The sequence below is a fragment of the Pseudomonas sp. FG86 genome, assembly GCF_057808775.1.
In genome coordinates this window covers 1-53609 of sequence record NZ_JBMDIS010000044.1, presented here as the reverse complement: position 1 = coordinate 53609, position 53609 = coordinate 1, and the positions used below count along the sequence as shown (strand labels likewise).

The 53609-nt window shown below is 61.1% G+C and carries 47 protein-coding genes and 2 pseudogenes; 18 read left to right on the top strand and 31 right to left on the bottom strand.

Annotation, left to right across the window (positions count from 1 at the left end; all coding sequences use genetic code 11):
- Nucleotides 1–105 precede the first annotated feature (105 nt).
- The 4 genes from pgm to ACODSV_RS23720 all read right to left on the bottom strand — a co-directional run bounded on the left by pgm (nt 106) and on the right by ACODSV_RS23720 (nt 6441).
- A complete protein-coding gene (pgm, locus tag ACODSV_RS23735) occupies nt 106–1749 on the bottom strand; it encodes a phosphoglucomutase (alpha-D-glucose-1,6-bisphosphate-dependent) (RefSeq protein WP_024075596.1) in 1644 nt (547 codons plus the stop codon).
- Between the two features lie 106 nt (nt 1750–1855).
- On the bottom strand, nt 1856–3262 hold the full coding sequence (locus tag ACODSV_RS23730; protein WP_150054655.1) for an aminotransferase-like domain-containing protein: 1407 nt from the start codon (nt 3260–3262) through the stop codon (nt 1856–1858).
- A gap of 36 nt (nt 3263–3298) precedes the next feature.
- The gene (locus tag ACODSV_RS23725) at nt 3299–4714 is read right to left on the bottom strand and encodes a hypothetical protein (protein WP_150054656.1); all 1416 of its coding nucleotides are present in this window, start codon (nt 4712–4714) and stop codon (nt 3299–3301) included.
- A 713-nt stretch (nt 4715–5427) separates the two neighbouring features.
- Nucleotides 5428–6441 carry a zinc-dependent alcohol dehydrogenase family protein gene (locus tag ACODSV_RS23720; protein ID WP_150054657.1) on the bottom strand — a complete coding sequence of 338 codons (1014 nt, stop codon included), beginning with the start codon at nt 6439–6441 and terminating at the stop codon, nt 5428–5430.
- A 266-nt stretch (nt 6442–6707) separates the two neighbouring features.
- Here ACODSV_RS23720 and ACODSV_RS23715 point away from each other — a divergent pair, with 266 nt between their 5' ends.
- Nucleotides 6708–7622, top strand: a complete 915-nt coding sequence (locus ACODSV_RS23715; protein WP_024075600.1) for a LysR family transcriptional regulator — start codon at nt 6708–6710, stop codon at nt 7620–7622.
- Between the two features lie 40 nt (nt 7623–7662).
- Here ACODSV_RS23715 and ACODSV_RS23710 read toward each other — a convergent pair whose 3' ends face one another.
- The 11 genes from ACODSV_RS23710 to ACODSV_RS23660 form a co-directional block, all read right to left on the bottom strand.
- The gene (locus ACODSV_RS23710; RefSeq protein ID WP_190300942.1) at nt 7663–7800 is read right to left on the bottom strand and encodes a hypothetical protein; all 138 of its coding nucleotides are present in this window, start codon (nt 7798–7800) and stop codon (nt 7663–7665) included.
- Between the two features lie 31 nt (nt 7801–7831).
- Nucleotides 7832–10510, bottom strand: a complete 2679-nt coding sequence (aceE, locus tag ACODSV_RS23705; RefSeq protein ID WP_190300943.1) for a pyruvate dehydrogenase (acetyl-transferring), homodimeric type — start codon at nt 10508–10510, stop codon at nt 7832–7834.
- 75 nt (nt 10511–10585) lie between these two features.
- Nucleotides 10586–11344, bottom strand: coding sequence for a 3-oxoacyl-ACP reductase FabG (fabG, locus tag ACODSV_RS23700; RefSeq protein ID WP_150054660.1), 759 nt, complete (start codon nt 11342–11344; stop codon nt 10586–10588).
- Entirely contained in the window at nt 11341–12786 is a 1446-nt protein-coding gene (locus ACODSV_RS23695; protein ID WP_150054661.1) for an FAD-binding oxidoreductase, read from the bottom strand. Before ACODSV_RS23695 ends, fabG begins: the two co-directional genes overlap by 4 nt.
- Entirely contained in the window at nt 12783–13652 is an 870-nt protein-coding gene (locus ACODSV_RS23690; protein ID WP_150054662.1) for a fumarylacetoacetate hydrolase family protein, read from the bottom strand. The genes ACODSV_RS23695 and ACODSV_RS23690 overlap by 4 nt, the downstream gene beginning before the upstream one ends.
- Nucleotides 13640–14071: an acyl-CoA thioesterase gene (locus tag ACODSV_RS23685; RefSeq protein ID WP_095054053.1), complete on the bottom strand. Its 432-nt coding sequence runs from the start codon at nt 14069–14071 to the stop codon at nt 13640–13642. Before ACODSV_RS23685 ends, ACODSV_RS23690 begins: the two co-directional genes overlap by 13 nt.
- Before the next feature lie 46 nt (nt 14072–14117).
- A complete protein-coding gene (locus ACODSV_RS23680) occupies nt 14118–15947 on the bottom strand; it encodes an acyl-CoA dehydrogenase family protein (protein WP_150054663.1) in 1830 nt (609 codons plus the stop codon).
- 30 nt (nt 15948–15977) lie between these two features.
- A complete protein-coding gene (locus ACODSV_RS23675) occupies nt 15978–17195 on the bottom strand; it encodes a beta-ketoacyl-[acyl-carrier-protein] synthase family protein (protein WP_150054664.1) in 1218 nt (405 codons plus the stop codon).
- Nucleotides 17195–17425 carry an acyl carrier protein gene (locus tag ACODSV_RS23670; protein WP_150054665.1) on the bottom strand — a complete coding sequence of 77 codons (231 nt, stop codon included), beginning with the start codon at nt 17423–17425 and terminating at the stop codon, nt 17195–17197. Before ACODSV_RS23670 ends, ACODSV_RS23675 begins: the two co-directional genes overlap by 1 nt.
- Before the next feature lie 46 nt (nt 17426–17471).
- On the bottom strand, nt 17472–18494 hold the full coding sequence (locus ACODSV_RS23665) for a beta-ketoacyl-ACP synthase III (RefSeq protein WP_454844024.1): 1023 nt from the start codon (nt 18492–18494) through the stop codon (nt 17472–17474).
- A gap of 62 nt (nt 18495–18556) precedes the next feature.
- A complete protein-coding gene (locus ACODSV_RS23660; protein WP_150054667.1) occupies nt 18557–19450 on the bottom strand; it encodes a DMT family transporter in 894 nt (297 codons plus the stop codon).
- A 155-nt stretch (nt 19451–19605) separates the two neighbouring features.
- On the opposite strand from ACODSV_RS23660, the gene ACODSV_RS23655 reads away from it, so the two are divergent.
- Nucleotides 19606–20187 carry a helix-turn-helix domain-containing protein gene (locus ACODSV_RS23655; RefSeq protein WP_150054668.1) on the top strand — a complete coding sequence of 194 codons (582 nt, stop codon included), beginning with the start codon at nt 19606–19608 and terminating at the stop codon, nt 20185–20187.
- 473 nt (nt 20188–20660) lie between these two features.
- Here ACODSV_RS23655 and ACODSV_RS23650 read toward each other — a convergent pair whose 3' ends face one another.
- Nucleotides 20661–21101, bottom strand: coding sequence for a hotdog fold domain-containing protein (locus ACODSV_RS23650; protein WP_024075610.1), 441 nt, complete (start codon nt 21099–21101; stop codon nt 20661–20663).
- Nucleotides 21102–21263: 162 nt separating this feature from the next.
- Here ACODSV_RS23650 and ACODSV_RS23645 point away from each other — a divergent pair, with 162 nt between their 5' ends.
- Nucleotides 21264–21884, top strand: coding sequence for a TetR/AcrR family transcriptional regulator (locus ACODSV_RS23645; protein WP_069075952.1), 621 nt, complete (start codon nt 21264–21266; stop codon nt 21882–21884).
- 6 nt (nt 21885–21890) lie between these two features.
- Here ACODSV_RS23645 and ACODSV_RS23640 read toward each other — a convergent pair whose 3' ends face one another.
- Nucleotides 21891–22685 (bottom strand): SDR family NAD(P)-dependent oxidoreductase, encoded by a 795-nt coding sequence (locus ACODSV_RS23640; RefSeq protein ID WP_150054669.1) that lies wholly within the window; start codon nt 22683–22685, stop codon nt 21891–21893.
- 395 nt (nt 22686–23080) lie between these two features.
- Here ACODSV_RS23640 and ACODSV_RS23635 point away from each other — a divergent pair, with 395 nt between their 5' ends.
- The 4 genes from ACODSV_RS23635 (at nt 23081) to ACODSV_RS23620 (ending at nt 28129) form a co-directional block, all read left to right on the top strand.
- Nucleotides 23081–24016: a LysR family transcriptional regulator gene (locus tag ACODSV_RS23635; protein WP_024075613.1), complete on the top strand. Its 936-nt coding sequence runs from the start codon at nt 23081–23083 to the stop codon at nt 24014–24016.
- A gap of 171 nt (nt 24017–24187) precedes the next feature.
- On the top strand, nt 24188–25639 hold the full coding sequence (tcuA, locus tag ACODSV_RS23630; RefSeq protein ID WP_150054670.1) for an FAD-dependent tricarballylate dehydrogenase TcuA: 1452 nt from the start codon (nt 24188–24190) through the stop codon (nt 25637–25639).
- Nucleotides 25626–26783 (top strand): tricarballylate utilization 4Fe-4S protein TcuB, encoded by a 1158-nt coding sequence (gene tcuB, locus ACODSV_RS23625; RefSeq protein WP_150054671.1) that lies wholly within the window; start codon nt 25626–25628, stop codon nt 26781–26783. The genes tcuA and tcuB overlap by 14 nt, the downstream gene beginning before the upstream one ends.
- A 47-nt stretch (nt 26784–26830) precedes the next feature.
- Nucleotides 26831–28129, top strand: a complete 1299-nt coding sequence (locus ACODSV_RS23620; RefSeq protein ID WP_069075948.1) for an MFS transporter — start codon at nt 26831–26833, stop codon at nt 28127–28129.
- Between the two features lie 96 nt (nt 28130–28225).
- Here the strand turns inward: ACODSV_RS23620 and ACODSV_RS23615 are convergent.
- From ACODSV_RS23615 to ACODSV_RS23590, 6 genes and pseudogenes are all read right to left on the bottom strand, one after another.
- Nucleotides 28226–28822, bottom strand: a pseudogene (locus tag ACODSV_RS23615) (methyl-accepting chemotaxis protein); the annotation flags it as partial.
- 261 nt (nt 28823–29083) lie between these two features.
- Nucleotides 29084–29854 (bottom strand): annotated as a pseudogene (locus tag ACODSV_RS23610) (cache domain-containing protein); the annotation flags it as partial.
- Nucleotides 29855–29980: 126 nt separating this feature from the next.
- Complete coding sequence (locus ACODSV_RS23605) at nt 29981–31234, bottom strand: OprD family porin (RefSeq protein WP_150054805.1); 1254 nt, start codon at nt 31232–31234, stop codon at nt 29981–29983.
- Between the two features lie 93 nt (nt 31235–31327).
- Complete coding sequence (locus ACODSV_RS23600) at nt 31328–32632, bottom strand: CitMHS family transporter (RefSeq protein ID WP_024075619.1); 1305 nt, start codon at nt 32630–32632, stop codon at nt 31328–31330.
- 141 nt (nt 32633–32773) lie between these two features.
- Nucleotides 32774–34099, bottom strand: a complete 1326-nt coding sequence (locus ACODSV_RS23595) for a dicarboxylate/amino acid:cation symporter (RefSeq protein WP_069075946.1) — start codon at nt 34097–34099, stop codon at nt 32774–32776.
- Between the two features lie 43 nt (nt 34100–34142).
- Complete coding sequence (locus ACODSV_RS23590; protein WP_024075621.1) at nt 34143–35225, bottom strand: 4-oxalomesaconate tautomerase; 1083 nt, start codon at nt 35223–35225, stop codon at nt 34143–34145.
- Between the two features lie 167 nt (nt 35226–35392).
- Here ACODSV_RS23590 and ACODSV_RS23585 point away from each other — a divergent pair, with 167 nt between their 5' ends.
- Nucleotides 35393–36283: a LysR family transcriptional regulator gene (locus ACODSV_RS23585; protein ID WP_024075622.1), complete on the top strand. Its 891-nt coding sequence runs from the start codon at nt 35393–35395 to the stop codon at nt 36281–36283.
- Nucleotides 36284–36418: 135 nt separating this feature from the next.
- Here ACODSV_RS23585 and ACODSV_RS23580 read toward each other — a convergent pair whose 3' ends face one another.
- Genes ACODSV_RS23580 through ACODSV_RS23565 form a run of 4 tightly spaced genes read right to left on the bottom strand, consistent with a single transcriptional unit; the run spans nt 36419 to nt 41446 of the window.
- On the bottom strand, nt 36419–38791 hold the full coding sequence (locus tag ACODSV_RS23580) for a CehA/McbA family metallohydrolase domain-containing protein (RefSeq protein WP_150095597.1): 2373 nt from the start codon (nt 38789–38791) through the stop codon (nt 36419–36421).
- A 51-nt stretch (nt 38792–38842) separates the two neighbouring features.
- On the bottom strand, nt 38843–39592 hold the full coding sequence (locus ACODSV_RS23575; RefSeq protein ID WP_024075624.1) for an ABC transporter permease: 750 nt from the start codon (nt 39590–39592) through the stop codon (nt 38843–38845).
- A gap of 13 nt (nt 39593–39605) precedes the next feature.
- Entirely contained in the window at nt 39606–40607 is a 1002-nt protein-coding gene (locus ACODSV_RS23570; RefSeq protein ID WP_069075943.1) for an ABC transporter substrate-binding protein, read from the bottom strand.
- Nucleotides 40604–41446, bottom strand: a complete 843-nt coding sequence (locus ACODSV_RS23565; protein WP_150054803.1) for an ABC transporter ATP-binding protein — start codon at nt 41444–41446, stop codon at nt 40604–40606. Before ACODSV_RS23565 ends, ACODSV_RS23570 begins: the two co-directional genes overlap by 4 nt.
- A gap of 136 nt (nt 41447–41582) precedes the next feature.
- On the opposite strand from ACODSV_RS23565, the gene ACODSV_RS23560 reads away from it, so the two are divergent.
- Complete coding sequence (locus ACODSV_RS23560) at nt 41583–42326, top strand: GntR family transcriptional regulator (RefSeq protein ID WP_150054802.1); 744 nt, start codon at nt 41583–41585, stop codon at nt 42324–42326.
- Nucleotides 42327–42382: 56 nt separating this feature from the next.
- Here ACODSV_RS23560 and pqqA read toward each other — a convergent pair whose 3' ends face one another.
- Together pqqA and hpaR (ACODSV_RS23550) are read right to left on the bottom strand one after the other, a co-directional pair.
- Nucleotides 42383–42454, bottom strand: coding sequence for a pyrroloquinoline quinone precursor peptide PqqA (gene pqqA, locus ACODSV_RS23555; protein ID WP_081329280.1), 72 nt, complete (start codon nt 42452–42454; stop codon nt 42383–42385).
- A 114-nt stretch (nt 42455–42568) separates the two neighbouring features.
- Nucleotides 42569–42991, bottom strand: a complete 423-nt coding sequence (hpaR, locus tag ACODSV_RS23550) for a homoprotocatechuate degradation operon regulator HpaR (protein WP_024075628.1) — start codon at nt 42989–42991, stop codon at nt 42569–42571.
- A 211-nt stretch (nt 42992–43202) separates the two neighbouring features.
- Here hpaR (ACODSV_RS23550) and ACODSV_RS23545 point away from each other — a divergent pair, with 211 nt between their 5' ends.
- A complete protein-coding gene (locus ACODSV_RS23545) occupies nt 43203–44459 on the top strand; it encodes an OprD family porin (protein WP_024075629.1) in 1257 nt (418 codons plus the stop codon).
- Between the two features lie 111 nt (nt 44460–44570).
- On the opposite strand, the gene hpaA is transcribed toward ACODSV_RS23545, so the two are convergent.
- Entirely contained in the window at nt 44571–45461 is an 891-nt protein-coding gene (gene hpaA, locus ACODSV_RS23540; protein ID WP_024075630.1) for a 4-hydroxyphenylacetate catabolism regulatory protein HpaA, read from the bottom strand.
- Nucleotides 45462–45654: 193 nt separating this feature from the next.
- On the opposite strand from hpaA, the gene ACODSV_RS23535 reads away from it, so the two are divergent.
- From ACODSV_RS23535 to hpaI, 8 genes are all read left to right on the top strand, one after another.
- Complete coding sequence (locus tag ACODSV_RS23535) at nt 45655–46320, top strand: fumarylacetoacetate hydrolase family protein (protein ID WP_069075941.1); 666 nt, start codon at nt 45655–45657, stop codon at nt 46318–46320.
- A complete protein-coding gene (locus ACODSV_RS23530; RefSeq protein ID WP_150056290.1) occupies nt 46317–47087 on the top strand; it encodes a fumarylacetoacetate hydrolase family protein in 771 nt (256 codons plus the stop codon). The genes ACODSV_RS23535 and ACODSV_RS23530 overlap by 4 nt, the downstream gene beginning before the upstream one ends.
- Nucleotides 47088–47092: 5 nt before the next feature.
- Nucleotides 47093–48553, top strand: coding sequence for a 5-carboxymethyl-2-hydroxymuconate semialdehyde dehydrogenase (hpaE, locus tag ACODSV_RS23525; RefSeq protein ID WP_150056289.1), 1461 nt, complete (start codon nt 47093–47095; stop codon nt 48551–48553).
- Nucleotides 48554–48701: 148 nt separating this feature from the next.
- A complete protein-coding gene (hpaD, locus tag ACODSV_RS23520) occupies nt 48702–49559 on the top strand; it encodes a 3,4-dihydroxyphenylacetate 2,3-dioxygenase (RefSeq protein ID WP_150056405.1) in 858 nt (285 codons plus the stop codon).
- Nucleotides 49560–49573: 14 nt separating this feature from the next.
- A complete protein-coding gene (locus ACODSV_RS23515; protein WP_024075635.1) occupies nt 49574–49966 on the top strand; it encodes a 5-carboxymethyl-2-hydroxymuconate Delta-isomerase in 393 nt (130 codons plus the stop codon).
- Nucleotides 49967–50014: 48 nt separating this feature from the next.
- Entirely contained in the window at nt 50015–51319 is a 1305-nt protein-coding gene (locus tag ACODSV_RS23510; RefSeq protein WP_024075636.1) for an MFS transporter, read from the top strand.
- Between the two features lie 12 nt (nt 51320–51331).
- Nucleotides 51332–52135: a 2-oxo-hept-4-ene-1,7-dioate hydratase gene (gene hpaH / locus ACODSV_RS23505; RefSeq protein WP_102624520.1), complete on the top strand. Its 804-nt coding sequence runs from the start codon at nt 51332–51334 to the stop codon at nt 52133–52135.
- Nucleotides 52136–52151: 16 nt separating this feature from the next.
- The gene (hpaI, locus tag ACODSV_RS23500; protein ID WP_102624519.1) at nt 52152–52952 is read left to right on the top strand and encodes a 4-hydroxy-2-oxoheptanedioate aldolase; all 801 of its coding nucleotides are present in this window, start codon (nt 52152–52154) and stop codon (nt 52950–52952) included.
- A 53-nt stretch (nt 52953–53005) separates the two neighbouring features.
- Here hpaI and hpaR (ACODSV_RS23495) read toward each other — a convergent pair whose 3' ends face one another.
- Entirely contained in the window at nt 53006–53428 is a 423-nt protein-coding gene (gene hpaR, locus ACODSV_RS23495) for a homoprotocatechuate degradation operon regulator HpaR (RefSeq protein ID WP_150056404.1), read from the bottom strand.
- Between the last annotated feature and the right edge of the window lie 181 nt (nt 53429–53609).

Here is a 53609-nt window from a genome sequence, read left to right as displayed (position 1 = left end):
ACAAAAAAGCCTTAACTGAACGGCATTAGGGCAAGCCCGCTCGCCACAGTTACAGCGTGCCGCCTTGACTGGCTGGCATTGGGGCTTGCCCCCTCCCACCTGGCGTTATTGAGTAATGGCGCCGTCGACCAGCACCTGCGCCTCTTCCACCAACTGTTTGAGGTGATCTTCGCCAATGAAACTCTCGGCGTAGATCTTGTAGATGTCCTCGGTGCCCGATGGGCGCGCGGCGAACCAGCCGTTTTCGGTCATGACCTTCAAGCCGCCAATCGCCTGGTTGTTGCCGGGTGCATGGCTGAGGATCTGCTGGATGCTTTCCCCCGCCAATTGGGTAGAGGTCACTTGCTGCGGCGACAGTTTGCCCAGCAGGGCTTTCTGCGCCGGCGTGGCCTTGGCGTCGACGCGGATGGCGAAGGGTTCGCCCAGGGCGTCCGTCAGGCCACGGTAGATCTGGCTTGGGTCCTGGCCTTTGCGCGAGGTCATTTCTGCCGCGAGCAACGCTGGGATCAGGCCGTCCTTGTCGGTGCTCCACACCGTGCCGTCCTTGCGCAGGAACGACGCGCCGGCGCTTTCTTCGCCGCCAAAGCCCAGCGAGCCGTCGAACAGGCCGTCGGCAAACCACTTGAAGCCCACCGGCACTTCGTACAGGCGACGGCCGATGCGTGCGGCCACGCGATCAATCAAGCCGCTGCTGACCACGGTCTTACCCACGGCGGCGTCGGCGCGCCAGTCAGGCCGATTCTGGAACAGGTAGTCGATGGACACTGCCAGGTAATTGTTCGGCGCCAACAGCCCACCGGATGGGGTGACGATGCCATGGCGATCGTGGTCCGGGTCACACGCGAAGGCCACGTCGAAACGCTCCTTCAGGCCGATCAGGCCCTGCATGGCGTAGCTGGAGGACGGGTCCATGCGAATCTGGCCGTCCCAGTCGACGCTCATGAAGCGGAACGTGGCATCGACCTCGGTGTTCACCACGTCCAGGTTCAGGCGGTAATGCTCGGCGATGGCCGACCAGTAGCGCACCCCTGCTCCGCCCAACGGATCGACACCCAGACGCAGATCGGCACTGCGAATCGCGTCCATGTCGATCACGTTGATCAGGTCGGCCACATAGCTGTTGAGGTAGTCATGGCGATGGGTGGTGTCGGCCTTGAGCGCCTGGGCGTGGGTGATGCGCTTGACCCCGGCCAGTTTGGCGGCCAGCAGTTCGTTGGCCTTGGCTTCGATCCACTTGGTGACGTGGGTATCGGCCGGGCCGCCGTTGGGCGGGTTGTACTTGTAGCCACCACTTTGCGGCGGGTTGTGGGACGGGGTAATGACAATCCCGTCGGCCAGGCCATGGGTGCGGCCCCGGTTGTAGCAGATGATCGCGTGGGAAATCGCCGGGGTTGGCGTGTATTCATCGCCTTCGGCCAGCATCACATGGACGCCATTGGCAGCCAGCACTTCCAGGGCGCTGGCACCCGCGGGCGTCGACAGCGCATGGGTGTCCAGGCCGACAAACAGCGGGCCGTCGATGCCTTGGGCTTCGCGGTACAGGCAAATGGCCTGGCTGATGGCGAGTACATGCCATTCGTTGAAGCTCAGGTCGAACGAGCTGCCACGGTGACCGGAAGTGCCAAAGGCCACGCGCTGGGTGGAGATCGCTGCATCAGGCTGGCCGGTGTAATAGGCCGTGACCAGTCGCGGGATATCCACCAGCAACTGGGCTGGCGCCGGCTTGCCCGCAAAAGGACTGATTGTCATGCATAAACCTCAGAGAGATGGATTCGGAAAAAATGACAGTTTACTGAGAGTTGGACTACTGCGCGACGGTATCGATCCTACAAGCCTAAGAGAATTTTTTAACATCCTAGCCGGTCTGTGCCTGCAACAGCGCCTGCGCCAGGGTATCCAGGGCAATGTCCAGGTTGGGCTGCCCATTGAACGTGTGGCTCAGTCGCAGATGCTGGTGATGCAGGCCACTGAGGCTGAACAATTCACCAGGGGCAATCACGACCTGCTGGGCCACTGCACGTTGGAATACCTGGCGCATGTCCACCGCCGCCACCGACTGCAACCAGAAGCTGGCCCCGGCGACGGGCATTCGATAGGTCACGCGCCCTTCCAGGCGCATATCCAGGCGTTCACTCATGGCCGCGGCCTGTTCCCGCAAGCGTTGGCGCAATGCCTCCAAGTGCTGGTCCAGCCGCCCGCTTTGGTATAGGCGCGCAATCGCATGCTGGCGCATCGACGACAGGCGAAACGCGCGCAACAGGAACTGGCGCTGCAACTCGCTGGCCAGATGACGAGACAGCACATACCCGAAGGGCGCCTCCGGGCCGAGCATTTTCTCGAACGACGAGAACACGATCAGCCGCTCAGGGTTGATCAGGTCACGCATTGCTCTCTGGCGTGGCGCGAAGCACAGCTCACCAAAACAATCATTCTCCAGCAACCAACAGCCAGATTGGTCCAACAGGCTCGCCAGTCGTAGCTGATCGTAGGCAGGCAAGGCGTGGCCTGAAGGCATACTGACCACCGACGACAGCAGCACCAGGTGCACCGATTCGTGGCGCAGCCAGTGCTCGAACAACGCCAGGTCCGGACTGCCATCGGCCTGCCAGGGCCATTCGACGACCCGTACGCCAGCAGCCTGCAACAAGCGCAGGATCAAGTAATCGCAGGGGGATTCGACCACGACCGTCTTACCCTTCAGGCCCAGCACCTCGATCAGGATCTCCAGTACCCCGCGCAGGTCCGCACCGATATAGACGTCATCCGCCTGCCAGCAGCGCGTCGGCGACGAGGTATAACGGGCCGCCAGCGCCGCGCGCAGCTCCCACACCCCGCACGGTTGCGACCAGGGTTGCAGGTGGCGCGGATGCAGGCGCACCAGTTGGCGCTCGAGCGTCAGCAAGGCGCTATCCAGCGAGCCCAGCAGCGTCGGCTCATCGCCGCTGAGCACGCTCATCCCCGGTCGCCGCGCGGCGGCATATAAGCGCTCGAGCAGGTCGCCTCCCACCGCCATCAGTGGGTTAGCCGTTACGGGCCAGGCGAAATAGCCCGATTTGGCCACCGAGTAGACCCGGCCCTCCTTTTCCAGCAGCGAGTAGGCGTACTGGATCGTCGAGATCGACACATTCAGGCGCGTCGACAATTGCCGCAGGGACGGCAGTTTGGCCGGGGTATCCAGGCTGACTTCGTTGATAAGGTTGATCATGTAGCGGTACACCGCCTGGTAGGCAAAGTCCGCCTGCCGCTCACCACGCAGGGTCATTGCCACGCACCCGGACCAATACGCCAGCGCACGGACTCAACGCCCGGACAACTGAAAGGCTTGCGCCTCGGCATGCGTACCGCGCCGCCCCCGCGCATGCCCGGCCTCCAGGGGCCGCTTGCGGTACAGATGCTGCAACAAGGACAACGGCAAGCCACTGGCGTCAATGACCCACTGCAACAGCATATCGGCGACGGGTTTGCCTTGAAGCGCCTTGTGCAATTCGGGGAGCGCCACCAGCATGCCCGGATGGCATTGGCGCAGGTAACCTTCCAATCGCTCGCCGTGGTGAATGAAGGGTGAAAACAGCAGGCAGGTCAATTGGCTCTCATCCAGGCCAAAGAACGCCTGGGCATAGGCCGTTGACAGGGCACGACCGTCCCCCGTCGGCGCTTGCGCGATCAAGTGTTCGGGAATCTGCCGGCTACACATGTAATCCTGCGCCTGCCGGAGAAACGCCTCCACCCCATCCTCATAGGCAAGATCGCGCAGACACTCGGCCTGCAAGCCTCGCAGATGGGCCATCAGCAAAGGGTTCGGGTAAGTGGGATGGCTGAAGTGGACACCAAATGGATCAGGCCTATAGCTCAAAAACTCGGTAAGCAACGGCGCTGTGGCCGGGTTCATGCCATTGAGCAAGTCGGCAATCCCGATATACGCCAGATGGCGGTGCCCGCCCCGACCTGGACTTTCCGGGGGCGTGTATTGGTCGCCGTAGAGATCCTGGTAACAGCCGTTGCTCCACTCTTCCATGCAGGCAAACAGACGGTTGAGCGACGAGGGGCTGCCGGGGGGAATGACGACACCCGCCGCCAGCGCATTCTTTTTCAGCCAGGCCAGGTACTGGCCCTGCTTGCGCGGGGAGTCGCCGCTGACCAAGGCATGCACGCCTGCGTTCCAACTGGTGACGCGCGGGTAGAAATCCGCCAGGGCCAGGTAAGTGTCATTGCACAGCGTGGCGCGAACATCCCCGGAGGTCATGTGCCCCACCATCACCCTATTGCGCTGACTTACGGCGGTGCCAGCACTGGAGGGCGGGCGTTGGTGGTTGAAAGGCAGCACTTCCTGATTTTCCACCATCAACAACTCCACCCGGGGGTCGTCATGGAAAAACAACATGCCGTAGCCATGATGCAAGGTATCGAGCGTGGCCTGGGTCATGCCCGTATGCCGCAAGGTGGCAACCCGTAGCTGGAACGTCCCGGGCGCGCGAACGGCGATACTCAGTTGCGCCGCGCGCAACAGCGCCAGGGTGTAGCTGCTGACCTCGCCACCCCCATGGGCCACCATGATCTTGTATTGCCCCACTTGCTCCATGCCGCCGGCCGCCACGACGATTCGCTGAATAAGCAATTGAAGTGCTGTACGTTCGGCACGCGTAAAGTGCCCGATTAAACGTTGCAGAACTTGATGATAAACATAGTTCATGGCTTGTTCGTGAATAGAGCTCATCGTTCTACTACCTGAGTTGAAGTATCAGTTTCAAGCAACTATTGAGCATATTTGCTCGACTTATTACATATGTAGACGCGTGGTCCATCGCGCGGTATGACGTTGGATAAACTTTAGCACGCTGCAACAAAGTCCCAGGGCTTGCCAATTACGCACCCGTCGCGCCCTTCTTCCCTGAAACCCTTATACCAAGGCCCTGATTAGGCCCTAGGAACGCTCTGACAGCGTCCTACACTGGCTTATCCGGAAAACTAAAGAAGTTTCCGACAACTATAATTTATCCGACTAAATGAATTGTTCTTGAAAGAGCGGGCATCGCCTGCCGGGACACCCACGATCTTCCTCATCGGCAAACATCGAGAAGTTCCAGTTTCATACATTTGAAGCGCAAATGTCAGATATTCAATCATTGCTCAATCCTTGAGATGACAGTGAAGACACAATTATCAGTGCTGGAATAATGATTAACAGATACAGAACAGGACGAGAAATCCGTTCAGATGGTAAATGGGTGCGGCGAAGCTGACGCAAACGTAAAGATGCCGCACTGGGATTCAGGGCGGCATTCAGGAGAAAGGTCGGGTTTTGCGGGACGATGTGCCTGAACGATGGCTCAACCCTCGCGCGGGTTAAGCCCTGACAAATGGCACATTTGCCTCATTCATCCAGACGACCGAGCATTCATTTGCGAATACTCCTACAGCTCAAACAGCTTAAACCTGCAATGCAACACGCTCTCGGCACGGGCATTCGTCCATATAGCGGTGCGCTTCGACGAACTGGTTGAACGGAAACACCGTGGTTTTGAGGGGCACCAGCACACGGTCGGCGGTCAACTGGTTGATATCACGCAACGCTCGTTGCAGCGCAACCTGATCCTGGATGATGCCCAGCTCCGGTTTACCCGTGAAGTTGCCGATGCAATGTACAAAGAACTGAATGTTCTTCTGGAACGCAGCACACGCTGGGAAGGGTGTCTGGTTGCCACCTTGCAAGCCGTACAGCACCAGGCTGCCACGCGGAGCCAGTACATCGCCGAGCAGCGACATTTGTGGGCCACCCAAGCCATCGAACACAACGTCGACACCGCGGTTGTCGGTGATCTTGTTGACCTGCATGAGCAGGTCCTGTTCTTCGGTGACGATGACCTTTTCGGCGCCGAGGGACAGCAGGTACTCGCGCTCAGCGCTGTCCTTGGTCGCGGCAATCACCCGAACACCCAAGGCTTTGCCCAGTTGCACGAAGGACGGACCGGCACAGTGGCTGGCGTCAGTCACCAGTGCAAACTGGCCGGGTTTGACCCGCGCCAGGTCGACATAGGCAAAGTAGGCAATCAACAGCGGCGTGTAGTGCACGCTGGCTTCGATCGGGCTCAAGACATCCGGATAACCGGTCAGGGCGGTGCGTGGCAAGACGATCTGTTCGCCATACACCGGATAATCATTGGGGCTCTCGGCCGGAAAACTGGCCACCTTATCGCCCACGGCCAAATCATCCACGCCGTCACCGAGCGCCACCACAACACCCGCCATTTCATGGCCAAGGCCAGACGGCAGGCGTGCATGGGAGGATGCCAGGTTCTGGCGCCACAAAATGTCATACCAACTGATGCCAATCGCCTCGACACGCACCTGCACTTCGCCCGGTGCAGGCTGCGCGGCTGCATGCTCTTCGCATTTGAGCACCTCGGCCGGACCAAACTTGTGAAAACGGATCGTGCGGGACATCGCAAACCTCGTCAAAGTAACCTCTATTGCCACGAACTCTATCTGGGCTTTCCGGGTAAGACCACCGGTCGCCGTTAATAGTCGACATGTCTGTCATTGATTCCGCATCTGAGGAATAACCCTCAAGTATCGTAGGAAAACTCAATTAGCCGGTGCAGAGTACCAGCCTTTCCCCGTAAGATTCATGCCGGTCATGCTTCCAAGTAGAACCCAAGGGCTCTATATGGCCGCTCTCGTCAAGTTTGCTGACTCTTCCAGGACACAAGATGAACCGTAACGACCTGCGTCGTGTCGACCTGAACCTCTTGATCGTATTCGAAACCTTGATGCACGAGCGCAGTGTGACCCGCGCGGCCGAGAAATTGTTCCTGGGCCAACCGGCCATCAGCGCAGCATTATCGCGCCTGCGCGGCCTGTTCGACGACCCGCTGTTCGTGCGTACCGGGCGCAGCATGGAGCCATCGGCCCGCGCCGTGGAAATCTTCGCCCTGCTCTCCCCGGCCCTGGACTCTATTTCCACCGCCGTCAGCCGCGCCGCCGAGTTCGACCCGGCCACCAGCACCGCCGTGTTCCGCATCGGCCTGTCCGACGACGTCGAGTTCGCCCTGCTTCCGCAATTGCTCAAGCGCCTGCGTGCCGAAGCCCCTGGCATCGTGCTGGTGGTACGCCGCGTCAACTACATCCTGATGCCAGGCCTGCTGGCTTCCGGAGAAATCTCCATCGGCGTCAGCTACACCGCCGACTTGCCGGCCAACGCCAAGCGCAAGGTGCTGCGCCGCAGCCTGCCCAAACTACTGCGCGCTGACAGCGTACCCGGCGCCCTCAGCCTGGACGACTTCTGCGCCCGCCCCCATGCGCTGGTGTCGTTTGCCGGCGACTTGAGCGGGTTTATCGATGAAGAGCTGGAGAAGCTCGATCGCAAACGCCATGTGGTGCTGGCCGTACCGCAGTTCAATGGCTTGGGTACGTTGCTGGCGGGGACCGATATTGTCGCCATCGTGCCGGACTACGCCGCCGAAGCACTGACCGCCGCGGGCGGCTTGCGGGCTGAGGAACCGCCGTTGCCGGTGCGCTCGTTTGAGTTGCATATGGCCTGGCGGGGATCGCAGGACAATGATCCGGGGGAGCGGTGGTTGCGGTCGAGGATTCAGATGTTTTTTGGGGACCCTGAGAGTCTTTGATTCAAGCCGTCGCACACTTAAACGCTGGATGACCGGGCACTCACAACGGCCCGCAAAAGAGCTGCTGGCACTGCTGCTGAGCCAGATGGGTGGCGACCAGCAAGGTACGCCAACCCTCAAGGTCATATGACAGCACCTGCCACACCAGCCACAGCCACAGGTAGCTGAGTTGGAACACCGCCCAGGTCAATCCTGGCTATCCACGGCGGTCAAGCATGGCGATTATCCGTATCGTCCATGACACGACGGGCTTTGGCGACCGTGTCTGCGGCCAGGCGTCCTTGCTCCACCAATGCCTGCAGAGCCGTCAGGCAGATCGCCTGGCTGTCCACCTCGAAGTAACGCCGCAGGGCGCGCCGGGTGTCTGAACAGCCGAAGCCATCCGTGCCCAGCACCTTGAAGGGCGCACTGACATAGGGAGCGATGAGTTGCGCATAGGCCCTGACATAGTCCGTCGCCGCCACGACCGGCGCGGACCCGCCCAGGCATTGCTCGACATGTCCCAGTGTCGTCTGCGCACCCGCCAGACGCGCGTGTTGGGCAGACCTGGCATCGCGTTCAAGCTCGCTGAAACTGGTGACACTCCAGACCTGCACCGTCACGCCCCATTGCTCGCGCAGCCGGTTCGCCGCCGCCAGCACTTCATTGAGGATCGCGCCGCTTCCAAGCAGGCGCACCAACGGCGCGTCCGACCCGGCGTCCAGTGTGTCGAGCAGGTACATGCCCTTGATCACATCCGCCTCGGCACCGTCCGGCAGCGACCGTTGCAGGTAATTTTCATTGGTCACGGTGAGGTAGTAAAAGACGTCCTCCTGGGCGGTCAGCATGCACTTGAGCCCATGGTCCACAATCACTGCCAATTCACCGGCAAACGCCGGGTCGTAGGCTCGGCAGTTGGGCACGGTCGCCGCGACAACATGGCTTGAACCGTCTTGATGCTGCAGCCCCTCCCCGGCCAGGGTCGTGCGCCCTGACGTCGCCCCGATCAGAAAGCCGCGGGTGCGCTGGTCAGCCGCGGCCCAGATCAAATCGGCAACACGCTGGAAGCCGAACATGGAATAGAAAATGTACACCGGCAGCATCGCCATGCCGTGGGTGCTGTAGGCGGTACCTGCGGCGATCCATGAAGACATCGCCCCAGCCTCGGTGATGCCTTCCTCAAGGATCTGACCATCGCGAGCCTCGCGATACGACACGATAGAATCCTTGTCTTCGGGTGTATAAAGTTGGCCCTGGGGCGAATAGATACCGTACTTGTGGAAGAGATTGGCCATGCCGAACGTGCGCGCCTCGTCGGCCACAATCGGCACGATGCGCTCGCCTAACACCGGGGCCTTGAGCAATGTGCCCAACATGCGCACGAATGCCAGGGTGGTGGACATCGGCTTGCTTTCCCCCACTGATGCAAAGCCTGCGAACTCACTGGCCGCCGGCGTTTCCAAAGGCACTGCAACGCTGCTGCGGCTCGGTAGGTAACCGTGGAGGGCCTGGCGGCGGCTGTGCAGGTAGCGCATCACAGGGCTGTCGGCTTCAGGCTTGAACAACCGAGCAGCATGAACATCCTCGTCGCTCAGGGGCAGCGCGAAGCGGTCGCGGAACGCCAACAGCGCCTCAGCGTCGAGCTGTTTCTGCTGGTGCGCGATCATCTTGCCTTGCCCCCAGCGCCCCATGCCATGGCCCTTCTCGGTCTTGGCCAGGATCACCGTCGGGCGGCCCTTGCAGGCCAGCGCGGCGGTGTAGGCGGCGTGAATCTTCAAGGGGTCGTGGCCGCCGCGGCGCATTTGCTCCAGCTGGTGGTCATCCAGGTGCGCGACCTTCTCCAGCAACCGTGGGTGTCGAGCGAAAAAGCGTTGACGCCTGGCCGCGCCGTCCAGTGTGGAGAGCGACTGGTATTCACCATCGACGGTGATGTCCAGGTAATGCTGGAGCACGCCATCATGGTCCTGGTCGAGCAGTGCATCCCACTCACTGCCCCACAGCACTTTGACCACGTTCCAGCCGGCCCCTAGAAACTGCGCCTCAAGCTCTTCAATCACTTTGCCGTTGCCACGCACCGGGCCGTCGAGGCGCTGCAGATTGCAGTTGATCACGAAGGTCAGATTGTCGAGCCCTTCACGTGCCGCCAGGCCCAGCGCCGCGAGCGATTCAGGCTCGTCCATCTCGCCGTCGCCGAAAAAGCCCCAGACGTGGCGTGTCGACGATGGGCTCAGGTGACGATGCTGCAGGTAGCGCATAAAGCGGGCCTGGTAGATGGCGCTGATCGGCCCCAACCCCATGGAACCGGTTGGGAATTGCCAGAAATCAGGCATTGACCACGGGTGGGGGTAGGAACACAGGCCCTCACCGCCGGCTTCGCGCCGGTAGTTGGCCAGTTGGCGCTCGCTCAAGCGGCCTTCGAGGAAAGCGCGCGCATAAATGCCCGGCGCCGAATGCGCCTGGAAGAACACCAGGTCATTGGTTTCACCGCTGGGCCCGGCGCGGAAGAAGTGATTGAAGCCCACCTCGAACAGGTCGGCCGCCGACGCGTAGCTGGCAATGTGACCACCCAACTCGCCATGACGGCGGTTGGCCTGGACCACCATAGCCATGGCGTTCCAGCGGACCCATCCCGCCAACTGGCGCTCCAGTTCCAGGTCACCGCTAAAGTGTCCCTGCTCACTGTGATGAAGCGTATTGCAGTAAGCGGTGCGCAATGTGGTCGACGCTGCTATGCCGCAACGCCCGGCCTGCCTGATCAGGCGCTGTAACAAGTAGCGTCCGCGTTCCACTCCCACGTGGTGCACGACGCCATCAAAGGCGTCCAGCCATTCCTTGGTTTCCTCGGGGTCGACGTCAACGGGAAGCTGCAGCGCAACACCCAGCTGCACGCCCCCAAGTCTGGCATCCATTGTCATGTTGATAGGCTCCGAAAAATTCAAAGTAGCGCGTCGGCACCCGGTTCCGGCGAGTGCTCAGCCGACCGCTCAGGTCACCAGGCCACCGTCCACCACCATGACCTGGCCGGTCATGTAGGCCGCATCCTGCGACAACAGGAAGGCCACCACCTTGGCCACCTCTTGCGCGGTGCCGAAGCGACGCATGGGGATGCGGTTTTCCATTTCTGCCACCCGTCGCTCGTTGAGCTTGCGGGTCATATCGGTGTCGATGAACCCAGGTGCGACGACATTGAGACGCACGCCACGGGCGGCAAATTCGACTGCCATCGAGCGCGTCATACCGATCAAACCCGCCTTGCTCGCGCAATAGTTGGCCTGCCCAGGGACGCCGATCAGCCCGGAAATCGAGGCCATGTTCACCACCGCACCAAAGCCCTGCTCGACGAACAGCGGCAACACCGCCCTGCAGGCATGAAATGCGCTGTCGAGGTTGCTGCCAATCACGCTGTGCCACTGTTCGGCGCTCATGGCCAACGCACTGCGGTCCTGGGTGATACCGGCGTTATTGACCAAACCCTCCAGGGCGCCAAAGTGCGCCACGCAACGCTTGACCGCCTGCTCGATGGCATTGGCATCACGCCCGTCGGCGCGCACCGGCAGCACCCGGTCGGTACCGAGGGAGGCCGCCAATTGTTCGGCCTGATCCGCATTATTGAGGTAGGTGAAACACACGTTCAGGCCCCGTGCCACGAGGTCTTCGACTACCGCGGCGCCCAGCCCGCGTGAACCGCCGGTTACCAGAACCGTACGCATTGGGCTACCGGCCCCGTTGGATTTATCGGTCATGGACGCGCCTCCCTGACAGGTGTTTCGAAGGAAAAAATCTTTCCGGGGTTGAGAATATTGTGCGGGTCCAGCGTGCGCTTGATCGCGCGCATCATCTCGACGGCGCCTGCACCTGCCTGGTCGACCAGGTAGCCTTGCTTGTGCAGCCCGATACCATGTTCGCCGGTGCAGGTGCCCGAGAGCCGAATGGCCCGTGCCACCAGCCGATCGTTCAGTGACTCGGCCAATGCCCTTTGCTGAGGGTCGTTAGGATCAATCAAGTAGCCGAAGTGGAAATTCCCGTCCCCCACATGCCCCACCAGGAAATACGGCAGGCCCGTCGCGTCGACTTCAGCGATGGACTCAAGCAGGCATTCGGCGAGGCGGCTGATTGGCACGCAAGTGTCGGTGCTGATTGCGCGACAGCCGGGCTGCGATTGAATCGCGGCAAAATAGGCATGGTGCCGGGCCGTCCATAGCCGCCGACGCGCCTCGACGCTGGTCGCCCACTCAAACGACTGGCCGCCCCACTCGCCAGCAATCGCTTCCACGGCCTGCGCTTGCTCACGCACACCCAGTTCGCTGCCATGGAACTCCATCAACAGCATCGGCGTCTGCGGCAGTTCCAGTTTGCTGTGCACATTGACCATGCGCACGGTGTTGGCGTCGATCAGCTCGATTCGCGCCACGGCGATACCGGATTGGATGACCTGGATCGCCACGTTCACCGCCTGGTCGATGCTGTCGAACGAACACACCGCAGCGCAGATCGACTCCGGCACCGGGTGCAGGCGCAACGTGATCTCACTGATGATGCCCAGGGTACCTTCGCTGCCAACCATCAAATGGGTAAGGTCATACCCGGCACTGCTTTTTTTCGCGCGGGTACCGGTACGGATAACATCGCCGCCAGCGGTGACCACTTGCAGGGCCAGCACATTCTCTTTCATCGTGCCGTAGCGCACAGCATTGGTCCCGCTGGCACTCGTGGCGCACATGCCACCGATGGACGCATCGGCACCCGGGTCGATGGGAAAGAACAGACCGGTATTTTTCAAGGCTTCTTCAAGCTGGCGGCGGGTCACGCCCGGCTGCACGGTGACGCTCATGTCTTCGGCATGGATCGCCAGGATCTGGTTCATCTGGCTCAGGTCAAGGCTGATGCCGCCCTGCACCGCCAGCAGATGGCCTTCGACCGACGATCCGGCACCGTAAGCGATCAGCGGCACGCGGTGAGCGGCCACCAGGCGCACGGTGTCAACGATGTCCTCGGTGCTGCGGGCAAACACCACGGCCTGGGGCAACGGCGCATCGACATACGCCGATTCGTCGCGGCCATGCTGCTCACGTATGGCCGTAACGGTCGAACAGCGCTCATCGAAACGTGCCGCGAGTGCCTCGATCAGCTCGGCCGGCGCTTCACGCAGTACCGTGCGGGTAAAGGTCTGGGCGAGTTGGGTCATGTCACTTCCTTATAGAATGCGCGGCATACTTGACGCTGCGCGCCCAGGCCGACTACCTCGGCCTCGACCACATCGCCGTCGCGCAGAAACGGCTGGTCTGGTCGCCCCAATGCCATGCCGCCCGGGCTTCCGGTGAGGATCACGTCGCCAGGGTGCAGGGTCATGAAGCGGCTGAGGTAATGAATCAGGTGATGCACGTCGAAGATCATGTCCTCGCTGTTGTCACGCTGCATGACCTCGCCATTGACCCGGCAGATCAATTCCAGCGCCTGGGGCGACGGCACCTCATCGGCCGTCACCAGGTACGGTCCCAGCGGGGCAAACCCATCGAATGACTTGCCCTTGATCCATTGCCCGCCCCGTTCCAATAACCAACTGCGTTCGGACAGGTCATTGGCGGTGCAGTAACCCAGGATGCAGGCGGTCGCGTCAGCGGGCGTAGCCAAGTACTGGACCCGACGCCCGATGACCACACCCAACTCCACCTCCCAGTCGGTCTTGTCGCCGTCGAGCGGCAGCACCAGGTCATCGAACGGGCCTCCCAACGCATGCACCGATTTGCTCGACACAATCGGCTCTTCGGGCACCGCCATCCCGGCCTCCCGGGCATGCCGGTGGTAGTTCAGGCCGATCGACAGGATCTGCCCGGGCCGCAATGCCGGGCCGATGCGTTCGTGCTCGATATGAACCTGCGGCAGTTGCGCCCATTCCAGCGTGAAGCGTCGTGACAGCGCCTGCATTGCCACCACGGCCAGCGCTGCCCCGGTCCAGTCATCGACCCACGTACTGAGGTCCCGAACCGAGCCATCGACGCCGACTGCGCAGGGGCGCTCGCGCCCCGGTGCACCGACCCTCAGCAGGCGCATGACAGCGCCTTGCGTGGGTTGAGGAAGCGTTCGAAAAACGCCGTTTCCTCATCGCTCATGGTGCGCGGGTAGCGCCCCTCGTAGTTGAATGGCGCCATGGTGGTCGATGCCAGGGCGCACAACGTGTCGCCGTCGCGCACTTCATACTCGATCGTTACGGCGGCGGCACGAACTTCTGAGACCCACATATGGATGGCCACGGGTTCGTGGCGGTGGACCAGCGGGCGCTTGTACTCGATCGCATGCCTGACCACCACGGAGCCGCCGCTGAAGAAGGCATCGCCCTGCTCCGCGCCCAGGCGCCAGATGAAGTCCACCCGCGCTTCCTCCAGCAAGCGCAGGAACGAAACATTGTTGACCACCCCATACACGTCCATGTCGGACCAACGGACGGGGCATTGATAAATGTGTACGGACATGGAGGTCTCCGCAGTGGCCGAAGGGGCAACGCGTGCGCTGGCGGTATCAGTCGACATTGGCGCGCACCTGTTTGCAGAACGCCTGGATGTAGTCGTCCTGGGCGATGGGCGCGCGCAGCAACTCAGGGGACAGGGCAAAACCGTCGATCAGGGTCGTCACGTGTGGGCGCAGCGCTGCGCACTGTTGGTCGATCCGACCTGGCAGCGACAGGGCCTGGCCGGCGTCGATAAGCTCATGTGCCAGGAACCAAGCGGCGTCACGCTGCAGAAGATTAAGGCCATAAAGTGATGCCAGGCCATTGAGCGCCGCTTTGGCCTCGTCATGCTGCGCATGCAGCGAGGCACTCCAGAGTTGCTCCAGGGCCACACGTTCACCGCGCAGACGCGCAAGCTCCAGACCGGGATTCATGGCGTCGTTCCACACCTCGAAATAGCCGCGCTCGTCAGCGTTCATCTCCTCGCGAACGGTCAGCCACAGCTGGTATTCGCGAAAGGCGATAGCCGCGATCAACCACTCTGGCTCGGCCAGACGCCGCGCTGGGGCCGGACGCAGCGGCAACGGACCTTGCCAGGCCTGGGCGAGCAGTTGGCCGGCGACGGTGGCGAGCAGCACCAGGTTGTCACCTTCGGCCGTCACCAAACCTTGCAGCAGGGAACCGTAATCGGCGATGCGGTTAACGCTGAAAATACCTTGTGCACCACAGCGCTCGCGGCACTCGGCGATAACGGCGGTGGCATCCCAGGTGGTCAGTGCCTTGGTGATGTTGATCAGGCTGACGACATCGGCAGCCGGCTCAGCTGTATTGGCCAGGAAACGTGCCTTGGCTTCATTGAGCAGCAGCGTCATCGCATAGGTGCTGGCCAGTGCCGAGAACATAGCACGCTGGTAGCTGCGGTATTCGATGACCGGCATGTCGTTGGTCCCGGGGGCGTTGGTCAGCCGCTGCTGGCCATAGCGCAACGCGATGTACAAGCTCGCGCGACTTGCGCCCTGGGCGGCACTGGCGACGCACAAACGGCCTGGCACGATCCGCGACATGGCGCGCAGGAAGCGTGACCGGGCGTTGCCCGCGCCGAGGACAAAGCTGCCGTCTTCCGCGAAGTAGCCCATGTCGCCGTGCAGCAGACTGCTACGCGGTACACGCACGTTGTCGAACCAGGTCAGGCCGTTGTCCAGCCCTTGCACCGGCTTCTCGGGGCACAAGGCCGCGAGGATACCAGGGCATAAGCCCTCTTCAGTGGACAGCCTGATCAGGAACGGAAATACGCCGTGATCCTTGCCTTCGATTTTCAAGCGCGCCATCACGGTCGCGACTTTGGGGATATCGCCGAACCCGCTATAGGACATGTACTTTTGCGCGCTGGCACTGGGCGTATTGAGCGTAAACGTCTGGCTATGGCGGTCATACACGGCCTCGGTCTGCAACGCCGCGACGTTATTCCCAAAACCCAGTTCGGTCGCCATGTAGGGGCCGAATGAGGTCAGTTCGTCCAGCGCCTCGGTGAACCCCGCGATGTCGGGACGGCCCTGGGCATGATCGAATAACGTGCCCAGGCACAGGTTGTAGTGGACCATCAGCAGCGAGAAGCTGGCAACGTCCAGCAGGCTTGGCCATTCCGCCAGGGCAAACAGCCGACGCGGGTTGGCCAGAATCTGCAGCGGGCGTTCGAGCGCCGCGTGTACATGACGGCTGCGGGCATAGGCCAACCGTCCGGCCTGCTCCATGTTCAGGTCCGGCTGCGGGTCGAAGATCGGGTCGAACAGCACGTCGCGAATGCTCTGGTGATGGCTCTCGAACGTGCCGGCGAATAGCAGGTCGCGCAGTTCGTCGCGCGCCGAGGGGGCGACAGTTCCCGGGATGCTTGGATGAGTCATGACATGTCCTGTGCAATGAGCGGAGAGGTCTCAGGCGGCGAACACCAGTGAGACATTCTGACCGCCAAATCCGAACGAATTGGAAAGCGCCACCTTGATTGGCTGCGCACGCGCCTGGCCCTGGACCAGGTCAACGGCTATCTGCGGGTCGGGATTGCGCAAGTTGGCCGTCGGCGGCACAAGGCCGTGCTCGAGCGCGAGCAAGGTGTAGGCCGCCTCGATAGCACCGGCGGCACCCAGCAGATGCCCGGTGACACCTTTGGTCGAACTGACCAGCATGCGAGCACCGAACACCTCGGCGATGGCGTGCGACTCGATCACGTCGTTGCCCGGCGTCGACGTGCCATGGGCGTTGACGTAATCCACGGCGCTGGCTTCGATACCGGCGTCGCGCAGCGCTGCCTGCATGGCTAAACGGGCACCGAGTCCCTGGGGATGGGGCGTGGTGACGTGATGCGCATCTGCCGACGCGCCATAACCGAGCAGACGCCCGCGGGCGCGCGCACCTCGGGCCCGGGCATGCGCTTCGGACTCAAGTACGAACATCCCGGCGCCTTCACCGATGACGAAGCCGTCGCGCGCGGCATCGAACGGGCGCGATGCACCGACGGCATCGGTGTTGCGCGACAACGCGCGCATCTTGGCAAACGCGGAAACATACAGCGGTGTAATCGGGGCTTCCGCACCGCCGGCCACCACGATGTCGCATATCCCACGGTTGATCAGGTCCTTGGCCATGCCCAGCGCCGAAGCCCCCGACGCACACGCCGAACACGGAGCCAGACACGGACCACGCGCGCCCAGCTCAATGGCAACCTGTCCGGCGGCCATGTTCAGCAGGCCCATGGGCAGGGTCAGCGAGGATACATCGTCAGGCCCTTCGGCGAGCAACACGGCGTGCTGCTGCTCCAGGGTGGCGGTGCCCCCTGCGCCAGAACCGATGATCACCGCCACACGGCTCTCATCTTTCCAACTGCAGGCCTCGAGACCGGCGTCCGCCAGGGCCTGGCGCGCCGCCAGCAAGGCGAACTGCGCATAACGGTCCCACTGCCAGGGGTTCTTGACGCCCAGCAAGGCGCTGTCAAAACTCGGCACGCGGCACGAGATCTCCACCGGCATCGCTTCGAGGGTCTTGTCCGGCGCGGCCGTGGCTTCACCTGCCACCACCCGCTGCCAGTTCGCCTCAAGGCCGATGCCGGCGGGTGTGACCAGGCCGATACCGGTCACAACCACCGCTTCGGCGGCCATTACGCCTTACCGTTGGCCAGCGCCAGAACGTCACCGACAGTGGCGACCTCCGACAGCTGTGCATCGCTGATCTGTACACCGAGTTTTTTTCTCAGCAACTGGGCCAGGTCGACCTGCGACAGTGAGTCGAAACCCAGGTCTTCAAGGGAGGCTTCAGGGACGATACGGCTTTCTTCGATGTTGAAACGCGCGGCAATGGCTTGGGCGATCGCTTCGTTACTTACGGTCATCACATGACTCCTGTTGTGTGGAACTGTAGGTTGGGAAAAGTCTGAATCAGTCCTGCCACTCGCTGTTGCGGGTAGTCAGTTGCGGCCAGCGCAGTACGGTCGAGCCCCACGAGAGGCCCGCGCCGAATGCACTCAGCAACACACGTTGACCGGCCTTGAGGTCGCCGCGCAGGGCCAGGTCGTTGAGCAGCAGCGGGATAGAGGCCGTCAGGGTGTTGCCCAGGCGCTGGATATTCACCGCCACCTTCTCTGTGGGTAGGCCCAGCTCGAAAGCCACGGACTGCAGGATGCGCACATTGGCCTGATGACCGACGAACCAATCGATCTGGTCCATCGACCAGTGCGAGCGGTCCAGCACGCTCTGGGCCGATGTGGACATGCGTGCAACGGCCTGCTCATAGACCGCGCGACCGTCCATGTGCAGATAGAAATCACCCGGCGCTACCCCCTCTTGGCCCAGCCCGGCGCTGGCCGAACGTTGTCGCGAGCCGCCGGCGGGAATGGCCAGCAGGTCCGAACGGGCACCGTCGCTGCCGAGGTCGAAGCAACCGAGGGCACCGGCTTCATGCGCCTCGCCACGGCGCAGGACCACCGCACCGGCACCGTCACCAAAGATCGGCCGGGTGGCGCGGTCTTGCGGATTGACGAAGGTGGTAAAAGCTTCCGCACCGATCAGCAGCACACTGTCGACGATACCTGCGGCAATCAGCCCGGAAGCAGTGGCCAGCCCATACACAAAGCCACTGCAGGCAGAGGTAATGTCATAGGCGGCGATGTCACCCAGGCCCAGCACCGACGCCACTTCCGGTGCCGCCGCCGGGCAGATGCGCTCCGGCGAGGTGGTCGCGACCACCACCGCCTGCACCGCCCGCCCCTCCGCCGAGGCGAGTGCACGGGCGCCGGCCTTGATTGCCAGGTCGAGCATGCTCAGTCCGTCACTGACCATTCGACGCTCACGAATGCCCGTACGCGACTCTATCCATTCGGGCGTGGTATCCAGGCCGCTGGAAATTTGCTGATTGTCAATTATCTGAGGCGGAAGGCAGCCTCCCAGGCCACACAAGATCACAGTCACGATCAACTCCCTTGATTTAACGATGGTTCAGATGGCGGGCGGTGTCGCGCCAGGCCCTACGTCACTTCCTGACGCGGGGCACGGCCCAGCGACCAACCAAAATTCATGCCCGCCGCCGCCAGCAGGATCGCGCTCGCGCCAAGCACTTGCAGGGCGCTGAGCGGATGGGCGAAGGCAACCCAGTCGACCAGGATGGCGACGATCGGATAGATGAACGACAGTGCGCCGACCAGCGCCGTGGGGATTTTCTGGATGGCGCTGTATAGCAGGGTCGACATGAGCCCGGTATGGACCACGCCGATAATGATCAAGTATGTCCAGGCGCCCTCGACCGTATCGACCCTGCTGAAATCCACGAACGGGGCAAGGACCAGCACACCTACCACCATCTGGATCAGCACGATCAGGTGCGCGGGCAAGTCCTTGAGGCGCTTGGTGATCGCCGCCGCCACGGCATAGAAGAAGGCCGAAGCCAGGGCGAGGCAGACGCCGAGCAAGTAGTCGGTGGCAGTGGACTGTCCACTGCCCTTGGCGGACACGATCAACATGAGCCCGGCGAAGGCCAACAGCAGCCAGCCAACCTTTACGGCGCTGAGGCGTTCAGCGAAAAACAGCACACCCAGACCGACCAGCATGAACGGTTGAACGTGGTAGACCACCGTGGCAATGGCGATAGAGGAATGTTTGTAAGCACTGAACAGCAGCACCCAGTTGAGGATCAGCGCCACCCCGCCCAGGCACACCAGAATGAACTGCCGGGCGGTGATCAGGGACCGGCGCAGCACCCCAAGCACCAGGCACGTGACCAGCATCGCCAGGGCCCCGAACAAACAACGCCAGAACACCACAGCCTCCGGGGCCTGCCCCGACATAATGACGAACCAGCCTACCGTGCCGGAGATGACCATGGCCGAGATCATTTCGAGTGTCCCACGGGTTTGCGACTTCATCACTCACTGCTTCCTTGCCGCCGACATTGCCGTAACCTAAGCCGCTATTCGCGGACGCTGTCTCGGCAAAACGAACTTTATAATGAATTAATGACCACTATAATGAACACTGCGCCAAAGAGCGTCAACCCAGTTAAGGATGATTTATAAAACAAATGACCGACATAACGAACATTCCGCCGAAAAATAACCCGAGCCGAATCGATCTGCTGGCGCTTTCAATCAAACGCGAACGCTTGGCCGCAGGACTTTCCTTGACCGAGCTGGCGAAGCGCGCCGGGGTGGCTAAGTCGACCTTGTCTCAATTGGAGTCAGGAATCGGTAACCCCAGCATTGAAACCTTATGGTCGCTGGCGATGGCAATGGGTTTGCAAGTCACCCGGTTCTTCGAGCAACCCCAACAGCCGTTGCGGGTGATTCGCGCCAACGAGGGCATGACCGCCTATGCCGAGACTGCCAATTACGCAGCCACACTGCTTGCCGATTGCCAGGCGGGAGTACAGCGCGACATCTACCGGCTCAAGGTGCAGCCCGGCGAAGTTCGGCTGTCTCAGCCTCACCCAACGGGAACCGTAGAGCACGTAGTACTGTGCAGCGGCAGCGCCCATATTGGCCCGGCGACTGGGCCTGTATTGCTGAATGCCGGCGACTACATCAGCTACCTGGCGAATGTGCCTCACGTGTTCGAAGCACTTGAGGCGGACACCACAGCGGTGATGGTGATAGAGCATTCCTGAGGTAGGCGCCATTTTTCGTTCGCTCGTGTATCACGAGCGACCTGGGGGCAACATTGGGGGCATATTTGAAATTTTTCTGCCTGAAAATGTTGTCCTAGAGCCCAGTCAAAATGTTTTTCGGCGACCCCGATAGCCTGTAATGGCACCCCATAAAATTCAATAAACTGTTTTATAACAATTACTTAGCGGCAATTAAGGTCTACTGCCTTCTGTCTGAATCCAATGAATTCCAAGACTTACGAGGGCATAGCCAGGGACAAATTTCGACTTTAAAAAAACGCCGCCCCGCTAATTTGAGGTCCCCATCCCGGAACGGCCCGTCAGGACGCTCCAAACGAAAAGCCGCAATTGCCTGCACATTCGATCACACCGCAAGTTCCCCCTTACTGGTACGACCGCCCGATGTCGTTCACATCGCGTTGCCTAATCCCGACCCGCCGCACCTGCCTGGAACGGCGGGTAACCCAGGCGATCTAGCCGACTTTCACATTCATGGTGATGCGTGCCGTAAAGACCTTCACCCCGGCCTCGTCGAAGATATCGACCGGAACAATCTTGTCGCCCGAGGTCTGCCAGTCGATTTCGCTACCGTCGGCAATCGCGTGGATGGACGTTTTGGCCTTGGCCAAATATTCGACGCTCATGCCTTTAGGAATCCAGCGAGCGCCGCTGGGGATGGACACTTCGGTCATCATGCCGCCCGCCAGTTCTGCCGCGTTGCACAGCGCGATAGCGTGAACGGACGCCAGGTGATTGGTGATTTCCTTGCGAAACGGCACCTTCACTTCACCGCGGCCGGGGGCCAATACAGAAATTTCCGGGTTGATGGTGCCGAAGTACGGTGCCATCTGGCAGGCCATATTGCTGAAAGCGGACGGACCAACGCTTTGGTACATGCTGAGAGTCTGGCTCATGGGATATCTCGGGTCAGGTGGCTGGAGTCGTGGACAAAACATTACTCAATTACAGAATATTGCTCTGTTACAGAACAATATTCTGTAAACGCTCAGCCTGTCAATCTCTCGTGCCAAGCCTCGGTTTCAATTACCATGGCCCCTTTTTGCCTGGGCCGAAAAATGGAACCTGTCGATCTCCTCGAACGCTGCTACCCAGGCCGTCGTGCCGAGTCCAAGCGGCACATCCTTCGATGTGCCCTGGCGCTGTTCAACCAGCAGGGCATTGAAGCGACCACCATCGACATCATCCGTGCCGAAAGCCAGATGAGCGTGGGGGCCATTTATCATCATTTCGAGAACAAGGAAGGCTTGGTCGCGGCGTTGTACATGACCGCCCTGGACGATCAGGCGCGCCTCAGGGACAGCTACCTTGCCGCTGTGACGTCGACCAAGGAATGGGTGCATGCCCTGGTGTTCAGCTACGTGGATTGGGTGGTCAGCCAACCCGATTGGGCGCGCTTCCAGTACCAGGCGCGCTTTGCGGTTGCCCGCAGCAGCTTCAATGAGCGGCTCGCCGAGGCGAATCTCGCCAGGAACGCCGCACTCAAGAAGTGGTTCAGCGACCCGGCCCACCGGCAGAATTTGCAGGCCCTGCCCTCCGAGCTGATACCGTCACTGATCATCGGTTCGGCGGAGAGCTACTGCCGCGCCTGGCTCTCTGGCCGCGTCCAGCGCAACCCAGGGCTCTTGCGGCAGCAGCTTGCAGATGCGGCCTGGCGCGCAGTAGGACGTGAGGACTAAAGGCCGTCAGACAATATCGTCTACCACACCACCGTCGACTCTGAGCGAAGCGCCGGTGGTGGCTGATGCTTGCGTCGAGCAGACATAAACGATCATGTTGGCCACTTCTTCCACGCTGGATGCGCGCTGGATGATCGAGCTTGGGCGATGTTGCATGACGAACTCGGTGACCACCGACTCAAGGGATTTCCCGCTGCGCTCGACCTCGCCCTTCATCATTTCAGCGACGCCGTCGGACAGCGTTGGCCCAGGCAGCACGCTATTGACGGTCACGCCACTGCCCGCGACGCGCTTGGCCAAGCCACGCGCCAATGCCAATTGGGCGGTCTTGGAGACGCCGTAGTGGATCATGTCTGCGGGAATATTGCGGGCGGACTCGGAAGCAACGAACACCACCCGCCCCCACCCGCGCGCAACCATGGCCGGCAGCAGCGCACGGCTCAAGCGCACGCCCGACATCACGTTGGTGTGCCAATAGTGGTCCCAAACGTCATCGCCGGTCTCAAAGAAGTCCTGAGGCCCATAGATGCCTGCATTGTTCACCAGGATGTCGATATCACTGACACCGGCCAGCAAGGTGGCGACACCTTCGGCGGTGCTCAGGTCTGCGGCCACACCGCTGACACTCGCATCGGGCACTGCCAACAGCAGACGCACTACCGCCTCGTTCACCGAACGCTCACTGCGGCCGTTGATAACAACGGCAGCGCCCGCTTCGGCAAGCCCTTTGACCACTGCAAAACCAATGCCGCCCGTCGAGGCGGTAACCAGTGCGCGTTTAGTCTTCAACTGAATATTCATGATTTCTCCGTCAGGCATGGGCGGGCTTTTATGCCCGCCATCAGTTCCAACCGTTATGTGAAACAAAGCGACCCCTGTATGGCTTAGCCGCTCCTGGATAAATGTCAATTCAGGTGGGTGAGCCACGAAACTCGGGGGTGAGGGGCTGCGAGGGAAACTATTACTTTGCCATCAGTGGCCGCGAGCATAGTCTGAACGTGCCCGCTTCGCGCTCGGTCGTGGAGGATGTCAGCCAACTGAGCGACCGGCAGGCTCACGCCGCGAGCCGCGCCCACTCCATACCGCCAATTCCAGAAACGCCCCGTCACCTTTATCATCGCGCGGCGCGGAGTGGTTGGATGTCTCTTCCCCACCGTCACCTGGACCGGTATCAATTTGAAATGGAGCCGTAACGCTTGGAACTAAGACAACTGCGCTATTTCGTAAAAATTGTCGAGCACGGCAGCCTGGGGCGTGCAGCCCTTGAATTGGACGTGGGGGTATCGGCGCTGAGCCAGCAAATCGCCAAACTTGAAAGCGAACTCTCGACTCGCCTGCTGAACCGCTCGACCACCGGTGTCACACCGACCCCTGCCGGAATGGCGTTCCTGCACCCTGCCCAGCTGTGCCTGCGGCAAGCAGACAATGCGATCCTGGCCGCGCACCGTGGGCGGATGAGTGGCTACGTGACCGTTGGATTACCGCCCACGACGGCCACGGTACTTGCCCTGCCATTGATCAGTGCGATGCGGGCGCGATATCCAGATATTCAATTGCACCTGATTGAGATGCTCTCCGGGCACCTGGCCACACAGCTGAATGCCCGCCAAATCGATCTGGCCGTTCTGTTTCAACTCGAAGGCGGCAAGCGCTGGAGCGTGACGCCTTTGCTTGACGAGAAACTATTTGTCATCTGCTCGCCACACCTGCCTGATGCGCCGCAAGGCCCCCGTGTGCAAATGGCCGACCTGGGGCAACTTCCCCTGGTGATGCCCAGCGCGCAACACGGTTTGCGCTCAACGCTGATGGCGGCCTTTGAACGGTCGGGGTTGACGCCCAACATCATCATGGAAGTGGATGGCCTGGCCGTGTTGATGAACGCTGTACGCGCAGGTCACGCCGCGACCATCCAGCCCGGCGCCGCGGTGGCGCTCAAAGGTGAATCGGGGCTTTCGGTGGTGGAAATCGCCGATGCTCACGTGGGTCGACGAAACCTGTTGGCGACACTGCCGGATGATGAGCTGGCGCCCGCCGCACTGGCCGCGCGACGGGTCATCACCGACGTGGCGCGACAGCTGGTCATGGATCGGCAATGGCCCGGCGCCTCGTGGATCGAAGACATCACACCCTGATCTCAAGCGTCCCCCTCTTATCTTTCACGGCATGCGCTAACCCGCAAAGCCTTTACGAAAACTAAACACCCCAACCGATAACGCGCCTTTCGACCCCACGCTCGCTGCCCTAAGGTCTCGCCACTCGCGAGGAGCCCTTCGTTCATGCCTCCTCGCGATCGAGGAGTGATGATGATCGACGTATTAGTCATTGGCGGCGGCAATGCCGCCTTGTGCGCGGCGTTAATGGCCCGAGAGGCCGGCGCCAGCGTTATGTTGCTTGAAGGTGCGCCCAAGGCCTGGCGCGGCGGCAATTCGCAACACACCCGCAACCTGCGCTGCATGCACGATGTACCGCAGGATGTATTGGTCGACGCCTACCCCGAAGAGGAGTATTGGCAGGACCTGTTGAAGGTCACCGGCGGGATGACCGACGAAAAGCTCGCGCGCCTGGTCATCCGCGCCTCATCGAACTGCCGTGACTGGATGCGCGCCCATGGTGTGCATTTTCAGCCGTCGCTGTCCGGTGCGCTGCACGTCGCGCGCACCAATGCGTTTTTCATGGGTGGCGGCAAGGCCTTGGTCAATGCGTATTACCGCAGCGCCGAGCGGTTGGGCGTGACCATCCGCTACAACGCTCAAGTGACCGACATTGAATTGAAGGATGGAACCTTCGTCGCGGCCCACTTGGGTGAACGTGAAGTGGATGGGCAACGCGTGCCCGCCGAACGTATCCAGGCCAGGACCTGCGTGCTGGCGGCGGGAGGGTTCGAATCCAACCGCGAATGGCTGCGTGAAGCGTGGGGGCAAAACGCGCGCGGCGAGTGGCCTTCGGACAATTTCTTGATTCGCGGCACGCGCTTCAACACCGGCGTACTGCTTCGGCGCATGCAGCAACTGGGCGCCGACTTTATCGGTGACCCCACCCAAGCGCACATGGTGGCCATCGACGCCCGCGCGCCCTTGTATGACGGTGGCATCTGCACCCGCATCGACTGCGTGTCGCTGGGCGTAGTGGTCAATCGCGACGGCGAACGTTTCTATGATGAAGGCGAGGATTTCTGGCCCAAGCGCTATGCGATCTGGGGTCGCCTGGTAGCGGGTCAACCCGGCCAACAAGCCTATTCGATCATCGACCAGCAGGCCGTCGGCCGTTTTATGCCGCCGGTATTTTCAGGGACCACCGCCAACTCTCTGGAAGCGTTGGCCCGCCAATTAAACCTGCCCGTCGGGCCGTTCGTTAAAACCATCGAGGCCTACAACGCGGCCTGCCGCGTCGGCACGTTCGACCACACCGCCCTGGACGATTGCCACACCGAAGGGTTGACGCCCGCCAAAACCCATTGGGCTCGCCCCTTGGTGAAACCGCCTTTCTGCGCCTACCCGCTCAAGCCAGGCGTGACGTTCACCTATTTAGGCCTCGCGACCGACGAAACGGCCGCCGTTCACTTCAACGGCAAGGCCAGCCCGAACCTGTTTGTCGCCGGAGAAATGATGGCAGGCAACGTATTGGGCAAGGGCTATACCGCCGGTATCGGCATGGCTATTGGTACCGCATTCGGTCGCATCGCCGGTGCGCAAGCCGCCGCCGCGGCCGGCTTCATGTCCCCTTCATTCCAGGAGCCGCACCATGCAGCTGTTTGATCCCCAGGCGCCGGGCACGCTGATTCCCGTCCTCAACCTTGATGAAAGCGAAGTCCAGCGACAAATGACCGTGTGCAATGCCTGCCGCTATTGCGAGGGCTTCTGCGCGGTCTTCCCGGCCATGACCCGACGCCTGGCCTTTTCGGCGGCAGACATCCACTACCTGGCGAACCTCTGCCACAACTGCGGCGCCTGCCTGCATGCCTGCCAGTACGCCGCCCCTCATGAATTTGCTATCAACGTGCCCAAAGCCATGGCCAAAGTCCGCCTCGACACGTACGCCGAGTACGCCTGGCCGCAGGTGATGGGCACCTTATACCGGCGCAACGGGCTGACCCTGGCGCTGTCATCCGGCGCGGGGCTAGCCCTGTTTCTCTGCCTGACGCTGATGGTGATGGGCAATCTGTTCACGCCAATGCCCGGGGGAAATTTCTACGGGATCTTCCCGCATAACACCCTGGCCCTGATGTTCGGCGCAGTGTTTGGTTTCGCGGTCCTCGCGTTGACGATCGGCGTGCGGCGCTTCTGGCGCAATGTCTCGCCGGTCGACGCCTCACCCCGGCAAACAACGTCGGCGGCGCTGGAAGCGACCGCCAATGTTGCCACGCTCAAGTACCTGGATGGCGGCCATGGCGAGGGCTGCAATAACGCCGACGATCAATTCACCTTGTGGCGGCGGCGCATGCACCACTTCACCTTCTACGGCTTCATGCTGTGCTTCGCCGCTACCGGTGTGGCCACGCTCTACCATTTCCTGCTGGGCTGGTCGGCGCCCTACCCCGTCCTGAGCGTGCCGGTGATGCTCGGCATCGCCGGCGGGCTCGGGTTGCTGGTTGGCCCGGCGGGGCTCTTGTGGTTGAACCTGCGTCGCAACGCCGAACAGGGCGACGAACACCAGAAACCCATGGACCGCGGCTTTATCGCGCTGCTGTTTCTCATCAGCGCCAGCGGCCTCGCGCTCCTGGCGTTTCGCGAAAGCGTTGCCCTGGGCCTGTTGCTGGCGATCCATCTCGGCCTGGTCATGGCTTTCTTCCTGACCATGCCCTACAGCAAGTTCGCCCACGGCATCTTCCGCAGCGCCGCGCTGCTCAAATATTCCATCGAAAAATGCCAACCCAACCCGATTAACGCCGCAAGCGACTGATCGCTAACACCGTCATTCCAAAAACAAGATTGATCACCACGGTAGCCATGATGAAAACAACAACGCAAGACACCCCGTCCAAGGGTTCAAAACTGGGCGCCATCCTGCGGGTCACCAGCGGCAATTTTCTCGAACAGTTCGACTTCTTTCTGTTCGGCTTCTACGCGACCTACATTTCCCAGACGTTCTTTCCTGCCACCAGCGAGTTCGCTTCGCTGATGATGACCTTCGCCGTATTCGGTTCCGGGTTCTTGATGCGTCCGCTGGGCGCTATCGTGCTCGGGGCTTACATCGACAAGGTTGGACGGCGCAAGGGCCTGATTGTGACGCTCTCGATCATGGCCGCCGGAACGGTCCTGATCGCCTTGGTACCCGGCTATGCCAGCATCGGTATCGCGGCGCCCATATTGGTGTTGTTGGGGCGGCTGTTGCAGGGCTTCTCCGCCGGCGCGGAAATGGGCGGCGTTTCAGTGTATCTGGCTGAAATCGCCACACCGGGGCGATGCGGTTTCTACACCAGTTGGCAGTCGGCCAGCCAACAGGTGGCGATCATTCTTGCGGCAGCGCTGGGTTACACCATCAACGCCTCCATGGCAGCTGCCGAGGTCGCTGCCTGGGGATGGAGGATCCCGTTCTTCATCGGCTGCGTGATTATTCCGTTCATCTTCATCATCCGCCGCTCCCTGCAGGAAACCGAGGCGTTCAAAGCGCGCCGGCATCACCCAAGTGCCAATGAAGTGTTTCGCTCCATGCGCGACAACTGGCGCACGGTGCTGGCAGGCGGTCTATTGGCGTCCATGACCACTACCACGTTCTACCTGATTACCGTCTACACCCCCACCTATGGCCGCTCCGTACTCAACCTGAGCACCACCGACAGCCTGGTCGTCACGCTCTTCGTCGGCCTGAGCAACTTCATCTGGTTGCCCATCGGCGGCACACTCTCCGACCGCATCGGCCGTCGCCCCTTATTGTTGGCGATTTCCCTGCTGTGCATATTCACCGCGTATCCGGCCATGCACTGGCTGGCCGCAGCGGCAAGTTTCGAACGGCTGCTCTGCGTACTGCTGTACTTCTCTTTCTTCTTCGGTATTTACAACGGCGCGATGGTCGCTGCGCTGACAGAGGTGATGCCGCAAAACGTACGGGTTGTGGGGTTTTCCCTGGCCTTCAGTTTGGCGACGGCTGTATTTGGAGGGTTTACGCCTGCCGTGTCGACCATGCTCGTGCAGGCGACAGGCGATAAGGCATCGCCGGCCTACTGGCTGATGTTTGCTGCGCTGTGCGGGTTCACCGCGACGACAATCTTGTATCGCAAACAACGCGCAGTGGCCGTCAACGCGTGATGAAAGAGCGTTTTCGTTTACCCGGATAGCGCATGAAAGCAATCATCGCCTTGGCCTGCATTGACGCGTGCTGCGTGTCAATCCAGGCCCAGACCATCAAATTTTGAACTGCCCCAGCAAACCTTGCATACGACTGCCGATGGTATACAACTCATCGACCGTCTTGACCCCCAGTTGAGTCTGGTTGGCCACCGAATCAATGGCCCGCGCGATCTGATGGACCCCACGGTTGATCTCCTCAGCCACCGAGGTCTGCTCCTCGGCGGCACTGGCGATCTGTGCGTTCATCGCATTGATCGTCGCAATCAGCTCGACAGCATTGCCCAGGAACTCACCCGCCTGATCAGCCTGCGCACTCGCGCCTTGCGCGGCTTCGGTCGATTGATGCATCGCCTTGACCACACCGCCGGTTGCGTTATTGAGACGCTCAACCATCACCTGGATTTCCTGGGTGCTGCGTTGAGTACGACTGGCCAACGCGCGCACTTCGTCAGCAACCACCGCAAAACCGCGCCCCGCCTCACCGGCACGGGCCGCTTCAATGGCCGCATTCAGCGCAAGAAGGTTGGTCTGCTCGGCGATCGAGCGAATAACATCCAGCACAGTGACGATCGACGTCACATCGTTTTGCAGACTCGCCATGGAGACCCCACTCTCATCCAGCTCCCCCCTGAGTGCCTGCATCCGAGTAATGCTGCCATTGACGATTTGCCGCGCGTGCTGGGACTGCTTGTCGGTCTCGACGGCAGCTTCTGCAGCATTTTGCGCGCTGAGCGACACTTCCTGCGCCGCCGATGACATCTGGTTTATCGCCGCCGCTACCTGGTCGGTTTCCTGGCGCTGCTGGTCCATGGCCCGATCAATCTGCCTGCTCTGCTCGGCCACCCGACTGACCGACCCCGTCAACTGTTCGCTCATGGCGACGATCTGGCTGACAAGGCTGTGGATTTTTTCGATAAAGGCATTGAACGAACCGGCCAGTTGCCCCAGTTCGTCTCGACTGACCTGCGGTAGCCGCCGCGTCAGGTCCCCCTCCCCCGCGGCGATTTCGTCAAGGTGCGCCCGAATCAAGGTCAAGGGGCCTAGACTGCGTTTGACCAGCACGAGCGCCAGCGCCCCGATAATGCCAATCAGCGCGACGGCGATAAGCACAATGCTGTACATCAGGTTGCTGATGCGCTGGTCAACGGCGGCGCGCACCTTGGCCACCTGAACTTCAATACTGTCCAGGTTGATCGCGGTGACGACGACCATGTCCCACTTGGGCAAATAAAAACTGTAAGCGAGCTTGGGCACGACTTTATCGGTGTTGACGACCCCACCTGAATACGTGACGAAGTGGGTGTCGTTTTTTCCCGCTTCGACCATTTCACGATTCAAGAACTTCCCGTTGATGTCTTTGCGATCACTCATATTGGTGCCGACGCCTTCGCTGCTGTCACCGCGAAACAGGCGCACAACCTGACTGTCGTAGCCGATGAAATAGCCGTCGTCGCCATACTTCACTTTGGACAAGCGGCTGATTGCCAAGGCGCGGCTGGCGAGGTCCCCGGTCGCGGCCCGATCATAGAGTTCGGCGATGGAAGTACGAGCGATGCTCGCGTAGTCCGTGAGTCGAGTGCGGCTTTCCTCGAGCAGCCGCTCGCGAGTCTGTGCGACTTCCTGCTCGGCCTGGGACTGCAACGTGCCACGGGCGCTCAAACCTAAAACAAGCGCAAACAACATCACCGGTAATAAGGTCAGCAGCAGTATTTTAGTTTTGAACGACATCATTTATTTCCTTCGTCTTATCCGATGAAGCCGCCAATGAAAACGCGGCCTGCGAACGTCGCAGAGCCGCGATCGGCGATTTCACCAGAGTGCGATGTCGTAGGTAAAGTAAATACGGTTGCTGTCCCGGCCACGGGAGTAGTCGGCACGGTACACGTAGTTACGCAACCGCACGCCCAACCCCTTGAAGGTGCCTTGTTGCACCACGTAGGCCACTTCGGCGTCCCGCTCCCACTCCTTGACCTCGGTCGAGGACTTGCCGTCGTTACCGCTCAAGTAGCGGGTGGAGAACGTCAGGCCCGGCACCCCGAGGGCGGCAAAGTTATAGCCGTAGCTCAGCATCCAGGTCTTTTCATCCTCCTCGATGAACTTGCCTATCCCGGCATTGCTGAACGAATAAACGGTGGCGCCACTGATATAGGGCAAACCGGCGTCGCCCCTGAGGGCCTGGTACCCGCCGCCGAAGGTGTGACCTGAAATGGCGTAAGACAGTTGGCCGCTGAACATGTCGTTGTCGATCTTGCCTGCGTAGGCAGAACCGCTATCGACACTGTTGAAGTAGCGCAGGTCGCTGGTCAGCACGCCGCCGCCCAACGGCAGATCGTGCTGGATACCGGCGAAGTTCTGGCGGTAGAAGTTCTCCAATTCGCCGTAGAAGTAACTCAACCGGATGTTTTTCCCCAGTTTGTATTCGGCACCGGCGTAGCTGAAGTCGCCGGACTTATCGCCACTGTAGCCATCGGGCACGATCGGCATGCTGTTGCTGGAGTCACGCAACTTGAAGCGATCCAGGCGGCCCCCGGTGAGGCTCAGATTCTGGATGTCGAGGCTGCTGATCTGCGCGCCCTGGTAGGTTTGCGGTATCAGGCGTGCATCGTTGTAGATCAGTACCGGTGTCTTGGGTAACAAGGTGCCGTATTTGACGGTGGTCTTGGCCAGTTGGGCTTTGGCCGTCACACCCAGGCTTGCAAATTCGTCAGCCGCACGCCCGTCATCATGGACGGGCAACAACCCGGTACCGCTGCGACCACGGCCGGAGTCGAGCTTGACCCCGAGCAGGCCAAGGGCATCGACCCCGAACCCGAGGGTGCCTGGGGTGTATCCCGATTGGTAGTCCAACAGAAACCCCTGGGCCCATTCAGTCCGCTCGCTCTTCGCCGTCCTCGCGGCTCGGGCACTCATGCCATGCTCGTCACGGAAGTTTTCATTGAAATAGACGTTGCGTAATTGCAGCTTGAGTTTGCTGTCGTCGATAAATCCTTCTGCACTGGCAGTGGCCAGCGGCAACAAACCAATAACTGAAAACAGCGCGCGTCGGGAATGCAAAGTGCTCATGGCAAACTACTCATTGTTGTTATTTGAAGTGCAGGAAGTCGCGCGCCTCGCGGGTGAGGCGCGTCAGAAGAAGAACCCAGTGGCCTGGTTGAATCAGGTGAAGAGGCTGATCGCTCCGGTCAACAGCGCCAGCGCCGTGATGACCAAGGAGGTGAGGACAGCCCATTTGACGGTGGCTTTCTGGAAGTCGCCGATATCGCGATCGACCATGCCGACCAACAACAAGGTTGAAGCGACCAACGGGCTCATCAGGTGGACCGGTTGACCCAGAATCGACGCGCGGGCGATCTCCACCGGATCGATGCCATAGGCGGCGGCAGCGTTAGCCAGGATCGGCACGACCCCGAAGTAATAAGCATCATTGGACAGCACGAACGTCAGCGGCATGCTGGTAACTGCCACCACCAGCGGAAACAGATGCCCCCAGGAGGGTGGGATCCAGTCAACCAGGGTTTGCGCAAGGGCATCGACCATTTTGGTACCGGAGAAAATCCCGGCGAAAATACCCGCGGCGAACACCAGCAGCACGACGGTCATGGCGTTGCCCGAATGGGCCAGGATGCGTTCCTTCTGAATGTCCAGTTGCGGATAGTTGATCATCAATGCCAGCACGAACCCAATCAGGAACAGGATCGCCGAATGCATGATGCCCATGACCAGGGCAACCATCACCGCGATCACCAGCAACAGGTTGATGTAGGCCAGTTTCGGGCGTTTGTACGGCGTGTCCTCGAGGATCGCTTCGATGTAGCAGTTACCGCCGCCGCTTTGCAATTGCACGTTACCGATGCGCTTGCGCTCGGCACGCCCCAGCAGGAATGCGGTGAACACCACCCACATCGCGCCGCCAATCATGGTCGGCAGCAAGGGCACGAAGTAAGCACCGGCGTCCAGGCCCAACGCTGCGATCGCTCGGGTGGCGGGGCCTCCCCAAGGGGTCATGCCGCTCATGATGCTCAGGGAAAGCATGGCAATGGTGGCCAGAATCATCGGGTTCATGCCGATACGTTTATACAGCGGCAGCATGGCCGCACAGGTAATCATGTAGGTGGTAGTGCCGTCGCCGTCCAATGCCACCACCAGCGAGAGCAACGCGGTGCCGACAGCGATTTTCATCGGGTCGCCGTTGACGCGCTTGAGGATCTTGCGAATCAGCGGGTCAAACAAACCGGCGTCAATCATCAAGCCGAAAAACAGGATCGCGAACAGCAACAGCGCCGCTGAAGGCGCGACCATTTTCAAGCCATCGAGCATCATCTTGCCGGTTGTGCCACCGAACCCACCGATGACGGCGAACACGATAGGCACCACCGTCAGGGCGACAATCGGCGACAAGCGTTTGGTCATTATCAGGAAGGTGAAGACCACCACCATGGCCAAGCCAAGCAATGCGAGCATAGGTAAGTTCTCTTGTTCTTATGAGTAGCGTGGCCGACGCACAGGCGCGCGACCCCGTTCCCGCCAGATGGCACGACCAACGGTGCCTGGCGGGGGGTATTCATTGATTTAATTGGGGGGGCAGGCCTGAGCCGTGACCGGTCAGACGTGTTTGGTGACCTTCACATCATCCCAGTGTGGCGTCAGGACCGGGGGCACGTCAGGCGAAGGCTTGCCTTCCAGGGTCCGCATCAAGACTTCGCGGTCACAGGCATTCTCCGAGAGCGATATCACCACGGTCGCCACCGCGTTGCTGGCCAGGCTGGTCAACGCCCGGGCTTCCGACATGAAGCGGTCGATACCGATCAGCAAGGCAAGGCCGGCCAAGGGAATGTCATGGATCACCGTCAGGGTCGACGCCAGCGCGACAAAACCCGAGCCGGTGACACCCGCCGCGCCCTTCGAGGACAACAGCATGATTGCCAGCATGGTCACGATCTGTGTCAGGCTCAGGTCGATGTTGCAGGCCTGGGCAATGAACACGGCGGCCAGCGAGAGGTAGATCGCCGTGCCGTCGAGGTTGAACGAGTAGCCCGTGGGCAACACCAGCCCCACCACGCTTTTCTTGCAACCCAGGGCCTGGAGCTTTTCCAGCATCCGCGGCATCACCGGCTCGGTAGAAGACGTCCCGAGCACCACCAGGAACTCTTCGCGCAAGTAGCGCAGCAACTTCCAAAGGCTGAAGCCATGGGCGCGGCAGATACTGCCCAGCACCACAAAGACAAAGAACGCACAGGCGATATACAACGTCATGATCAGCTTGGCCAACGAGCCCAGCGAGGTGATGCCGTACTGCCCTACCGTGAACGCCAGGGCACCAAAGGCGCCGATGGGAGCAAAGCGCATCAGGTAGGAGAAGATCTTGAACACCATGTGTGAAGCCGATTCCAGTACATCCAATACCGGCTTGCCACGCTCGCCAATCGACGAAAGCGCAAAACCGCACAGCACCGCAATGAACAGCACCGGCAGCACTTCACCCTTGTTGAAAGCGCCGATGAACGTCTCCGGAATGATGTGCATGAAAAACTCGACCACGCCCAGCTTCGCCGCGGACTCGGTGTACTGCGACAGCCCCTTGGTACTCAATTGCGCAGGGTCGATGTTCATGCCCACACCGGGCTTGAACAGGTAGACCGACACCAGGCCGATGATCAGGCTGATCACGGTCAGGCCCAGGAACAGCAGCAGGGTCTTGCTCAACAAACGCCCGAGGGAGCGTTTGTCGCTCATGCCGGCGATACCGGTGACGATCGTGCAGAACACCACTGGCGCGATCATCATCTTGATCAGCTTGATAAAGGCATCACCCAGCGGCTTCAAGGCAACAGCCTGTTGCGACCAAAAATGCCCGACCAGCACGCCCAACACAACGGCGAAGAGAATCTGGACGTAGAGCGATTTTACAAACTTCATGGCATCACCCATTTTTAGAATTGTTCTGATGCAGAAACGGTACGACTAGGGGGAGTTACCCGGCGAGTCGTCGGGAAGCCGCAGCGTATACATAACCGGAGAACAGCCTGCGCGACGTACGCACGACCGAGGCACGAATTGTCTCACCCTGAGCACCGGTGTAGGACAAAACAACGTCTATTCCACCACTTGGATGTTCAATCCGCACGTGTTTCAAGCGCGGCTCACTCACCCCGCCCAGCAATTGCGCAATCACACTGCCGTCGGTCACACATGCGGTCGCCAGGCCAATGGAGCCTGTAATCGCCAGTGCGCGGTGGCAATTATGCGGCATGAAATAACGCACCTGAATGGTTCCGCCCGCCTTGGCCGTAGACACCAGGACAGGCTTGGGAATCACTTTGTCACTCACATCGCCCAGGCCCATTGCCAGGCCGGCCTGCAGTCGCAGGGACTCCAGACGCCCCAGGAACGCCTTGTCGGCGTCCAGTTCAGCCGGGCTTTCATCACCGCGCTTACCCAATTGGCCCGCCTCGATGATCATCATTGGCATGGCCATGTCGATGCACGTCATCGGGATGCCGTCAATCACGTCCTGTGTCTGCCCCGTCGGGAAAAGCTTGCCGGTTTTGCTGCCCGCGGCATCGAGGAAGGTCAGTTGCACCGGAGCGGCAGTCCCCGGAACGCCGTCAATGGCGGTGTCGCCCTCATAGCTGACGGTTCCTTCGGGGGTGTAGACCTCGGCGTTCACGAACGTCCCGGTGTTGAGGTTGCGAATACGCACGAGCGTGCGGCCTTTAGAGGCCTTGACCAGCCCTTGCTCAACGGCAAACGGGCCTACGGCGCACAGCATATTGCCGCAATTGGGCGCTGTATCGACTCGACGCTGGGACACCATGACCTGAACGAACAAATAGTCGACATCGGCATCCGGGTGCAGGGATGGGCTGACGATCGCGACCTTGCTTGTCTGGGGGCTGCCACCGCCGATCCCGTCAATCTCCAGCTCGTGGCCAGAGCCCATCAGGTTGAGCAACAGCTCATCACGCTGCTCGATCGAATCAGGGAGGTCCCAGGCGAGAAATACCGGCCCCTTGGACGTACCACCGCGCATAAGCACACAAGGAATTCGTTGCATGAAAACCAACTCTTATTGATCAATCGGGGTGATTAATGCTCTTGAAGCAAGAGTCGCAGGCTTTGAAAAATGTTTCCAATGCAAAAATCGGCCGGATTATTGCGTTTGGCGAATGATAAAATTAGGATGAGCGAGCGCCGCCGCCCCCTCTGGTTGAGGTATAAAAAATGCAATATGAGCTAAACGACATCCGATCTTTCGTGAAAATCGCAGAACTCGGCAGCTTCCACGAAGCGGCTGAAGCCTTGCACCTGTCCCAGCCCGCGCTGAGCAGACGCATGAAAAAACTTGAGGAAGGCTTGGGTACAGCCCTACTCGACCGCACCACAAGAAGAGTGAGCCTCACCAGCGTGGGGCGGGACTTTCTACCCAAGGCTCGCCGCCTGCTGGACGACTTCGACGACTCCATACTCAATATCCGCGAGTTGGCCGAACGCCAAAGCGGGCGCGTGACCCTGGCCTGTATCCCCACCGCAGCCTTTTATTTCCTGCCTTCGGTCATACGCCTCTACAACGAGCGCTATCCACAGATCCGGATCCGCCTGCTTGATCTGAGCGCGAACGAAGGGCTGGAGGCGGTACTGCGCGGCGAAGCCGACTTCGGCATCAACATGATGAGCGGCCAGCACCCCGACATAGAGTTCGTCCCCTTGGTCGACGAGCCTTTTGTCTTAGCGTGTCGACGCGATCATGAATTGGCCGAACGCAGTGCGGTGACCTGGTCGGAACTCAGCAATTACCGTCTGATCGGTGTCGGACGCCTGAGCGGCAACCGGATGTTGCTCGATCATGCCTTGTCGGGGTTGAGTTGGCGCCCGCAGTGGTTCTATGAGGTGCAGCATCTTTCGACGTCCCTGGGCCTGGTGGAAGCGGGCCTCGGGGTATCAGCCGTCCCCAGCCTGGCGATGCCGGCCGTGGATCACCCAACGTTGGTCAGCATCCCGTTGGTAGAGCCCGTGGTGAACCGCTCACTGGGGCTGGTTTACCGACGCGGCGCTTCGTTATCTCCAGCCGCAGAGAAGTTTGTTTCGATTCTGCTTGAACAGTGGGAGAAGTGAGTTCGTCCTGTTTACCCTTTACTGAGCATGGCCCTCATGAGAGGGCGCTCGGTCCGCGAATGCCGGCCAACTGATGTAGCGGACTTCCCTGTCCAGTCATCAAACGTGCTGACGTACGGTCTGAACGCGACGGCCTCAAGTCAGTGTCAGGAACAGCGCCGAGGTCCAGACCCGGGACTGATCGCGCTGGCGCGCACAGATGAACAGCGGATGCTCACGGCCCGCTTGCAGGTTGAGTCGGGCCAGCTCGATCGTGCCTTGCAGCTCGCGCGGCAGCGGCGCAGCGGTGGTTCGTTCAAGTGAGACTTTCAATTCGGCGCCCGGCAACTCTTCAATCACCTGGGACTGCGCCAGCAATTCTTCGCCGGACAGCTCCATCAGCACCGTCGGCGCATGCACGTAGGGTTGCGGTTCAGACGGATCGCCGACCTTGATGTAGTTGTCGATGCGGCTGCACACCTGCAACCTCGCGCCGACCAGCTGCGACAGGTCGATTTCGATACTGTCGGTGTCGCCGTTGGTGTCGGTGCGAAAGGCCAGGGTCGTGGCGTCCTTGCGCCACACGGTTTGCTCCGGATGATCCAGGCCCAAGGCGCGAAAGCCGTTGATCACCGCCCCGGTTACCCGAACCTCGCCGGTCCAATAGGCACCGCGATAACGATCCTTGATCCGCGCGCCGCCCAGGCGCAGGCGAATACGTTGGGTGGAAAAGCCCAGCTCCTGATGCAGGTTGCGCGACCAGATCAGTTGATCGCCATCGAACAAATCCACCTGCTCCCAGCCCGCCTCGCCCAGCAATCGATAGTCCAACGTTGCGTTCGAATCCGCCGTGAACACCTCGCCCATGAAGTGCCGGCCCTGACGCAGGCTGGCAAACGAACGCTCGCCGGTGGTGGCAAACGTGCGCCGGGCACGCAGCGCCTTGCCGACACTCGCGCGGTCGAAGCCGTCGGCGACTACGCCGGTCAGCCCGCCGCGCGAACCGAACACCGCCGTGGCCGGTACACCGCCGCCGCAACGGCCCTGATGCTCATCGCTGTTCGCCGCGGCGCCGACCCGATAGCCGCGCTGCAGGGCTTCGGCGTAGACCCAATGGAACTGGCCCCAGGCCGAGCCGACTTCGATCAAGCGCTCCAGCTCCGGGTGGTGCCAGTCGAGGTTGCAGCGGCGCCCGCCGACATGGGGCATCATCAGGTGACCTTCCGGGTCTTTCGCATAGGCCGCGTATAACTCATCCACCGGCCAGGCGCCCGGCTTGATGGTACCGGCAGTGAACTCGTTCCACTCAAAAGAGCGCACCAACCGCCCTTGGTTGTCGAACGGAAACTCGGGCTTGCGATCATGCAGGAATACGACATTGCGGTCGCCGCCCGCACAGGAGTTGCCGCACCACTCGGTGCCGGGGTAGCAGACGAAACGGCCGGGCTCGTTGAGTTCATGAATCAGCTTCACCGCCTGATCCCAGCGTTGCTCGGTGATATTGAAGTCGTTGGCGGTATAGCCGAGCACATCGAGGCCGGCGACATCGCGACCGTAACTGAGGTTGTACAGCGTGTCGTTGGTGCCCACGGTGTCATCGGAGTGCACATGCAGGTCGGCGTACAGCGGACGCAATGCGCCGCCGGCCGGGTCGACGCTGACGAAAGCCTGGGCGCCGCGCACGCCAGGCGTTTCCACCTCGGCGGACAATCGCCACTCGCCCACCGCCCCGAGGTCAAACCTCTCGAGCCGCGCCGTCGCCCACCCTTCATTGGCCAGGGTAAACGCTTGTTGGCGCTCGCCGCCTTCAGGGTCGAGCAGGGTCAGCACACCCTTGAGCGGCAGGTTGCGGCACGTGTTGCCCCAGGCATCGTCGACCCGCAGCAGCACGTCAAACACCTCGCCAGCGCTGACCAGCCGCGGCACAATCAGCTGCACGCTCTGCGCTGGCCCCGGCACGATGTTCAGCAACGGATCGCCTGGCACCTCGGCAAACTTCGAGCTGCCCAGGGGGTCGATAAACAGCCGGAAACGGAAGTCTTTCTCGACGAAACTCTGCACCCGCGTGCCCGCCCCGCCCTGGCGACGGTCGCCCAGGCGAATGGTGATTTTGTCACCGGGGTTCAGGTAGCCGTCGATGATGTCGATGATGATCGCTTTCTGGAACGGCCGTTCGTGGCCCTTCTGGTCGAAGCGCACTTTCAAATGCTGCACCGTGGCCTGGCTCTGGCCGGGCACCAACTCGCCCGCCTGATATTCAGCACTGACGTAGTTGGGACCGGCCGGGTTCGAGGTCTGGAACAGCGCCCAGTCGGAGTAGAACTTGAAGGCCAGTTTCAACCACGCGCCGTCGGCCAGGCCGCTGCCGCCGACCTCGTAGACCAGGGTGATTTCATCCCATTGGCCAGCGACCAACGTGTCGCGATCACAGTCGATGCTGCCCAGGAACGGGCGTTTCTTGTTGCGTTCGTAGAGGCCTTGCGGGGCAATGTAGTGCCCGGCTTCGCGGGGATCGAAAACGTTACTCACATGACACCTCGTGCAGTGGTCCACTGAAGGTTTGAAGACACATGGCGATGCTCACTGCACGCGCCATTTCTGGTAGTGACGCTCGATGCGTCGGAACACAAAACTCTCCATCAGCCAGGCAATCAGGCCGATCAGCACGATGCCCAGCAGCACCTGGCTGCTGTTGCCGATCTGCCCGCCCGTGGAGACCATCCAGCCAATGCCTTGGGAGGCGCCGATCATTTCCGCCGCAACCAATGCCCGCCACCCCTGGCTGAAGCCGATGCGCAAGGCTGCGGTCACGAACGGCAATGAAGCGGGTAGATAAACGTGGGCCAGCAGTTGCCCGGCATTGGCGCCCAAGGTGCGTGCGGCGCGGACTTCGCCACCGCGAATGCTCTGTACGCCCTCTTGGATCGTGACGGCCATGGGGAACACCGCTGCGATGAAAATCACCAGCACAATCGAGACATAGCCCAGGCCGAAAATGATCATGATCAGCGGCGCCCAGGCGATGGGTGGGATCGCCATGAACAGGCTGTTGAGCGGCGAGATGAAATCGCGAAAGCGCGAAGACAGGCCACCGGCGGTGCCCAACCCAATCGCCACGAGCACTGCGGCGCAGAAGCCGCCGACTTCTTCCAGGACACTCGCCCTTAGGTGCTGCCACAGCGAACCGTCGCTGAGCCAGCGCACGGCTTCGCGCGCCACATCCCAGGGCTGCGGCAGGATGTAGGTGGGAAAGCGGCTGGCCAGGGCCATCCAGATCAACAGCAGGAATGGCAGCGAAGCCCATCCCCAATTCGGTTTTGGCAAGGACATGACAGGCTCAGACTCAGCGCGAGGCTTTTTCCAGGTAGGAGGTATCCACGATCTGCTCGGTCTTGAGCGTGGTGTCGATAAAGCCCAGCGCGTGGGAGTAATTCATCAGGCGCTGGATGAATTGGATGTCCGCAGCCTGCAAGTCCGCCGACCAGCCCAATCGCGTCCGTGCCTGGGCGACGATGGCCTGCGGGGCAATGGTCTGGCCGTCGGGCCCTTGTACCGCTTCAAGCTTGAACGCCTCGGCGATGATCCGGTTCGACTCGTCGGGATGCTCATTGAGGAACGCGATGGCCTTGCGGTGCGCACGCAGCAGCTTGACCACATCATCCGGTCGTTCCTGCAAGGTTTTCGGCAGAGCGATCACCACGTACCAGGGGTAATTCGGCAGCGCCTGGTTGACGTCGAGCAGAATCCGGCTCGACCCGCGCAGCAACGATTGGCTGACAAAGGGTTCCCAGGAAAACGCCGCATCGACAATCCCGCGCTCCAGCGCCGCGTTCATGTTGCCCGGTGGCATGTCGATGATGTCCAGGTCCTTGTCCGGGTTGAGCCCGGCTTTTTCTTTCAGCACATAGCCGCGCAACAGCACGTCCATGCCACTGCCCTTCTTGACCCCGGCGAGTTTTTTGCCCTTGAGCTGCTCCAGGCTGTTGATCGGGCTCTTGGCGTCGACAATGACCGCGGCTTGCCCGTAGTTGACCTTGGCCAGGATCCGGCTTTGCAGGCCGCGGGAAAACCATTGGTACACCGGCGGTGTGCCGACATAGGCCACGTCCAATTCACCGGCCGCCAACGCCTGCTGGATCACCGGGCCATCGCCCAGGGCCTTGAGGTCGACATTCAAGCCTTCCTCGCGGTAGTAACCCTGCTTGTCGGCGATCAGCGCCGGGGCGTTGGCCATGGCGAACACATACCCCACGCGCAGGGGTTTCTCTTCGGCAGCCACGGCAAATGTGCTGCTTGCCAAGGCGGCAACAGACAAGGAAAGAGCAAGCAGCGAACGTTTGATCATGCGGTTAACTCAGGTTGACGGGGGGTGGGATCAGCGATGGCGTCGGCCGCTTCCATGACGTGGGAAATGCGCTCCATCAGCTCATTGCGGTAATCAAGAAAGGCCGGCAGGCGACGGGTTTTCAGGTTGGAACGCGGACGTGGCAGATGAATGTCCAGTTCGCTGTGGATGCCGCCCGGGGCGATGTTGAGCACGATGACCCGGTCGGCCAGGAACACCGCCTCGTCGATGTCGTGGGTGATGAACAGCACCGTCTGGCCCAGTTCGGCCCAGATCCGCAGCGTCTCTTCATTCATGCTGTTGCGGCTGATCGCATCCAGCGCGGCGAAGGGTTCGTCCATCAGCAATACACTGGGCTCCAACGCCAAGGTCCTGGCCAGGGAGACGCGCTGCTGCATGCCCCCCGACAGTTGATGGGGCAAGCGTTGCGCCGCGCTTTCCAGACCGACCAGACGCAAGTACTGCAACGCCTGCGCGCGCTGTTGATCCTCGTTGAGCTGTGCCGTCATCCGCAGGCCGAAACGCACGTTTTCCAGCGCGCTCAGCCAGGGAAACAACTGCGGTGCCTGAAACACATAGCCCAACTCCGAGCGCTCCGGCCGCACGGCGGTCTGGTTGATGCTGATCTGGCCGCTCTGGGGTTGTTGAAAACCCGACAACAGATTCAGCAACGTGGTTTTCCCGCAGCCGGACGGCCCGAGGATCGCGACGAATTCGCCCGGCTTGGCGTTCAGGCTGAAAGCGTTGAACACCCGATGCCCGTTGGGGTAGCTGAAACTGATGGCATCGACCGTCAGGGCGTCGGCTTGCAGCGGTGCGTAAGGCAAGGAGTCGGGCATGGCAAGTATCGTCAGGTCGTTTACAATGGGAATGCCTGACATAATACGTATTAATACAAGTTGTCCCAATAACCTATTTTTATAACCTTAGAAGTGAAGGCGTACCGCCCCACTCCGAGGCCCCTGGAAGCCGACCGTGTCTACGTCCATTCTTCGCGACAGCACCACCTCGCTCTACGAACAGATCGCCCATCGTTTGCTGGAGGAGATTCAGCGCGGCGATTTCGAACCCTCCGGCAAACTGCCTTCAGAAGCCGAACTGGGCGAACGCTTTGGGGTCAGCCGCGTCACGGTGCGCCTGGCGGTGGGCAAGCTCAGCGACGACGGCGTGGTAGAGCGCAAGCAAGGCAAAGGCACGTTCGTCGCGGCGAAACAGGTTCGACATGGCCTGGATGCGTTGCGCAGTTTCCATGAAGCCTTGTTATTGCAAGGACTCAAACCGAGCATGCAGGTGATCGGCCACACGCTGCAGCCTGTTCCGGAAGCCTTGAAGGGATTGTTTGAAGCCGCGCACGATTGTCTGCTGTTGGAGCGCCTGCATTTCGTGGATGACGAACCCATCGCCCTGGGCCGCAGCCACCTGCCGGCCGAGTTGGCCAGTGTGGTCTGGACCGACGTTGAGCATCAACCGATCTATTCGATCCTGGAGTCGATCACCGGCCAGGCCGTCACCCGTGCCGACCTGGCCATTCGTGCGCAAGCCGCCGACGCAAGCCTGGCCAGCACCCTGCACGTCAAACGCGGCGCGGCGCTGCTGGTGATGGAGCGCACCTCGTACTTTGCCGACGGCCGCTGCTGCGACCGCACCACCTTCTTTATCCGTCCGGAACGCTACGCCTTTGTCCTCAGCGGCGTGTTCAAGTCCAGCCCGGCGAAATAGTCGATGTACAGCGCACACCTAGGGCTGGCGCGCCGTTTCCAGGCGTATCGGGGGGCTCATCGAGTGGCGAAGTACATCGTCACTTCAAAGCCAATGCGCATATCGGTATAGGCGGGTTTGGTCCACATGATCATGTCCTCTTATGGGGGGGGCGGTAAGTCAGCTTATTAGAGGCCAGGCCAGAGCGCGGCACTTGACTGGACGTGACAAACCTTCTTGTCATTGCCTGCCAGGCAAGACCACTAAGGCTTCAGGCTCTTGAGCTTGTTAAGCAGCTCGAGCAATTGCGCCAACGACTCTTCACCAAACTGCTCCTGAATCTTCAGGTAGTTGCTTTCCATCCCTGCGCTCATGTCGACGAAGCACTGCTGCCCCTGTTCAGTGAGGGCGATGAACACGCGGCGCTGATCTTCGGATGACTTCCTGCGCCGGACGATACCGTCCCGCTCCAGACGGCTCAGCACGCCGGTCAGACTGGGTTTGAGGATGCACGCCAGGTGCGCCAGTTGATGGCTCTCCAACTCGCCCTGCTGGCGCAGGATCCGAATGACTCGCCACTGCTGTTCGGTCAGGTCATGTTCATTGAGCAACGGCCGAAAGAACGCCATGGTCGCCTCGCGGGCCTGGAGCAAAGTCAGCGTAAGGGACGGTCTAGGGGTTGACATGGTTCCACGCACAGTTGAGGTCGAAGCGTCGAAGCTTAGAGTCGGCGCTACGCCCATGCAATAAGGCCGCCCCGAAAAAACGTTAACCTAGAAACATTTTTTCAAAATATTGCAAAACCACCTACCGCGCACAACGATAACATGTTAACAATATACCAACCCTGAGCTGACAGGGGCCATACCCACAAAAACAACAAAAGGAACGTCCCTCATGCATTCGTGCTTCTTACGCACGGCGGCAAGCGCTGGCCTGTGCGCCGCGTTTACCCCTCTGGTTGCCCACGCCGACTTTATCCAGGACAGCAAGGCCAACCTGGACCTGCGCAACTTCTATATGAACCGCGACTTTCGCCAGAGCAACGCGCCGCAGAACCAGGCACAAGAATGGGCACAGGGCTTTGTGTTGCGCCTGGAGTCAGGCTACACCCAGGGCGTGGTCGGTTTTGGCGTGGATGCCTTGGGTGAACTTGGGCTCAAACTCGACTCCAGCCGTGACCGTCGAGGTACCGGCCTGCTGCCGGCGGGTGCCAGCGGGGAGCCGGCCGACAGCTACAGCGAACTCGGCCTGACCGGCAAACTACGCGTCTCCAAAACCGTCCTGAAGCTCGGCACCCTGCAACCGTTGTTGCCAGTGGCCGCCTACAACGACACCCGCTTGCTGCCGTCGACCTATAACGGTGAGCTGGTGACCTCCCAGGAGATCGACGGCCTGACCCTCAACGTCGGCCGCCTGGAGAAACAGAACCTGCGCGACTCCTCCAACAACGAATCGATGAGTTACGGCGGTGTCACCAGCAGCCACCTGGACCTGGCCGGTGGCACCTACGCCATCAACCCTCATCTGGCGGCGACCTACTACTACGCGCAAATGCAGGACATTTACCGGCAGAATTTTATCGGCCTGGTGCATGACCTGCCGCTGGCCGAAGGCGTGAGCCTGCGCAGCGACCTGCGTTATTTCGACACCCGTGAACAAGGCAGCGCACGGCTGCGCAGCCCTTCCAGGGTCGATGGCGGGCGAATCGACAACCGCTTTTTCAACGGCATGTTCAGCCTGTCGGTGGGGGCACACAAATTCGGCCTGGGCTATCAGAACCTGTCCGGCGACGGCGACTTTGCTTTCCCGGGCCAAGACCCCTATTCGGTCAACCTGGTGACCATCAACATCTTCACCAAGGCCAACACCGATGCCTGGCAGGCGCGATACGACTACAACTTCGCCGCCCTCGGCGTGCCTGGGCTGACCTTCATGACGCGCTATGTCGACGGCTCGCATGCGCAAACCGCCACCGTGCGCAACGGCCGCGAATGGGAGCGCGACACCGACCTGGTCTACACCGTACAAAGCGGGCCGTTGAAGAACGTCAACGTGCGGCTGCGCAATGCCACCCTGCGATCGAGCAATGGCTTGACCAGCGACATCGACGAAAGCCGCATCATCGTCGGCTACAGCGTGGCGCTGTGGTGATCCCAGGGCTGCGAAATGTGCAAGCCGTTCGCCGTAAAAGCCATTTTTCGGCGACAGCGCTGCACTGATCATGAGTGCAATGACGCCCTGGGAGAAGTCACGATGACGGCCTCACCGCAAACCCGATTGCCGCTGGCGATATTCCCCCGGCGTCATCTGCGCGTAACGCTGAAAGAACCGGCTGAAATAGGCTGGGTCCTTGAAGCCCAGTTGGTAGCAGATTTCGCTGGCGGAACTGCCCGTGAACAGCAGGAGCCGCTTGGCCTCCTGCATCACCCGCTCCAGGATCAAGCGCTTGGACGGCAAATCGGCGATCCGTCGACACACGTCATTGAGGCGTGCCTCCGTGACGCCGATACGGTCAGCGTAATGCGACAGCGGCCAATGTTGCAGGTAATGGTCCTCGATCAACTCGTTGAAGCGATGGAAGATCCGCAGGTCTTCATGACGCGCAGGCCGGGCTTGCAGCGAGTTGGCGCAGAGCCGCAGCAGGCTGATCATGATCAAGCGGGTCAAGCTGTCCAACGCCGCACTGCGCCCGGCGCCGGCCATGTTGATTTCATTGCTCAGTTCCTCGAACAGAAACTCCAGCCGCCTGACTTCAGGCGGGAACTGGGCCAGCGCAACGCAGGCCGCCGGCAATTGCGAACCGGGCACCAGCGTCGGGTCAGCATCGACCAGGCCCCAGACCAGTTGCTGGCGCACCGTCAGCACATGCCCGTCAGCGTCCGCTTCGGTGACAAAAGCGTGGGCCACCGTCGGCGGCGTCAGGAAAAACATCGGCCCCGACTCCAGGTATTGCTGGTCATCCAGGTAAACGCGCACCGCGCCGCTCTTGACGTAATGCACCTGGAAAAAACGGTCGTGCCGATGCACGGGCATGTTGCGGCCGAAAAACTCCGCCAGGTTGCCCAGCTTGTCGTAATGCACTTCGGCATCGCTGTAGCGCTGGTCGTACACCTGGCCGATGTTGATGTTGGGGATCGGCTTACGATCAATCATCGCGACGTTCTCTTTTTTATTGGGGGGTCAGCCGGCCTGAAACGCTCATCCTGCGCCGGATTTCAGCCCTGCACCACGCTCGGAAGAGTTTGCCACGCTTGACGATAGTTAACATCTTAATTATAACGTTAACAGGTTAACAATAATTCCAGGAGCCGGCCTTGATCCGCTCCGTCACTGCCAGGAGAAAAGCATGAGCCGTGCCCTGCACGATGTTGCGAACGGCACCCTGTTCGGCGTTGCGCTGAACTACCAGGGGTTGCTGAACCAACGTCTCGCCGAATTCGAACAAGCGCCTTACCAGAAGCCACCGGTCAAGCCGGTGCTGTTCATCAAGACCCCCAACACCCGTAATGGCCATGACGGCAGCGTTGTGTATCCCACCGGTGAACGCCTGCAGGCCGGCCCTGCGCTTGGCGTGGTGATCGGTAAAAGCGCCAGTCGCGTCAGCGTTGAGAACGCCATGGCGCACGTGGCCGGCTACACCATCGTCAATGAGTTCAGCCTGCCCGAAGACAGCTACTACCGCCCGGCCGTGAAGGCCAAATGTCGCGACGGCTTCTGTGCGCTCGGTCCGGAACTGGTCGGCCGCGACCAGATCGGCAATCCCAACCAATTGAGCCTGAAACTGTTCGTCAACGGCGAACTGCGCCAGCAGAACTCTACCGCCAATTGGGTGCGCGACATTCCCCAACTGATCGCCGAAATCAGCGAGTTCATGACCCTGCATGAAGGCGATGTGCTGATCACCGGCACGCCCGAAGGCCGCGTGGATGTGCAACCCGGCGACACGGTTGAAGTCGAGATCAGCGGCCTGGGCCGGCTGGTCAACCACATCAAGGCAGAGGAGCTGTCATGAAACATGCCCGTATTCGCTTTGAAGGCGCCACGCACCAGGTGCAGGTCGAAGCCCAAAACGCCGTGCGCCTGGCCGACGGTCGCCTGCTCGCCGAAGACCAGGTCGAGTGGCTGCCACCGGCCACCGGCAGCATGTTCGCCCTCGGCCTGAACTACGCCGACCACGCCGCCGAACTGGCCTTCAAGCCGCCGACCGAACCGCTGGCCTTCATCAAGTCCCCCGGCACCTACACCGGCCACAACCAGGTGACCTGGCGCCCGGACAATGTCGCCTACATGCACTACGAGTGCGAGCTGGTAGCGGTGATCGGCAAGCCGGCGCGCAACGTCAAGCGCGCAGACGCGCTGGAATACCTGGCCGGCTACACGGTGTGCAACGACTACGCGATCCGCGACTACCTGGAAAACTACTACCGCCCCAACCTGCGGGTGAAGAACCGCGATGCGACCACGCCGGTGGGCCCGTGGATCGTCGATGTCGCCGATGTGCCAGACCCCAGCAACCTGAAACTGCGCACCTGGATCAACGGCGAACTGCGTCAGGAAGGCAGCACGAAAGACATGATTTTCGACATCCCGTACTTGATCGAATACCTGTCCAGCTTCATGACCCTGCAACCCGGCGACATGATCGCCACCGGTACGCCCGAAGGCCTGGCCGATGTGGTGCCGGGGGACGAAGTGATCGTGGAAGTCGAAGGCGTGGGTCGCCTGGTTAATCGAATTGTCAGCGAGGCGGACTTTTTCGCCGCCCGTAAAGAGGCTTGAGCAATATGATCAAACACTGGATCAACGGCCGTGAGGTCGAAAGCAAAGACACCTTCATCAACTACAACCCGGCCACCGGCGAAGCCATCGGTGAAGTCGCCAGCGGCGGCGCCGAGGAAGTCGCGCAAGCGGTCGCGGCGGCCAAGGAAGCCTTTCCGAAGTGGGCAGGCACACCGGCCAAGGAACGTGCGCGCCTGATGCGCAAGCTTGGTGAACTGATCGAACAGAACGTGCCGCACCTGGCCGAGCTGGAAACCCTCGACACCGGCCTGCCGATCCATCAGACCAAGAATGTGTTGATTCCCCGGGCGTCCCACAACTTCGATTTCTTCGCCGAAGTCTGCACCCGCATGGACGGCCACAGTTACCCGGTGGACGACCAGATGCTCAACTACACCCTGTACCAGCCGGTGGGTGTCTGCGCGCTGGTATCGCCCTGGAATGTGCCGTTCATGACGGCCACCTGGAAGACCGCGCCATGCCTGGCACTGGGCAATACCGCAGTGCTGAAGATGTCCGAGCTGTCGCCGCTGACGGCCAATGAACTGGGGCGCCTGGCGCTCGAGGCCGGCATTCCCAAGGGGGTGCTGAACGTGATCCAGGGCTACGGCGCCACCGCCGGGGATGCGCTGGTGCGTCACCCGGACGTGCGGGCGATTTCGTTCACCGGCGGCACCGCCACCGGCAAGAAAATCATGCAGACCGCCGGCCTGAAAAAATACTCGATGGAACTGGGCGGCAAGTCGCCGGTGCTGATCTTCGAAGATGCCGACCTGGAACGCGCCCTCGACGCCGCGCTGTTCACGATCTTCTCGCTCAACGGTGAACGCTGCACCGCCGGCAGCCGGATCTTCATTCAGGAGAGCGTGTATCCACAGTTCGTCGCCGAGTTTGCCGCGCGCGCCAAGCGCCTGATCGTCGGCGACCCGCAAGACCCGAAAACCCAGGTCGGCTCGATGATCACCCAGGCCCACTACGACAAGGTCACCGGCTACATCAAGATTGGGATCGAGGAAGGCGCCACCCTCCTCGCCGGCGGCTTGGAGCGTCCGGCCAACCTGCCGGCGCACTTGAGCCGCGGGCAGTTCATCCAGCCGACAGTGTTTGCCGATGTGAACAACCAGATGCGCATCGCCCAGGAAGAGATCTTTGGCCCGGTGGTATGCCTGATCCCGTTCAAGGACGAAGCCGAAGCACTGCAACTGGCCAACGAGACCGAGTACGGCCTGGCGTCCTACATCTGGACCCAGGACATCGGCAAGGCGCATCGTCTGGCCTACGGCATCGAAGCCGGCATGGTGTTCATCAACAGCCAGAACGTGCGGGACTTGCGCCAGCCATTTGGTGGGGTAAAAGGTTCCGGCACCGGCCGTGAAGGCGGCCAGTACAGCTTCGAAGTGTTCGCCGAGATCAAGAACGTGTGCATTTCCATGGGCAGTCATCACATTCCACGCTGGGGTGTGTGACCCGGATACAACACCGCTTCCGGTAGGAGCGAGCTTGCTCGCGAAGAATCCGCAGGCGCCGCTGGCTAACAGAAGTGCTGCGTTATCGTTGACGTTTTTCGCGAGCAAGCTCGCTCCTACAAAAGAATAAATATTCAGGAGAATCATCATGGGCGAAGTCGTCCTGGCCGCAAAGATCTGCCACGTCCCCTCAATGTACCTGTCGGAACTGCCCGGCAAGCACCACGGTTGCCGCGAAGCGGCCATCGCCGGGCACAAGGAAATCGGGCGCCGTGCTCGTGAACTGGGGGCCGACACGGCGGTGGTGTTTGACGTGCATTGGTTGGTCAACAGTGGTTACCACGTCAATTGCGGCGAGCACTTCAAGGGGACGTACACCAGCAACGAGCTGCCGCACTTCATCAAGAACATGGCATACGACTACCCCGGCTGCCCCGAGCTGGGCGAGTTGATCGCCGCCGAAGCCAACCTGGCGGGCGTGCGCACCATGGCCCACAACATCCCGAGTCTGGAACTCGAATACGGCACCCTGGTACCGATGCGCTACATGCACATGGACGTGCCGGACGCGCAGAAATTCGACGTCATCTCGATTGCCGCCTGGTGCGCCTGGCACCGCCTGGAAGACAGCTTCACGTTTGGCGCCGCGGTGCGCCGGGCCATCGAGAAGAGCGACCGCAAAGTCCTGGTGCTGGCCTCGGGTTCCCTCTCCCACCGCTTCTCGGACGACCGCGAAGCCGAAGCCAATATCCACAATTGGACCCGTGAATTCGACAAGCAGATGGACCTGCACGTCGTAGAGATGTGGAAGCAAGGCCGCTTCAAGGAGTTCTGCGCGATGCTCCCGGACTACGCCGAACACTGTTTCGGCGAAGGCAAGATGCACGATACCGCGATGCTCCTGGGCCTGCTGGGCGGGCCGGACTACCACCAGCCGGCAGAGATCATCACCCCGCCGTTCGGCAGTTCCGGCACCGGCCAGATCAATGCCATTTTCCCCCTCTGAACCGGGAGCCGCACATGCCGCACTTCATTGCTGAATACACCGACAACATCGAGCAGCACGCCGACCTGCCCGCCCTGTTCCAGAAGGTCCACACCGTGCTGGGCGACAGCGGCGTATTTCCCCTCGGCGGCATCCGCAGCCGTGGCGTGCGCCTGGACACCTGGCGCATGGCCGACGGCAAGCACGACTACGCCTTCGTCCACATGACCCTCAAGGTCGGCCACGGACGCGACCTGGCGACGCGCAAGGCGGTCGCCGAAAGCCTGTTCGAGGTGATCACCCAGCACTTCGCCGAGCTGCAATCACAACGCTTGCTGGCGTTGTCGTTCGAGATGATCGAGCTGCACCCCGAGCTCAACTTCAAGCAAAACAACGTGCATGCCTTCTTGAAAAACCAGGCGAGCTGAACAGCGCTCGCCTTCCGCCAACGGCCACTCAAAAAAAAGTACAACATCATGAGCACAGCCAATACCGCCGACAGCACCACCCTGCTTGAACACCAGCGCACCCACAGCGTCGTCACCTGGCGCCTGATGCCCTTGCTGCTGATCTGTTATCTGTTTGCCCATTTGGACCGGATCAACATCGGCTTCGCCAAGATGCAGATGAGCGCCGACCTGCATTTCAGCGACACCGTGTACGGCCTCGGGGCCGGACTGTTCTTCATCGCTTACGCGCTGTTTGGCGTGCCCAGCAACATCGCCCTCGACCGGGTCGGGCCACGGCGCTGGATCGCCTGCCTGATGGTGGTCTGGGGGGTGCTCTCCACCAGTATGCTGTGGATCGAAAGCTCCACCGGTTTCTACGTGCTGCGCTTTTTGCTGGGGGTGGCCGAAGCGGGCTTCTTCCCAGGGATTCTGGTGTTTCTCAACCGTTGGTACCCGGCGCGTCGTCGGGCGCAAGTCACCGCGCTGTTTGCGATTGCGGTGCCCATGGCCGGTGTCATCGGCGGGCCATTGTCCGGGGCGATCCTGGAGCACTTCCATGACTTTGGCGGCTTGCGCGGCTGGCAGTGGATGTTCCTGATCGAAGGCGCCCCCGTGATCCTCCTCGGCCTGGTGGTGCTCAAGTGCCTGCCGGACACCTTCGAGACGGTGACGTGGCTCAATCCGCTGCAAAAGCAGCAACTGCGCACGCAACTGAGCAGTGAGGAGCAGCGTAAGTCGATCACCTCGTTTGGCGGCATTCTGCGCGACCCGCAGGTCTGGTTGCTGGTGGCGATCTATTTCGCCGTGATGCTCGCAGTCAACACCCTGGCGTTCTGGATGCCGACCCTGATCCACGGCGCCGGTATCGGCCGCGACAGCCAGGTCGGCCTGCTCAGTGCGGTGCCCTACCTGGCCGGGTGTTTCTTCATGATCGGGTGCGGACGCTCATCCGACCGCAACCGTGAGCGGCGCTGGCACCTGTGCGTGCCCCTGCTGATGTCGGCGATCGGTATCGCCGTGGCCGGGCTGTCGCCGACCAATCCGACCTGGGTATTGAGCGGCCTGGTGATCGCCGGCATGGGGGCCAGCGCCGCCCTGCCGATGTTCTGGCAGTTGCCGCCGGCCTTCCTGTCCAACAGCACCCAGGCGGCGGGGATTGCCCTGATCAGTTCGTTTGGCAGCATCGCCTCGTTCCTCGCGCCCTACCTGATCGGCTGGATGCGGGACACCACCCAGAGCGCCAGCCTGGCCTTGTATGTGCTGGCCCTGTTTATCGCCCTGGGCGGTTTTTTGGTCCTGCGCACCGACGCGGCCATCGTCAATCCACAGTAAGAGAACTTCGTCATGCTCGATCAACAGCAGATTCTGCAAGCCGCCGCACAACTGGACCGGGCCGAGCGCTCCAGGGAACAGGTGCGGCAATTTTCGCTGGATTACCCGGCGATCACGATTGACGACGCCTACGCGATACAACGCGCCTGGGTCGCGCAGAAGATCAAGGACGGACGCAAGCTGGTCGGCCACAAGATCGGCTTGACCTCCCGCGCGATGCAAGTGTCGTCGAACATCACCGAGCCGGATTACGGTGCCCTGCTCGACGATATGTTCTTCGACGAAGGCACCGACATTCCCTTCGCACGCTTTATCGTGCCGCGCGTCGAGGTGGAGCTGGCGTTCATTCTCGGCAAGCCGCTCAAGGGCCCGAACTGCACGATTTTCGATGTGCTCGACGCCACCGAATGGGTCATCCCGGCGCTGGAAATCATCGATGCGCGCATCCAGCAGGTCGACCCGCAGACCCAGGCCACGCGCAAGGTGTTCGATACCATTTCCGACAACGCCGCCAATGCCGGTGTGGTCATGGGGGGCCGCGCCGTGCGCCCGACCGAGATCGACCTGCGCAAGGTGCCTGCGGTGCTGTACCGCAACGGCGTGATCGAAGAATCCGGCGTATCCGCCGCCGTACTCAACCACCCGGCCAAGGGGGTGGCCTGGCTGGCGAACAAGCTGGCGCCCTATGACGTGACCTTGCAGCCTGGGCAGATCATCCTCGGCGGCTCATTTACCCGTCCGGTGGCAGCCAACCCCGGCGACACCTTCCATGTCGACTACGACATGCTGGGCTCGATTGCCTGCCGATTTGTCTGACCCTGGAGGACCGTTCATGGAGATGCCCATCAACCGCTTCAAGCAGCGCCTGTGCAGCGGCGAAACCCAGATCGGCCTGTGGCTCGGCCTGGCCGATGCCTATTGCGCGGAGCTGGCAGCCAATGCCGGGTTTGACTGGCTGCTGATCGACGGCGAACACGCCCCCAATGACCTGCGTGGCATGCTCGGCCAGTTGCAAGCCATTGCGCCTTACGCCAGCCAAGCGATCATTCGCCCGGTGGTCGGCGATAGCGCACTGATCAAGCAACTGCTGGATATCGGCGCGCAAACGCTGCTGGTGCCGATGGTCGAAAGCGCCGACCAGGCACGGGAGCTGGTACGCGCGATGCACTATCCGCCCCAGGGCATTCGCGGGGTGGGCAGCGCCCTCGCCCGGGCGTCGCGCTGGAACAGCATTCCCGGCTACCTGGACCAGGCCGACGCACAGATGTGCCTGCTGGTACAAATCGAGAACCTCGAAGGCCTGGCCAACCTGGACGCGATCGCGCAGGTCGACGGCGTCGACGGGGTGTTCATTGGCCCGGCGGATTTGAGTGCGTCGATGGGTTACCGCGGCAACCCAGGGCATCCCGCCGTGCAGGCGGCGATCGAAGACGCCATCGCGCGAGTTCGCCAGGCGGGCAAGGCCGCGGGTATTCTCAGTGCGGACCCGACCCTGGCCAGGCGCTATATCGAACTGGGCGCTGCGTTCGTGGCGGTGGGGGTCGACACCACCGTGCTGATGCGCGGCCTGCAAAGCCTGGCAGCCACGTTCAAGGATAGCGTGGCGCCGCTCAAGGCCGGCGGTGTGTACTGAACCCGCGTCGTCGTTTCAACACGCCCACCCGTACGCAACAGGTGGGCTGACACTCAACGCTTGATGGCCTTCAACTCATCGAGCAACCCCAGCAGCGTCTGCAATTTCTCTTCGCCGAACTGCGCTTGCAGGCGCTGGTAGTTCTCTTCCATGCACTGGCTCATGGAGTCGAAGCTGGCCCAGCCTTTGTCTGCCAGGGTCACCAGCACCCGCCGCTGGTCCTGCTCGGCCTTGCGGCGATGAACCAGGCCGGCGGCCTCCATGCGTACCAACACACCGGTCATGCTCGGCTTGAGAATGCAGGCCAACTCGGCCAATTGGTAGATTTCCAGTTCCTCGTGCTGGCTGAGAATGCGGATAACCCGCCATTGTTGCTCGGTCAGGCCGTGCTCATTGAGCGAGGGGCGGAAAAAACTCATGGCCGCTTCGCGGGCCTGCAACAGGGTCAATGTCAGGGATTGTCGAGGTTTGAGCATGGGTCTGGGCATCAGGCTTCAGTTAGTTAATGTTTTAACGAAACTCTACCACTGTCCTCTTCGCCACGTGCGATAACTTGTTTCACTGCCCCCGCCACTGGCGCGCCGGGCCAACCCGTAATGCCAAACTAGCAAACAGTAACCCGTGGCGAGCGGGCTTGCCCCGCGTTGGGCTGCGAAG

What these genes read in the sequence shown, in the direction of transcription:
- hpaI (WP_102624519.1), top strand. Translation starts at nt 52,152, where the DNA reads ATGGAGATGCCCATCAACCGCTTCAAGCAGCGCCTGTGCAGCGGCGAA.
- ACODSV_RS23725 (WP_150054656.1), bottom strand. Translation starts at nt 4,714, where the DNA reads ATGAGCTCTATTCACGAACAAGCCATGAACTATGTTTATCATCAAGTT.
- ACODSV_RS23650 (WP_024075610.1), bottom strand. Translation starts at nt 21,101, where the DNA reads ATGAGCCAGACTCTCAGCATGTACCAAAGCGTTGGTCCGTCCGCTTTC.
- ACODSV_RS23590 (WP_024075621.1), bottom strand. Translation starts at nt 35,225, where the DNA reads ATGCAACGAATTCCTTGTGTGCTTATGCGCGGTGGTACGTCCAAGGGG.
- ACODSV_RS23515 (WP_024075635.1), top strand. Translation starts at nt 49,574, where the DNA reads ATGCCGCACTTCATTGCTGAATACACCGACAACATCGAGCAGCACGCC.
- ACODSV_RS23680 (WP_150054663.1), bottom strand. Translation starts at nt 15,947, where the DNA reads ATGACTCATCCAAGCATCCCGGGAACTGTCGCCCCCTCGGCGCGCGAC.
- tcuA (WP_150054670.1), top strand. Translation starts at nt 24,188, where the DNA reads ATGATCGACGTATTAGTCATTGGCGGCGGCAATGCCGCCTTGTGCGCG.
- ACODSV_RS23575 (WP_024075624.1), bottom strand. Translation starts at nt 39,592, where the DNA reads ATGTCCTTGCCAAAACCGAATTGGGGATGGGCTTCGCTGCCATTCCTG.
- ACODSV_RS23545 (WP_024075629.1), top strand. Translation starts at nt 43,203, where the DNA reads ATGCATTCGTGCTTCTTACGCACGGCGGCAAGCGCTGGCCTGTGCGCC.
- aceE (WP_190300943.1), bottom strand. Translation starts at nt 10,510, where the DNA reads ATGGATGCCAGACTTGGGGGCGTGCAGCTGGGTGTTGCGCTGCAGCTT.
- ACODSV_RS23585 (WP_024075622.1), top strand. Translation starts at nt 35,393, where the DNA reads ATGCAATATGAGCTAAACGACATCCGATCTTTCGTGAAAATCGCAGAA.
- ACODSV_RS23565 (WP_150054803.1), bottom strand. Translation starts at nt 41,446, where the DNA reads ATGCCCGACTCCTTGCCTTACGCACCGCTGCAAGCCGACGCCCTGACG.
- hpaR (WP_150056404.1), bottom strand. Translation starts at nt 53,428, where the DNA reads ATGCTCAAACCTCGACAATCCCTGACATTGACCCTGTTGCAGGCCCGC.
- hpaE (WP_150056289.1), top strand. Translation starts at nt 47,093, where the DNA reads ATGATCAAACACTGGATCAACGGCCGTGAGGTCGAAAGCAAAGACACC.
- pgm (WP_024075596.1), bottom strand. Translation starts at nt 1,749, where the DNA reads ATGACAATCAGTCCTTTTGCGGGCAAGCCGGCGCCAGCCCAGTTGCTG.
- hpaR (WP_024075628.1), bottom strand. Translation starts at nt 42,991, where the DNA reads ATGTCAACCCCTAGACCGTCCCTTACGCTGACTTTGCTCCAGGCCCGC.
- ACODSV_RS23510 (WP_024075636.1), top strand. Translation starts at nt 50,015, where the DNA reads ATGAGCACAGCCAATACCGCCGACAGCACCACCCTGCTTGAACACCAG.
- ACODSV_RS23730 (WP_150054655.1), bottom strand. Translation starts at nt 3,262, where the DNA reads ATGACCCTGCGTGGTGAGCGGCAGGCGGACTTTGCCTACCAGGCGGTG.
- ACODSV_RS23620 (WP_069075948.1), top strand. Translation starts at nt 26,831, where the DNA reads ATGATGAAAACAACAACGCAAGACACCCCGTCCAAGGGTTCAAAACTG.
- ACODSV_RS23675 (WP_150054664.1), bottom strand. Translation starts at nt 17,195, where the DNA reads ATGGCCGCCGAAGCGGTGGTTGTGACCGGTATCGGCCTGGTCACACCC.
- ACODSV_RS23685 (WP_095054053.1), bottom strand. Translation starts at nt 14,071, where the DNA reads ATGTCCGTACACATTTATCAATGCCCCGTCCGTTGGTCCGACATGGAC.
- ACODSV_RS23640 (WP_150054669.1), bottom strand. Translation starts at nt 22,685, where the DNA reads ATGAATATTCAGTTGAAGACTAAACGCGCACTGGTTACCGCCTCGACG.
- tcuB (WP_150054671.1), top strand. Translation starts at nt 25,626, where the DNA reads ATGCAGCTGTTTGATCCCCAGGCGCCGGGCACGCTGATTCCCGTCCTC.
- ACODSV_RS23535 (WP_069075941.1), top strand. Translation starts at nt 45,655, where the DNA reads ATGAGCCGTGCCCTGCACGATGTTGCGAACGGCACCCTGTTCGGCGTT.
- fabG (WP_150054660.1), bottom strand. Translation starts at nt 11,344, where the DNA reads ATGACCGATAAATCCAACGGGGCCGGTAGCCCAATGCGTACGGTTCTG.
- ACODSV_RS23595 (WP_069075946.1), bottom strand. Translation starts at nt 34,099, where the DNA reads ATGGGTGATGCCATGAAGTTTGTAAAATCGCTCTACGTCCAGATTCTC.
- ACODSV_RS23655 (WP_150054668.1), top strand. Translation starts at nt 19,606, where the DNA reads ATGACCGACATAACGAACATTCCGCCGAAAAATAACCCGAGCCGAATC.
- ACODSV_RS23645 (WP_069075952.1), top strand. Translation starts at nt 21,264, where the DNA reads ATGGAACCTGTCGATCTCCTCGAACGCTGCTACCCAGGCCGTCGTGCC.
- ACODSV_RS23715 (WP_024075600.1), top strand. Translation starts at nt 6,708, where the DNA reads ATGAACCGTAACGACCTGCGTCGTGTCGACCTGAACCTCTTGATCGTA.
- ACODSV_RS23530 (WP_150056290.1), top strand. Translation starts at nt 46,317, where the DNA reads ATGAAACATGCCCGTATTCGCTTTGAAGGCGCCACGCACCAGGTGCAG.
- ACODSV_RS23570 (WP_069075943.1), bottom strand. Translation starts at nt 40,607, where the DNA reads ATGATCAAACGTTCGCTGCTTGCTCTTTCCTTGTCTGTTGCCGCCTTG.
- ACODSV_RS23660 (WP_150054667.1), bottom strand. Translation starts at nt 19,450, where the DNA reads ATGAAGTCGCAAACCCGTGGGACACTCGAAATGATCTCGGCCATGGTC.
- ACODSV_RS23720 (WP_150054657.1), bottom strand. Translation starts at nt 6,441, where the DNA reads ATGTCCCGCACGATCCGTTTTCACAAGTTTGGTCCGGCCGAGGTGCTC.
- ACODSV_RS23605 (WP_150054805.1), bottom strand. Translation starts at nt 31,234, where the DNA reads ATGAGCACTTTGCATTCCCGACGCGCGCTGTTTTCAGTTATTGGTTTG.
- ACODSV_RS23695 (WP_150054661.1), bottom strand. Translation starts at nt 12,786, where the DNA reads ATGACCCAACTCGCCCAGACCTTTACCCGCACGGTACTGCGTGAAGCG.
- hpaD (WP_150056405.1), top strand. Translation starts at nt 48,702, where the DNA reads ATGGGCGAAGTCGTCCTGGCCGCAAAGATCTGCCACGTCCCCTCAATG.
- ACODSV_RS23670 (WP_150054665.1), bottom strand. Translation starts at nt 17,425, where the DNA reads ATGACCGTAAGTAACGAAGCGATCGCCCAAGCCATTGCCGCGCGTTTC.
- ACODSV_RS23690 (WP_150054662.1), bottom strand. Translation starts at nt 13,652, where the DNA reads ATGCGCCTGCTGAGGGTCGGTGCACCGGGGCGCGAGCGCCCCTGCGCA.
- hpaA (WP_024075630.1), bottom strand. Translation starts at nt 45,461, where the DNA reads ATGATTGATCGTAAGCCGATCCCCAACATCAACATCGGCCAGGTGTAC.
- hpaH (WP_102624520.1), top strand. Translation starts at nt 51,332, where the DNA reads ATGCTCGATCAACAGCAGATTCTGCAAGCCGCCGCACAACTGGACCGG.
- ACODSV_RS23600 (WP_024075619.1), bottom strand. Translation starts at nt 32,632, where the DNA reads ATGCTCGCATTGCTTGGCTTGGCCATGGTGGTGGTCTTCACCTTCCTG.